General features: G+C 54.8%; 47 protein-coding genes, 1 tRNA gene and 1 riboswitch. Of the genes, 9 read left to right on the top strand and 39 right to left on the bottom strand.

The genetic code is table 11. The features are described 5' to 3' along the window. Nucleotides 1–83: 83 nt before the first annotated feature. From VMW13_02875 to VMW13_02835, 9 genes are all read right to left on the bottom strand, one after another. A complete protein-coding gene (locus VMW13_02875; GenBank protein HUV43754.1) occupies nucleotides 84–518 on the bottom strand; it encodes a hypothetical protein in 435 nt (144 codons plus the stop codon). A gap of 1128 nt (nucleotides 519–1646) precedes the next feature. Then, nucleotides 1647–2342 carry a response regulator transcription factor gene (locus tag VMW13_02870; protein HUV43753.1) on the bottom strand — a complete coding sequence of 232 codons (696 nt, stop codon included), beginning with the start codon at nucleotides 2340–2342 and terminating at the stop codon, nucleotides 1647–1649. After that, the gene (locus VMW13_02865) at nucleotides 2308–4698 is read right to left on the bottom strand and encodes an ATP-binding protein (GenBank protein HUV43752.1); all 2391 of its coding nucleotides are present in this window, start codon (nucleotides 4696–4698) and stop codon (nucleotides 2308–2310) included. The genes VMW13_02870 and VMW13_02865 overlap by 35 nt, the downstream gene beginning before the upstream one ends. A gap of 449 nt (nucleotides 4699–5147) precedes the next feature. Beyond that, nucleotides 5148–5831 (bottom strand): response regulator transcription factor, encoded by a 684-nt coding sequence (locus VMW13_02860; GenBank protein ID HUV43751.1) that lies wholly within the window; start codon nucleotides 5829–5831, stop codon nucleotides 5148–5150. A 266-nt stretch (nucleotides 5832–6097) separates the two neighbouring features. After that, nucleotides 6098–6739, bottom strand: coding sequence for a response regulator transcription factor (locus VMW13_02855; GenBank protein ID HUV43750.1), 642 nt, complete (start codon nucleotides 6737–6739; stop codon nucleotides 6098–6100). A gap of 11 nt (nucleotides 6740–6750) precedes the next feature. Further along, on the bottom strand, nucleotides 6751–7887 hold the full coding sequence (locus VMW13_02850; protein ID HUV43749.1) for an ATP-binding protein: 1137 nt from the start codon (nucleotides 7885–7887) through the stop codon (nucleotides 6751–6753). Between the two features lie 80 nt (nucleotides 7888–7967). Continuing rightward, the gene (locus VMW13_02845) at nucleotides 7968–8351 is read right to left on the bottom strand and encodes a response regulator (protein ID HUV43748.1); all 384 of its coding nucleotides are present in this window, start codon (nucleotides 8349–8351) and stop codon (nucleotides 7968–7970) included. Nucleotides 8352–8383: 32 nt separating this feature from the next. Further along, a complete protein-coding gene (locus tag VMW13_02840; protein HUV43747.1) occupies nucleotides 8384–11077 on the bottom strand; it encodes a PAS domain S-box protein in 2694 nt (897 codons plus the stop codon). Nucleotides 11078–11332: 255 nt separating this feature from the next. Beyond that, the gene (locus tag VMW13_02835; GenBank protein HUV43746.1) at nucleotides 11333–11626 is read right to left on the bottom strand and encodes a hypothetical protein; all 294 of its coding nucleotides are present in this window, start codon (nucleotides 11624–11626) and stop codon (nucleotides 11333–11335) included. Nucleotides 11627–12619: 993 nt separating this feature from the next. Here VMW13_02835 and VMW13_02830 point away from each other — a divergent pair. The 4 genes from VMW13_02830 to VMW13_02815 all read left to right on the top strand — a co-directional run bounded on the left by VMW13_02830 (nucleotide 12620) and on the right by VMW13_02815 (nucleotide 17691). After that, entirely contained in the window at nucleotides 12620–12802 is a 183-nt protein-coding gene (locus VMW13_02830; protein HUV43745.1) for a hypothetical protein, read from the top strand. Nucleotides 12803–13053: 251 nt separating this feature from the next. Further along, on the top strand, nucleotides 13054–14049 hold the full coding sequence (locus tag VMW13_02825; protein HUV43744.1) for a MoxR family ATPase: 996 nt from the start codon (nucleotides 13054–13056) through the stop codon (nucleotides 14047–14049). Between the two features lie 55 nt (nucleotides 14050–14104). Beyond that, complete coding sequence (locus VMW13_02820; GenBank protein HUV43743.1) at nucleotides 14105–15331, top strand: DUF58 domain-containing protein; 1227 nt, start codon at nucleotides 14105–14107, stop codon at nucleotides 15329–15331. 17 nt (nucleotides 15332–15348) lie between these two features. Then, nucleotides 15349–17691: a transglutaminase domain-containing protein gene (locus tag VMW13_02815; protein HUV43742.1), complete on the top strand. Its 2343-nt coding sequence runs from the start codon at nucleotides 15349–15351 to the stop codon at nucleotides 17689–17691. 25 nt (nucleotides 17692–17716) lie between these two features. On the opposite strand, the gene VMW13_02810 is transcribed toward VMW13_02815, so the two are convergent. The 5 genes from VMW13_02810 to VMW13_02790 all read right to left on the bottom strand — a co-directional run bounded on the left by VMW13_02810 (nucleotide 17717) and on the right by VMW13_02790 (nucleotide 22698). Next, nucleotides 17717–18340, bottom strand: coding sequence for a class I SAM-dependent methyltransferase (locus tag VMW13_02810; protein HUV43741.1), 624 nt, complete (start codon nucleotides 18338–18340; stop codon nucleotides 17717–17719). A gap of 155 nt (nucleotides 18341–18495) precedes the next feature. After that, on the bottom strand, nucleotides 18496–19398 hold the full coding sequence (locus tag VMW13_02805) for a PrsW family glutamic-type intramembrane protease (GenBank protein HUV43740.1): 903 nt from the start codon (nucleotides 19396–19398) through the stop codon (nucleotides 18496–18498). Nucleotides 19399–19417: 19 nt separating this feature from the next. Next, nucleotides 19418–20029: an RDD family protein gene (locus VMW13_02800; protein ID HUV43739.1), complete on the bottom strand. Its 612-nt coding sequence runs from the start codon at nucleotides 20027–20029 to the stop codon at nucleotides 19418–19420. Nucleotides 20030–20060: 31 nt separating this feature from the next. After that, nucleotides 20061–21296, bottom strand: a complete 1236-nt coding sequence (locus tag VMW13_02795) for an alkyl sulfatase dimerization domain-containing protein (protein ID HUV43738.1) — start codon at nucleotides 21294–21296, stop codon at nucleotides 20061–20063. Nucleotides 21297–21312: 16 nt separating this feature from the next. Next, nucleotides 21313–22698, bottom strand: coding sequence for a hypothetical protein (locus tag VMW13_02790; GenBank protein HUV43737.1), 1386 nt, complete (start codon nucleotides 22696–22698; stop codon nucleotides 21313–21315). Nucleotides 22699–23043: 345 nt separating this feature from the next. On the opposite strand from VMW13_02790, the gene VMW13_02785 reads away from it, so the two are divergent. Next, nucleotides 23044–23472, top strand: a complete 429-nt coding sequence (locus VMW13_02785) for a hypothetical protein (GenBank protein HUV43736.1) — start codon at nucleotides 23044–23046, stop codon at nucleotides 23470–23472. Between the two features lie 16 nt (nucleotides 23473–23488). Next, nucleotides 23489–23908: a MaoC family dehydratase gene (locus tag VMW13_02780; GenBank protein ID HUV43735.1), complete on the top strand. Its 420-nt coding sequence runs from the start codon at nucleotides 23489–23491 to the stop codon at nucleotides 23906–23908. 122 nt (nucleotides 23909–24030) lie between these two features. Here VMW13_02780 and VMW13_02775 read toward each other — a convergent pair whose 3' ends face one another. The 20 genes from VMW13_02775 to VMW13_02680 form a co-directional block, all read right to left on the bottom strand. Then, nucleotides 24031–24831 carry an enoyl-CoA hydratase-related protein gene (locus tag VMW13_02775; GenBank protein ID HUV43734.1) on the bottom strand — a complete coding sequence of 267 codons (801 nt, stop codon included), beginning with the start codon at nucleotides 24829–24831 and terminating at the stop codon, nucleotides 24031–24033. A gap of 175 nt (nucleotides 24832–25006) precedes the next feature. Continuing rightward, nucleotides 25007–25789, bottom strand: a complete 783-nt coding sequence (locus VMW13_02770) for a 3-oxoacyl-ACP reductase family protein (GenBank protein ID HUV43733.1) — start codon at nucleotides 25787–25789, stop codon at nucleotides 25007–25009. 141 nt (nucleotides 25790–25930) lie between these two features. Then, nucleotides 25931–26695, bottom strand: a complete 765-nt coding sequence (locus VMW13_02765; GenBank protein ID HUV43732.1) for an ABC transporter ATP-binding protein — start codon at nucleotides 26693–26695, stop codon at nucleotides 25931–25933. A 75-nt stretch (nucleotides 26696–26770) separates the two neighbouring features. Continuing rightward, nucleotides 26771–27658, bottom strand: a complete 888-nt coding sequence (locus tag VMW13_02760) for an ABC transporter substrate-binding protein (protein ID HUV43731.1) — start codon at nucleotides 27656–27658, stop codon at nucleotides 26771–26773. A gap of 111 nt (nucleotides 27659–27769) precedes the next feature. Further along, nucleotides 27770–28558: an ABC transporter permease gene (locus VMW13_02755; protein HUV43730.1), complete on the bottom strand. Its 789-nt coding sequence runs from the start codon at nucleotides 28556–28558 to the stop codon at nucleotides 27770–27772. After that, on the bottom strand, nucleotides 28558–28860 hold the full coding sequence (locus tag VMW13_02750; protein HUV43729.1) for a thiamine-binding protein: 303 nt from the start codon (nucleotides 28858–28860) through the stop codon (nucleotides 28558–28560). Before VMW13_02750 ends, VMW13_02755 begins: the two co-directional genes overlap by 1 nt. A gap of 20 nt (nucleotides 28861–28880) precedes the next feature. After that, complete coding sequence (locus VMW13_02745; GenBank protein ID HUV43728.1) at nucleotides 28881–29525, bottom strand: thiamine diphosphokinase; 645 nt, start codon at nucleotides 29523–29525, stop codon at nucleotides 28881–28883. Between the two features lie 53 nt (nucleotides 29526–29578). Beyond that, nucleotides 29579–29707: riboswitch (TPP riboswitch) on the bottom strand. 419 nt (nucleotides 29708–30126) lie between these two features. Next, the gene (locus tag VMW13_02740) at nucleotides 30127–31194 is read right to left on the bottom strand and encodes a zinc-binding dehydrogenase (protein ID HUV43727.1); all 1068 of its coding nucleotides are present in this window, start codon (nucleotides 31192–31194) and stop codon (nucleotides 30127–30129) included. A gap of 170 nt (nucleotides 31195–31364) precedes the next feature. Then, nucleotides 31365–32261, bottom strand: coding sequence for an SDR family NAD(P)-dependent oxidoreductase (locus VMW13_02735; GenBank protein HUV43726.1), 897 nt, complete (start codon nucleotides 32259–32261; stop codon nucleotides 31365–31367). A gap of 103 nt (nucleotides 32262–32364) precedes the next feature. Continuing rightward, nucleotides 32365–32919: a nitroreductase family protein gene (locus tag VMW13_02730; GenBank protein HUV43725.1), complete on the bottom strand. Its 555-nt coding sequence runs from the start codon at nucleotides 32917–32919 to the stop codon at nucleotides 32365–32367. Nucleotides 32920–32971: 52 nt separating this feature from the next. After that, on the bottom strand, nucleotides 32972–33127 hold the full coding sequence (locus VMW13_02725) for a hypothetical protein (GenBank protein ID HUV43724.1): 156 nt from the start codon (nucleotides 33125–33127) through the stop codon (nucleotides 32972–32974). Between the two features lie 6 nt (nucleotides 33128–33133). Then, nucleotides 33134–34228 (bottom strand): acyltransferase family protein, encoded by a 1095-nt coding sequence (locus VMW13_02720; protein ID HUV43723.1) that lies wholly within the window; start codon nucleotides 34226–34228, stop codon nucleotides 33134–33136. A 102-nt stretch (nucleotides 34229–34330) separates the two neighbouring features. Next, a complete protein-coding gene (locus tag VMW13_02715; protein HUV43722.1) occupies nucleotides 34331–35287 on the bottom strand; it encodes an NAD(P)-dependent oxidoreductase in 957 nt (318 codons plus the stop codon). A gap of 355 nt (nucleotides 35288–35642) precedes the next feature. Continuing rightward, nucleotides 35643–36446 (bottom strand): 2-oxo acid dehydrogenase subunit E2, encoded by an 804-nt coding sequence (locus VMW13_02710; GenBank protein ID HUV43721.1) that lies wholly within the window; start codon nucleotides 36444–36446, stop codon nucleotides 35643–35645. A gap of 9 nt (nucleotides 36447–36455) precedes the next feature. Beyond that, nucleotides 36456–36722 carry a biotin/lipoyl-containing protein gene (locus VMW13_02705; protein HUV43720.1) on the bottom strand — a complete coding sequence of 89 codons (267 nt, stop codon included), beginning with the start codon at nucleotides 36720–36722 and terminating at the stop codon, nucleotides 36456–36458. A 70-nt stretch (nucleotides 36723–36792) separates the two neighbouring features. Continuing rightward, the gene (locus tag VMW13_02700; GenBank protein HUV43719.1) at nucleotides 36793–37776 is read right to left on the bottom strand and encodes a transketolase C-terminal domain-containing protein; all 984 of its coding nucleotides are present in this window, start codon (nucleotides 37774–37776) and stop codon (nucleotides 36793–36795) included. Between the two features lie 27 nt (nucleotides 37777–37803). Beyond that, nucleotides 37804–38763, bottom strand: a complete 960-nt coding sequence (locus VMW13_02695) for a thiamine pyrophosphate-dependent dehydrogenase E1 component subunit alpha (GenBank protein HUV43718.1) — start codon at nucleotides 38761–38763, stop codon at nucleotides 37804–37806. Nucleotides 38764–38965: 202 nt separating this feature from the next. Further along, complete coding sequence (locus tag VMW13_02690; protein ID HUV43717.1) at nucleotides 38966–39958, bottom strand: transketolase C-terminal domain-containing protein; 993 nt, start codon at nucleotides 39956–39958, stop codon at nucleotides 38966–38968. Nucleotides 39959–39985: 27 nt separating this feature from the next. Beyond that, on the bottom strand, nucleotides 39986–40984 hold the full coding sequence (locus VMW13_02685; protein ID HUV43716.1) for a thiamine pyrophosphate-dependent enzyme: 999 nt from the start codon (nucleotides 40982–40984) through the stop codon (nucleotides 39986–39988). Between the two features lie 443 nt (nucleotides 40985–41427). After that, nucleotides 41428–42552 carry a histone deacetylase gene (locus VMW13_02680; GenBank protein HUV43715.1) on the bottom strand — a complete coding sequence of 375 codons (1125 nt, stop codon included), beginning with the start codon at nucleotides 42550–42552 and terminating at the stop codon, nucleotides 41428–41430. A 255-nt stretch (nucleotides 42553–42807) separates the two neighbouring features. On the opposite strand from VMW13_02680, the gene VMW13_02675 reads away from it, so the two are divergent. After that, nucleotides 42808–43338: a GNAT family N-acetyltransferase gene (locus VMW13_02675; protein HUV43714.1), complete on the top strand. Its 531-nt coding sequence runs from the start codon at nucleotides 42808–42810 to the stop codon at nucleotides 43336–43338. Between the two features lie 72 nt (nucleotides 43339–43410). On the opposite strand, the gene VMW13_02670 is transcribed toward VMW13_02675, so the two are convergent. From VMW13_02670 to VMW13_02655, 4 genes are all read right to left on the bottom strand, one after another. Beyond that, nucleotides 43411–43752 (bottom strand): Lin0512 family protein, encoded by a 342-nt coding sequence (locus VMW13_02670; GenBank protein ID HUV43713.1) that lies wholly within the window; start codon nucleotides 43750–43752, stop codon nucleotides 43411–43413. Between the two features lie 27 nt (nucleotides 43753–43779). Beyond that, the gene (locus VMW13_02665) at nucleotides 43780–43965 is read right to left on the bottom strand and encodes a hypothetical protein (GenBank protein HUV43712.1); all 186 of its coding nucleotides are present in this window, start codon (nucleotides 43963–43965) and stop codon (nucleotides 43780–43782) included. A gap of 95 nt (nucleotides 43966–44060) precedes the next feature. Continuing rightward, on the bottom strand, nucleotides 44061–44201 hold the full coding sequence (locus VMW13_02660) for a DUF5679 domain-containing protein (GenBank protein HUV43711.1): 141 nt from the start codon (nucleotides 44199–44201) through the stop codon (nucleotides 44061–44063). Nucleotides 44202–44302: 101 nt separating this feature from the next. Continuing rightward, complete coding sequence (locus tag VMW13_02655) at nucleotides 44303–45148, bottom strand: DUF72 domain-containing protein (protein HUV43710.1); 846 nt, start codon at nucleotides 45146–45148, stop codon at nucleotides 44303–44305. A gap of 139 nt (nucleotides 45149–45287) precedes the next feature. On the opposite strand from VMW13_02655, the gene VMW13_02650 reads away from it, so the two are divergent. After that, nucleotides 45288–45578, top strand: coding sequence for a hypothetical protein (locus VMW13_02650; GenBank protein ID HUV43709.1), 291 nt, complete (start codon nucleotides 45288–45290; stop codon nucleotides 45576–45578). Between the two features lie 20 nt (nucleotides 45579–45598). Further along, entirely contained in the window at nucleotides 45599–48781 is a 3183-nt protein-coding gene (locus tag VMW13_02645; protein HUV43708.1) for a DNA polymerase III subunit alpha, read from the top strand. Nucleotides 48782–48791: 10 nt separating this feature from the next. Here VMW13_02645 and VMW13_02640 read toward each other — a convergent pair. Continuing rightward, nucleotides 48792–48866: transfer RNA gene (locus VMW13_02640), tRNA-Thr, on the bottom strand. Between the last annotated feature and the right edge of the window lie 375 nt (nucleotides 48867–49241).

Genomic DNA, 49241 nt, shown 5'->3' with positions numbered 1-49241 from the left:
ACGAGGAGATGCGTGATTATGCCATCGGAAATCTCGAACCCGCACAGAAGAGTGATGAGGTACTTCATTCGGCCTCTGTCCGTCTACTCTACCTCTATAAAGCCGGCCTTCTCCAGGAAGTCCTGGTAGAATGCGGCGATATCTTCATCCTGGATTTGAGCGCGTACTTCCAGCAGCGGCAGGGTGATTGCCATGCGGATTATCTTCTCAATGTCGGGCACTACCCCCGGGTCGTCCGAGCCGTCATCCGGAGCCAGCCATGAAGACCCTTCATCGAGCTCGTAGCTGTCTATCAGCTTGCCGTAGAATATTGCCAGGTCTTCGTCCTGAAATTGGCTGGCCGCTTCCGTCAGCACCGAGGAGATACTCTGGTAGCTGTCCGTTATGTTGTCACTGAGGGTTTCCGGCTGGCTGGCATTCCCCGATGTGGCCGCCATCGGAAAGGGGGCTGGCAGGCATATGAAGAGCACCGTTGCCAGTATTACACCGACTAGTAATCCGCCTATCGACTTGCCCAATACAGTACACACCCTCCCTGGCAGCTTGCCAGAGGACCATTATTACGCTGTTCTGCTTACCCCTGGGTCACAATCATGACCTTCTGGGGTCAGATTGGTGGCCCGAGTATCAGAATGATAGTCCTTTTGACCCACAAAGAACACCCCCTTGCAGGTCATAATTGGGTCAAAAAGGGGTCACAATTGGGTCATCACATATCAGTACAGGTAGAGGCAGGGTCTCTGCTGAAGGTAATGACTGGAGAGTGAGATAAGTCCGGCTGGGCTGGCCCGAGGGTCATGATGGAGCGAACAGCGGCTTGAGCACAGGGCCTGGGGTAACGGGCAACTCCAGGAGTGTGCTGAAAAACTCTTTCGACCGAACCCCGTGCGTCCCGGATGGAGCGCCTCTCAGAAGAGGCGGGGCCCCTCAGAAGGGGCGGTGCCTTCCCCTTCCTGGACAGGAAGAGCTTTCCTACCGAGGAAGGGGGAAAAGATTATATCCGGGGGACACCGGCAGAATCCGGTTTCGGATTCTGCTAACGTCATTCTGTAAGGATGACGCCCAGACACCCCTGCCAAAAGGGGGCGCCTCTCAGAAGAGGCGGGGCCCCTCAGAAGGGGCAGGCCCATCAGAATGGGCACCCCCCTCTGGACTCCCCTTTTTCAGCACCCTGCTGGTGTAGTGTCTCGTAAATGGCTTTACAATCCACGTTGTCATTCTGGAGGAGTCCGTCCTCTCAATAACCCGAAGGACGACGAAGAATCCGGGGTGGGGAAGGAGAACCCATTACCCACCACCACGAGATCCATTCGCTTCGATCAGGATGACAACTGGCGCGGCGTCTCGCATACGGCGATACGGCTTTGCCGGTCTGGCAATGGCAGCCTGCGTTGTCAAGTCAATTGTGAGACGGATGACTAGAAGATATACCGGAGATAGAGACGAGTTTCCTTACGTTTGGGGAGGGCTGAATAACATATTCACCAGAGGTTGGGTCGTTAGGGCTGTAGAGGTACTGCTAAGATGTCTTAGAGGGGTCCTGGGGGGAAGCTCAGGTAATGTAGATATAATAAAAAAGGGTATCCGGGGGAGGAGAGTCCGGATACCCTTCTATAGTGGTCGGGGGATGCGGGTTGCTGAGGACTTCAGGATGCGGTCTGGAACTTGTAGCCCACGCCGGGCACGGTGATAATATACTGTGGATGTGTCGGGTCTGTTTCAATTTCCTTCCGTAGACGCCCTACGAAGACGTGCAGGTACTCCCTTTCGCTGACGTACTCCGGCCCCCACACCTTGCCAAGTAACGTAGAGTGGGAGAAGACCCTGTCTGCGCCAAGCACAAGTTCCTGCAGCAGGTTGTATTCCGTTGGCGTGAGTTTGACTTCCTTATCGTCGATGGTTACTCGTCTTTCCACGAAATTGACGAATAGGGCGCCGGTACTGAAGCTGGAGGCGGTCGGCTCTATGCCTGATTCACCGGTGCGACGCAGTACCGCCGTGACTCTTGCTGTCAGTTCGTTCACGCCGAAGGGTTTGGTGACGTAGTCATCGGCCCCGATATTCAGGCACCTGACCTTCTCTTCGACATTACGGCGGGCGCTGAGCATGATAATCGGCACCTGTGACCACTCCCGAACCTGTCGACAGACCTCAAAGCCGTCCATCTTGGGCATGGTTATGTCCAGAAGAATCAGGTCAGGTTGTTCCCGTCCGATGACTTCGAGCGCCTCGACACCATCCATGGCGACCAATGTCTCCCAGTTCCGTGCCTTCAGATTGGCACGGACTGATTTCACGACACCGATATCATCGTCCACTATGAGAATACGTGATTTGTGCATCTTCAATCTCCCCTCCCAGTACTTGTTTTACCAAGCTCATTAGTTCATCAACGCCGAATGGCTTGACTATACAAGGTATTCCTGATTCCTCCAGGAAGGCCTTGTTCTTGGCACTGATAACGTCCCCGGTTACGCAGATTACCCTTTGCTGTAATACCGGGACTACCTCCTTCATCCGCTGGTAGAGCTCGATACCACTCATGCCCGGCATCCTGATGTCCAGCAGGATAAGGTCATATTGCGTTTTTGACATCTTGCGCAGGGCCGCTTTAGCATTGCCTGCGGTGTCTACTTTGTGCCCCTCGTGGGTTAGCAGCCTGTCCAGGGCACGGCAGATGTGTGGCTCATCATCCACCACCAGTATCCTTGCCGAGGTCACCCTGGACGACTCCTGGACAGAGAACTCTTCCTGCTCCGGCTGCTGGACTGCGGCCACTATCGGCAGGTCGATCACGAAAGTAGCCCCTTTGTCGGGAACACTCCTGACGTATATCCTGCCGTCATGCTCCTTGACAATTCCGTAGGAGATACTCAGTCCCAATCCTGTCCCACCGTCATCTATCCTCGTCGTGAAGAAGGGGTCAAACAGCTTATCGATGATGCCTTCGGGAATCCCGGGACCATCATCGGCCAGGGAAACATGTATCTTGCCGTCGATTCTCTCGGTCCTCACGGAAAACTCTCCCCCGTCGTGTGCCCTTCCCATTGCCTGCTCTGCGTTCACGATGATATTCAGGAACACCTGCTGGAGCTTACCGATATTGGCCATGGTCTTAGGCAGATCTTCATCGAGGTCGTACGATACGTTGATGTTGTTGATACGCATTTCATAGGAGCGCATTGCCAGGGTATTGGTCAGGATGTCGTTGATGTCTGCGTACTCTTTATCAGGACGGTTACGGCGTGCGAAGGTGAGGAGCTTATCCACAATCCCGACCACCCGGTTTGCCCCGTCGTGAATCACCTCCACCGCTTCCCTCATGTTTTTGGGAACATCCATCTGCATCAGCATCTGGGCGAAGGCAATCACGCCGGTCAGCGGGTTGTTTATCTCGTGAGTAATCCCGGCGGCAACCTCGCCGATAGAAGCCAGGCGGCTGGTCAGGCTGAGCTCCCTCTGCAGTATTTTCTCCTTGGCTTCGGCGTTTATTCGTTCCGTGATATCACTCATGGAATAGATGACCTTGGTGATTTCGCCGTTTTCATCAAGCATCGGGGCACTCTTCATGTGGTAATGCCGTTTATACATCTCGTCGTACCGCTCTACGGATTCTACGGTTTTGTTCTCCAGCGTCTGCCGGATGGGGCAGAATCCGCAGGGCTTATCCATATGGCGCATAACGCGGTAGCATTTCCGCCCCGTGACGGCTCGCTGGTGGGTTCTCTTGAGGAGTGCCAGTCCGCTGCTATTCACCTTCTCGATGTTGTAGTCCCTGTCAATGATGAGCATTACCTCTTCCAGTGAGTTGAAGGAGTTACGCCAGTCCTCCTCTGCCTCCCTGAGGGCCTGTACCGCCTTCGTGCGTTCCTCAATCTCGACCGATAGTGACTCGCTGGTCTGTATGTACTCCTTGAGAACGTAGGCGAGAACAGCCATATAGACCACCAGTCGCATTGCTTGCCAGAACCACCAGATGACGCCCCATAGCGTGGCGAAGTAGAAAACCTCGCATGCCTGGAACAGGAAGATAAGTATTGCGGTCAGCAGGAACAGCTCATTAGCACCGGTCTTGCGGTACTGGCGAAACAGGCAGATACCGGCAATGAAGAATAGTGCCACCGGCACGGCGTTCAAGGTCCAGGCAACGGCGGTAAGTTGGCCATTCTGTGCCACTGCGGGCAGACCGTCCGAAAGAACCATCGGGAGAACGCTGCAGATGAATGCGACCGCGGCTACCCCACCGAACAACCCGCCGACTCCCCTGGCTGTGACCTTGACCGACGGTACACGGAGACTCGTTGTCTCGGCAAGGGCGTAGAGAACGAAGAAGGCCCCACCGATGATGCCGGCGGTTGAATGCAGCCAGACGAACTCCGTGGACCCGGGTGTTGAGACGGCATGGAAGCCATCGATTATGCCCATAGCCAGGAGACCGGCGCTGAGATAGAGGATTCGAGGTTGTGTCCGGTATCGTACGAAGAGGAAGACCGCCAGGAGCAGGGCGGCAAATGAGCCGAGTATCCCCACAGCACTATAAGGTATCGGGGCGGCCCACACTGCATCCGACCACAGGTAGAGGACTACCGCCATCACTCCTGCCGGTACGGTCAGCAGGAGCAGCAGGAACAGGGAGTTCCGGTCTATCCGCCGGTAATCTCTCTCCGTCTTCTGAAGCTCGGTCATTCCGCTACTCAAAGTCGCTACTCTCCGATACACCACTACAAGGTGCATCCCCTGAGAGCAGGGAGCCGTCCCGGGTGACAGCCAGACGCATTATTTCCCGCAGTCGGGCATAAAAACACCACCCACGATTTCGTGGCCCGGGGTCAGTACCTGGACTGCCGGTGGTCCTGCTCGCCACCATAATATAAGACGTCCTGCATCTCATAGTAATAATTGTCTCATGCATACGAGCGGGGCGTAAGGTCTTAGCAGACAGGAATAGGGAACCAAACAAGCAGGTTTCGTGGCCTTGTGTGGGGCAATGCGGTAGCACCGGGGGGCAAACGGGCTGACCTCATCAGGTCAGGAAGGGGTAACAAGGTGGATGGCAGTGGGGGCCCATGTGGGACATGGGGCCCATGTGGGACATGGGGCATGGGGCACATGGGGCATGGAGCCCATGGAACATGGGGGGGTATGGGCTAGATGAGTCTTCTCTTGATTGCCTCGGATACTGCCTGGGCGCGGTCGCTTACCTTGAGTTTGGCAAGGATCTGGCGGATTTCCCGCTTCACGGTGGAGGTACTGATGAAAAGACGGCTACCGATTTCCTTGCCGTTCTCACCATCGGCAATCAGCTTCAGTATCTCGATCTGTCGTTTGGTTAGTATCGAAGACCGGCTGGTCCGGCTGAGCTCGGCGTATTCCATGACCAGCTCCCGGGTGAGAGAGGGGGCTATCGGGCAAAGGCCTTGATATACTTCTTCTATGGCGCGTGTTATCTGCTCGCAGTCACTGTCCTTGAGCAGGTAGCCGGATACACCGGCCTCCACGGCCTGCTTCACATAATCTTCGGCGTACAGTGTCAGTACCAGTATGCCTATATCCGGCATTCTCTGTTTTATCTCACGAGTGGCGGTGATCCCGTCCATCCCGGGCATCTTAAGGTCCATGACGATGACATCCGGTGACAGCGAGATAGCCTTGGCGATAGCCTCTTCGCCGCTTCTTGCCTCACCGACTACCTGTATGCTGCTTTCCAGTTCAAGCATCCGCCGCAGACCTTCACGTACCACGTGATGGTCATCGACGACAAGCACACGGATAACCCCGGTTTTCTCCGCCGTTATGGCTGCAATGGTATCGGAAAGTAGCCCAGTATTCATCCTGCCCTCTCTCTAACCAATCATCTTCAGTGAGACTATTCTCTCATCCGGTGAGAGCATTCTCTATGCTCTGATGCTATTTTCTCATGTTCTCCAACCATCCGTAAGGTCTAAATAGTCAGCAAAAGAGGACTAAAGAGGTAATCTTTCGTGGCTATAGGGAACATTTACATAGTACCTGTAGGGCATAGCCATGACCCAGGCGAACCGGGAATCCGGGGAAGGAAAGGCTGCGTGATGAAGACAGTACAGGGGATGACATGTGACTAGAGAAGGCTCCGCTTCATAGCCTCGGAGACAGCGTGGGCGCGGTCGTTCACACCCAGCTTGTCAAAGATGTGCCGTACCTCCCGCTTCACCGTGGATGTGCTCAGGAAGAGGTGTTCCCCGATAGACTTGCCGCTCTCCCCCTCGGCAATCAGCTTGAGTATATCCACCTGCCGTGGGGTAAGAACTGAGGAGCGACTGCTCCGGCTGAGCTTGGCAAACTCGGTCACCAGACCCCGGGTGAGAGATGGTGCAATCGGCGAAAGGCCTTCATATACCTGGTGGACTCCCCTGGTTATCTGCTCGGAATCACTGTCCTTGAGCAGGTACCCGGCTACGCCGGCTTCCATAGCCTGCTTCACGAAGTCCTCGGCATAGAGCGTCAGCACCAGCACGTTGACATCGGGTAATTTCCCCTTTATCTCGCGGGTGGCGGCAATGCCGTCCATCCCGGGCATCTTGAGATCCATAACAATGACGTCCGGTGACAGCGCCACAGCTTTGGCCACGGCTTCTTCGCCACTCCTGGCCTCGCCGATAACGTCTATTGCATCGTCCATTTCCAGTATCCGCCGCAGTCCCTCACGGACCACATGATGGTCATCGACCAGCAGTACTTTAATAGTTCGTGATTCACTCATCGCTACATCCCTCAATCTCGTACTGTTGATGTTGCCTTCACAGTCTCCCGAATGGAAACGGGGAAGGAAAAACGCATAGCGGTTCCCTTTCCGTGACCGCTGTCTATTGTCAGGTAGCCGCCGAGCAGTCCGGCGCGTTCCTTCATACCGATAAGGCCCATGTGCATCGCCGACATCTCATTGTTCAGCACCTCTTCCGGGGCGAAGCCCTGCCCGTTATCGCTGACAGCCACCGAGTACATACCGTCGTGGTATTGCATGTGCACGGTTACCTCACTCGCCCCGGAGTGCCGCCTGACATTGTTCAGCATCTCCTGTATTATCCGGTAGGTTGTAGTCTCCTCAGGGATAGAAAGCCTGGGCAGGTCTACGTCTACCTCAGTGTGACATATGATACCATCTTCGGCAAGTGTTGTCGCTACCTGGCGAATGGCAGCGACAAGTCCCAGTTCCTCCAGCGGGAGCGGGCGCAGGTTAGCAATGGTGCGACGCAGTTCTTTGATACTTCTCTGCACCGCCTGTCCGGTCTCGGCCAGTTCTCGCTGCAGGTCGTCCAGTCTCAGTTCAGAAACGAGGATGCTGCATGCCTTGATACCATATGAGGCCCCGACCATCCACTGGGCAACACCATCGTGGATTTCAATGGCTACCCGACGGCGCTCATTCTCCTGAGCTGTGGATATTTCCTGGAGTAGTCTCTGCATTTGAATGTACTGCTTTTTACCGCTGCCGGACATCCTGCTGTTCTCCAGGGAGGTAAGGAGTTCGCCCCGGATGCTCTCCTTGACCTGCCTTGCGTTATCGATAACCCGAGCAACCCTTTCCTTCAACCTGCGTGGTGTGACCGGTGGAATCAGGAAGGAGCATATTCCTGTCCCGGCATTCTCGGTGATACGGCCAATGGTATTTTCTGGAACTATCATCAGAATACTCATCTCCGGTGGGAACTGGCCTGGAAGTGCGTCCAGCAATACCGGCTGCTCTCTACCAATGATGAGAAGTTCCAAAGGCTCCTCTCTGGCTACCCGGACCGCCTTTTCAATGGTAGCAACGCCGGTAACGGAGTAGCCGTCCCGCGTGAGAACGTCGACCCTGGAGAGCCTGAGGCGCTTGTCAGCCTCAACAATCAGAATCCTTTCGCTTCTCATAGTCACCTTATTCGGTCTTCGGGTAGTAGTCCGGACTACGTTGGGAACTATGTCCATTGTCTATCTTTCGGTGCCCTTCGTTAGAGAGCACCCTCCAGCGCATTCCTTACCTTGGATAGTATCATTTTTGTTGTGCAAGGCTTGGCGATAAGGGCATCCGCCTCGTGGCGAAGCTGCCGCAGTTTCGGGAGGTCGGCGCTGTCCGTCCGGGCGGTGAAGTAGATAATTAAGGTTGCTACTGCGGACTCGCGCACCCTCCGGCATACTTCCCTGCCGTCCATTCCGGGCATCATCACATCCAGCAACAGCACGTCAGGCGCTTTCTGCCGGCAGAGCTCCAGGGCTGTCTCACCGTCCAGAGCTGTTCTGACACAGTATCCCTCCCTCGTCAGTATGCGGTGCAGGGCATCGCACAGATGTGGTTCATCGTCGACTATCAGTACTTCGGCATTGCCTGTTACCATAGTTGCCTCCCGAGTTCGTCTCGTATCTTCGCTCAATCTGCCTCCCGGCCTGCCTGAACCAGGGTATACTGTTTTCCGCCTGGTGCCAGTGGCAGTTCCACGATGAAAGTTGCGCCGCCGGTCTCGTTATTCTCGGCGCGTATCAGTCCATTGTGGTTGGTCACGATACCATAACAGGTACTCAGACCAAGTCCGGTACCCTCGCCAACATCCCTGGTGGTGAAGAACGGGTAGAATATCTGCTTGAGGTTTTCCGGTGGTATACCGGTACCATTATCCGAGACGGATATTCTGACCCACTCGGTATCCCTGATCGTGGTGACTTTTATGTATCCACTTCCGGACTCCTTGACTGCTTCCTCAGCATTAAGCATGAGGTTCATGAAGAGTTGCTTTAGGTGTGAAGAGTCACCCCTTACCCACAGCGGACCTTCCGCAAAGTCGGTGGAGACAGCAATGTTATGCACCCGCTCCGTGTACCGGCGCATATCCAGCAGCTTGTTCAGAATCCGGTGCAGGTCCAGGCGCCGGACCTGGTACTTTACCTTGCGGCTGTAGGTGAGGAGGTCGGTCATTATCCGGGCAGCTCGCTTGGCCTCATCATGTATTACCTCCAGGTCCGTCCTGGTCTGTGGGGGTACGTCACCTGTCATCAGGAGCTCGGAATAGAGCAGGACACTGCCGAGGGGGTTATTCACCTCGTGGGCGATTCCGGCAGTCATCTCGCCCAGGGAGGCCAGAAGCTGTGAGTGCTGCAACTGCTCCTGGGTTTTTCTCAGCTCGGAGGTATCCTTCAGGCTCTCGATAATGCCTGTCAGTTCGCCGTCTGGTCCGTGCAGTGGTGTTGCTGCCAGGATGCAGGTAAGCGTGGTGCCGTCACTGCGCTCGTTTTCCACCTCACCATTAATGTAGTCCTCGCCGTCCATGATGCGTGTCAGCGGGCACCGGGGTGTGTGGCACAGTTGATTGCCCATGCTTTCGTAGCACTTCCTGCCTATGACTCCCTGCTTACCTGCACCGCTAATGGAAGCGTAGGCGTCATTGACGCGTATCACGTTAAATTCCCTGTCTATCACGCACATGCCGTCGGCGGTGGCGTTGAATATCCTTTCCAGTTCAGCGTAAGCGAGTTTGACCGTCTCTGCCATCTGACGAGCTTCCGTGATGTCCCTGACCATGCTCTGCAGGTACTGCCTTCCGCCTATCTCCACGCTTCGAGATGCGAACTCAACGGGTACCGTTTGGCCATCCGGCTTTTGGAAATCGAGTTCTGCCGAGCCACCCGTCCCTTCCTTACTTATGTCCTGGAACTTCTGCCTGGCCGCCTCAATCCTGTCCTCAGGGCGCACGTCCCAGATCTTCATCAGCCTCAACTGTTCGAGAGCCCTTCCGGTCTGCACCTCAAACGCACGGTTGCACTCAACGATGCTGCCGCTAGTCCTATCAACCAGCACAATGCCATCACGTGAGTTGTCAAAGATAGCCCGGTATCTTTCCTCGCTCTCCTTGAGGGCTTCCCTGGCCAGATTGCGTTCGGTGATGTCGCGGGCGACGCTGAGGACGAGTTTCTTACCGGCGTACTCAATTATACGGGCGTGTACTTCAACAGGGAGTGTCCCGCCGTCTTTGCGGAGGCCGGTGTCTTCCAGGGTTACCTCGCCCGTCTCCAGCAAGGTCCGCATCGCGGATTCAGCAGCCGCCACGTTCTTCAGCACGGTCAGATCCCGAAGATTCATCTCCAGGAACTCATCCCTGCTATAGCCATAGGAACGGCAGGCCATTTCGTTTGCGTATGTCAGGTTTCCTTCAAGGTTGCACAGGAAGACCGAATCGGTGGCCGAATCCAGCAGCCGTGCTTCCAGCTTCAGTTCCTCTTCGACGCGCTTCCGCCGGTTGTTTTCCAGCATCTGCACGAAGATTATGGCTAGCAGCAATACAAAGGAGACAGCAAGGCTTGAAATGCCGAGGACCTGCCAGAATCGTGAGCTGGAAGTGAGTAATGCATCAGTGGGTAATACATTCAGCAGCATCGCTCTATTGAGTAGTTCTCCTTCTATATTCACCTGGTGTGTCCTCGTCCGGGCAAGCTGGTCCTGGTATCCTTCGGGAGTGAACACCGGGGCAGTACTATCCGAGACCCTAATAAGGACATCTCCCCCGGGGCGGAAGGGACTATCGTTGCCGAACACGCTTTCAGCGGTAAAGACAACCATGAAGAAACCGTCGTTCCTTACCGGTATCGTCAGGGAGTAGCCAGGTTCTCCCGGAGTAATCTCAAACGGCCCTGAAAGGTACGGTTCCTTTGAAGATGCCGCCATCCCCAGCGCTTCTTTTGGAGCCGCAGCCTCTATCACTGTTCCGACCAGGGTCCTGTTTGGCTCAAACGGTACGATATACTTGATTCGATGGTCCGGCCCGATGAAATTCACTACCTGTAAGAACGGATTGGCTTCAACCAGATGTCTGGTCAAAGAGAGGTACTCGGTCTGGCTATCGGGCAGGATTTCATGGTCCCCGTCCGGCAGGTCACTGGTGATGGAAAGGAGGCGGGCATTCAGGTTCTCCAGGAGGTATGAGGTCTCCTCTGCCGCTACTGTTTCAACGGTAGCGCGAATGTCCCTGGCGCGCTCTATGGAAGCATACAGGAAGAGGGCGCCAAACATGAAAGCTGCCGCCACAATCAGGATTACTCGTTTGTAGCGTTGGACCTTCTCAGCAAATTGCATGTTCTACCCGTCCCAGGGTTGGAGGGACACAGTACCTGGTTTCATCCCAACATGACTGGACGGTTTTCTGGCGGTCATACTGTTGTTTCCTCCCGCACTTTCTTCTGATGGTAACCGTCTATCTTTCGTCGGTATAATCCAAGTCCCACTGTCCCGGACGCCCCGGTACTATTACTCTATAAGGGGTTCCGGAATCACCGGTTGCCCTGTGACTGGTGGCCGGTTATGGCCACCAGCAGTCTCCGTGGTGCCGTGCTATTCCTTTTCCTTAACCCGACTGGTGAGCTTAGCAAATAGCATCACCAGGGAGGCGATGACCAGCACGAAGGAAGACAGCCAGATGGCAGCAAGATAGGGGGCCCCCGCAGGAGCACCGGCGGCTATCAGCGTTTGCGCCGTGGCAAAGAACGCCCAGCCTACAGCCAGTATAATCCAGAAGCTCCACCTTTCTCTCATCCTTCTCCATGTCAGGAAGTACCCGGCTATAGCCAGTAAGACGATGAACCAGCCGAAGCCGCAGTTTACCGAGTATGCAACAGGTATACCCATTATTCTTTTCCTCCCGTCTCTTTTCCAGCGGTGCCCGAGAATGATACCGAAGTTATAGAGTTCTACTCTCTATCCGGGCAGAAGCCCGGTTACCTCTATGTCTTGTTTCTTATCTCTACCCAAAGTCTGTTTCGTCTCTAAGATGCACTCTACCTCCACAGGTGGCGGGCAGAACAGCCTCACGCTGAGTCATCCCGCTCCTTACATACAATGTGGATATCCTTCCAGGTTGTCCGCCGCTGGAAGACAGTACCTGACTCGTAAACAGGCACGAATGGCCAGAGTGGCCATCGGTAATACCTCTCGGATAGCCTGTTGTCTGTCCTTCATGACTTCCCGTGTTCGTTCCTGTCATCATGGTGATTGCCCTGGCTATCAGCGTTTGTCTTTTCCGGAGCGTATTCGTGCCTGGCCGTCGTTCTGGTGCGACACGCCTGATTCCTGCGGCAATCACTCTCCTCGTATCGTTACGGTTCTATTCTGGTGCCTGTAAGGTACTACTGTAAGACACGATTGGTTCATTCTGATGACCCCGTTGGTCTGCTTTTCTCAAAGCTGGGTGCCCTGTTTCTATATCATCAGGCGGTGTAATAGGTAGGGGCCAGGCGCTGTCCACTCTGGTATTACAGCAGAGAAGCCGGTGTGAAGTGACCGTAATATGGGTCAGGGATGCAACCGCCGGTTGCATCGCGGCGACCCCCTTCACGTGAAAGAATTTTATCCATTTGGTTCAGGTTTATCGTCTTTTCAGACCTTACGGACCAGTTGGGCGTATGAGATAGTGTTGGTGCAAAATCATCACAGTATGATGCATGGCGAGGATGAAAGCGATGGGAATAACCAGTGTTCGTGCTGAGGACTGTAATAACAGACTCGCTGAAGAACCTGCTACTGGGGTGTCGGTACCGGAGGGTAAGGCGCCAGCGGTAGAGTCCGGGAGTGACCGTCCTCTGGAAGCGCGACGCACCCGAGTATCTCGAGGGAGGTGAGGAAATGGTAGTGTGGAAGCTCAAGGGCTGTCCCCGGTGTGGGGGCGATGTGTTTATTGACCGGGAGTTCGATATCTGGTACGCGCAGTGCCTCCAGTGCTCTCACCGGCGCGAGGTAGATGCTGTCGCTGAGCCCAGGAAGCAGCCGGTTACCGCCGGAGCAGAACGGCCTAACACCGGCCGGTAGCGCGCCTGGCTGGCACTTAGAGACCATATCGTGGGCTAGGCACTCGCCTGCTCACTGTACCGATGAAATACCCGCACTCCATGGTTCTGGAGTGCGGGTATTTTGTTTTACCAGGGCGGGCGTCTTCAGTTGTGCACCCGCCCGCGGTCATTCGGGGACCATTAGCGTGCAACGACGCCAGATGTGTCTCCCTGTAATCCGCTTTGTGCTACAATATAAGTGGGTGCCTGACGCAAGTGAGGCACGTTTCTATGCGAGGGATTATTCCGGATGTGAGGGAGGAGATGGTAGAAGCGACAGGTAAGGCACAGAGTACCGCCAGGGCGATACTGGACAACGTGCAGCAGGTTATCATCGGCAAAGAGGATGCAGTGGAGCTTGCCGTGATTGCCCTCATCAGTAATGGACACCTGCTCATTGAAGACGCACCGGGTGTTGGTAAGACAATGCTGGCCCGCAGCCTGGCGAGGTCTCTGGACTGTTCATTCAAACGCATTCAGTTCACCCCGGATATGCTTCCCGGGGATATCACCGGGATTACCGTGTACAGCCAGAAAACGGGGGATTTCGAGTTCCGTGCCGGGCCGATAATGGCGCAGATGGTGCTGGCCGACGAGATTAACCGGGCAACGCCCAAGGTGCAGTCGGCCCTGCTGGAATGCATGGACGAGGGGCAGATTACGGTCGATGGTGTCACCCACAATATGCCATCTCCCTTCCATGTCCTGGCGACACAGAACCCCATTGAGTACGAGGGCACGTTTCCTCTCCCGGAGACACAGCTGGACCGGTTCTTGTTGCGGATAAGCCTCGGGTACCCGTCACAGGATGACGAGATTGCCATTGTGGAGAAGCAGCAGTATGCTCATCCCATCGAGAAGATAGCCCCGGTGGCCACCGGTGCCGACCTTCTGGAGCTCCAGACTGCGGTGAAAGATATCTATGTGGACGACACGCTTAAGAAGTACATCACATCTCTGGTGGCGGCCACGCGTGACCACCCCACGATATACCTCGGGGCTTCACCGCGAGGGTCGCTTGCCCTGTTCCGCACTGCCCAGGCTCGTGCCCTGATACAGGGGCGGGACTATGTTCTGCCCGACGATGTCAAAGCCCTGGCAGAGTCTGTTCTGGCCCACCGGTTGATAATACGGCTGACCGATGTCTCCCAGGACAAGAGCGGCAGGGCCAGTATCGCTGAAATACTGGAGACCATTCCCGTACCCGGCACGGTGCTCAGACCGTAGTGTCGGGAATGCGCCGCGGGCTTCTACTTCAGGGTAATCTCTTCGCAGTGACGAGATGAAGGTACGAACGATTGTCTACATAGTCCCGGTAGTCCTCCTTGCACTGGCACTGGTGGGAGGCTCCACGTTGTTCCTGCGCCTCTTCTTCCTTTCCGTGCTGGTGCCGGTGGTGAGCTACATCTGGTCGGTACTGGGCATACATGGTATCAGCGCCGAGGCCGAGTCTCCGCCGGAGCACAGCCAGGTGGGGGAGAAGTTCCAGCAGCGGATTACGGTAACCAATGATAGCCGGATACCCAAGCTCTGGCTCAGGGTGGAGGAGAGCACCGACCTGCCCGGGCACCGTGAGCCCGCTATCCTCAACCTGCCACGGTGGAGTTCCCATGAATGGCAGTCCACGTTTACCTGCCATCGTCGGGGAAGGTACTACCTGGGTGCCGTCACGGTAACGGCAGCAGACCCCTTCGGCCTTTTCTCGCGGCAGCGCACCGTGGGAGAACCGCACAGTATCCTAATTTACCCGGCGACGTTTGACCTGCCCCTGTTCAAGGCGTCTTCCTTCAATGAATTCGGCTACGGCTCCGGTTACCAGGCCATCAGCCAGATAAGTCCGAACGCATCCAGCGTACGCGAATTCAGCAGTGGTGACAGCCTCAACCACATTCACTGGCCGGGTACAGCTCATACCGGTAAGCTCCTGGTCAAGGTGTTTGATGCCGACCGCTCTTATGACAGCTCGAAGACGGTGTGGATTATCCTGGATATGCAGGAGACTTCACACTTCGGCCACGGGGAGGAGACCACCGAGGAGTATGGTGTGACCATCGCGGCATCACTGGCCAGAAAGCACCTGCAGAGCGGGATGAGGGTCGGGCTGGCGGCTTCAGGCGAGCAGACCTACCTGATTCCGCCGGAGAGGGGCGATGACCATCTATGGCGTATGCTGGAAGCCCTTGCTTTGATGAGGGCCACCGGCGAGGTATCCGTGGGCCAGGTCATCTCCGACCACATGGAGTATCTCAGGGGTAACTCTACTGTTATTATTGTCACACCGGCGATTACGGGCAGTCTGGCGGACGCTGTCCGGCAACTGAAAAACCGCGTGGACTCCATTGTGGTGGTGCTGCTTGACCCCGCCAGCTTTGGCGGTGAGACCAGTATGGCCAATGCGGCGCGCAACCTCAGTTCAACCGGTGTCCAGGTCTATGTCGTCAGACAGGGAGACGAGCTTGCCCGGGCACTGGATAACCGGGCCTCGTTACTGCATGCGAGATTCATGTAGGGTCTGGGGGGAGAGGTATGGAGGAAAAGGCATCTGACGGGCGTGGCGGCAGGATACGGGGATACCTGTCTCGCACGGTAATCGGACGCAGACTGCCGGTGCTGCTGTGGTCGGTAATCCGTGCCGGAGTCGGCAGCCCGCAGGAATGGGGCAGCGCCCTGCTGGTTTTTCTTACCCTGGCAGTTGCTACGTGGTCGATTGAGCAGGCCCACTGGATAAGTCCCCAGCCCTCTCTGATAACAGCCCTTCTCCTTGCCGTGCTGGCCGGTCTTCTGCTGGCCAGGAGCCGGCTGTCTGCCAGGATTGCGTACCCCCTGATGGTTGTTCTCGGACTGGGGGTGACCGTTTGGCAGGCGGTTGGCCTGATGCCTTTTTCGGAGACAGAATCGGCCTTTCGCGCCTGGTGGGTGGCGATCAGCGGGGCAAGACCCAGCGAGGGGACGACCTACTTTGCCATGTTCCTCAGCCTGGTCATCTGGGTTATTGGATTTCTCTCCACCTGGTATATCCTGCGCCGGCAGAACGTGTGGGTGGCCGTCGGCCTCGGTACACTCGCTGTCATGATTAACCTCAGCAATTTACCACGGGAGGACTATGCCTTCCTGCCTGTCTACATGCTGGTGGCAATGCTGCTTATCGGGCAGGTGAACCTGGCCAGGCAGGGCGTATGGTTCGGCCAGCGGACCAACAGCTTCCCGTACCGGGGAGTGGTCTACCTGGTGGGGGCGGTAGTCTGCATCAGCATGCTGAGTGTGGCTACGGCCTGGTTCGTGCCCCAGCCCCCGATAGACCAGATAGGCCTGGGTTCGGTCGGCGGCTACCTGACTGAGGATGGTGCCCGGGGGCAGTGGTTTAATATCTTTGCCGGTGTGCGCGCCAAGTGGAGCCTGATTGATAGTAGCGAGCAGCAGACACTGTCCTTCAAGGACCCGCTGAGTACGAGCGGGCGGGTGCATTTCATTGTTACTGCCGACCGGCCGGCATACTGGCGTACCAGGCGGTATGATGTCTATCACCCGTGGGGATGGACGAGCAGCGAGATAGGTGACCGGGAAATCGCTGCCTACGAGGACGCAGTTGAGGCCAGGCCCATTAGTATCGGTGAGGAGTTGACCTATACGGTTGAGAATAAGCTGAAGACTGATGTCGTACTCACCGTGGGCGATTTCCACTCATCCGCCATGCCGGTGATTTTGCAGACGTTCACGGAAGAAGAGCCTGGTAGAAACCTGACTGTCGTATTCTCCGGACAGACAGGTGAGGATGAAGAAGGTCTGACCGAACCTGGCGACGTGATAGCCGTCGTTACGCCGCGGCTGATGAAGCCCTACCAGCAATACACGGTAGTGGCAAGCGTGACTTCGTACACACCGGACGAGTTGTCCCTGGTCGGAGAGGACTATCCGGAAGAGGTCACGGAACGCTACCTGCAACTTCCCGCCAGTCTTCCAGCGCGTATCAGGGAGCTTGCCAGAGATATTACCCGGGAGGCGGAATCGCAGTACGACAAAGTAGTGGCGGTCAGGACATATATCAACAGCCTGGAATATGATATAGAGGCGGATGTCCCCCCGGAAGACGCCGATGCTGTGGACCACTTCCTCTTTGAATCAAAGGAGGGGGTGTGCACCTCTTTTGCCTCGGCGATGGCGGTCATGCTGCGCTGCGTAGATGTCCCGACCCGGCTGAACACCGGGTACCTAGAAGGCGATTATGACGAGGAAGCGGAAAGCTACCTCCTGCGCGTCCTTCATTATCACGCCCGTACCGAGGTCTACTTCCCCGGTCTCGGGTGGGTGGAGTTCTCGGCCACACCCGTCGGGGGGAGTACGGATGCCATAGTCGGAGTCGGGGATGAAACAGATTTCATGGAGATGATAGACCCCACCCTGATGCTGGCGCAAGAGGAGATATTCGGCCCGACGGGGGAGGATTTCGTGAGGAGAAGTACCAACCGTATAACGCTGCCCGGGCCGCAGCTATACGTCTACTTCTTCATCATCGCTGTTCCGGTGGTGATATTCTTTGCCGTCAGGGGAGGCTATGCATTCTGGCTCCAGCGTCTCAAGCGTATTAACGACCCCACGGATGCCTACCGGAAGATGAGTCGGCTGGCTGCACTGGGCAAAATGGGTCCGGTAATGCAGGAAACACCCCTGGAGTACTGCGCCCGGCTGGCACTGGCCCTGCCGCTTCAGGCCGAAGCAATCGGCGCAATCGCCCAGGCTTACATCGAGACCCAGTTCAGTTCCCGGAAGGAGCTAAGTCGACTGCAAAAGGGCAGGTTACAGAAAACCTGGGTGGAACTGGTCCCCTCCCTGGTGAGGCGCATGCCCCGCCTCAGGACTCGACCTGGTTAGTCACAGCACCTGGCGTATTCGCCGGTCAGACCCGGTATACCCATACCTGCATGAGGACGTCCGGCTCGCCCCTGGGGAGTGTCTGGAGCGGCTCGGTCGCTTCCACCAGTTTCCACTTACCCGCTGATTCCAGCTCGGACTGCTTTTCCTTGAAACCGTCCTTCTGATAGACGTCCGGGCGGAGGGTGTAGGCTATGTACCCCCCGGGCCTGGTGATACGCACCAGTTCATCGAGGGAGCTAGCCGGAGCATGCGCTACGGTAAGCGTGCCAACGCAAATAACGGCGTCAAAGGAGTCCGTGGGAAAGTCCAGTGGCTCACCCATGACCATCCGGTGGAGCTCGGTGTAGACGCTCTTCTTGCGAGCCTCCTCCAGCATTCCCGGCGACATGTCCATGGCGACCAGGGTACTGTATCCCATACCGGCCAGTATCTCTCCCACCAGCCCGGTACCGGCGCCTGCATCCAGGACTCTGGCGTTCCGGGGAACGTATCGGGCGAAAACCTCGGCAGCCATTTGCGGGCTGCGGTAGTCGAAATCATCGGCAAGGTCTGCATCATAGTCCCTGGCCCACTGGTCGTAGCGCTCCACCAGCTCACGGTTATTCTTCGAGGAGTAGACCCACTGGACCTTGTTCCCTTCCGCCATTGTGTCTCCTTTCTCAGTGAACGATGCCGCAGAGGCGGCGGGGTTGTACAATATTGCGTGATTATACCACATCATTGCGTGATTATACCACATCAGGACACGGCATCAGAACAGCTTTGCGGCGAGATTCTTCGCTTACGCTCAGGGCTTCATCCCTACTTTGACTGGCTCCTGAGGATACGACTGCCACAGGAGGTGCAGAAGGCAGCTTCACGGTCCAGGGCAGCCCCGCACTTGCCACAGAAAGCAGGTCCGTCTTGCCCGGCCTCCGCCATCCCGGCACCACACGTCATGCAGAAGCTCGCGTAGCCGGGTACCTTGTCGCCGCAATTCGGGCAGACCACCAGCAGTTGCCCGACCATCTCTCGGAATGGTGAAAGCCGGTTTGCCCGCCTCATCATGAAGAAGAAGACAGCGCCCGCACCGAGGAACAGCGGTATCACCAGGAGGGAATAGGCACTCTGTGTGAAGATGAGGAAGTTAAACAGGCCGTGAGCGGCCATCGAGCAGAGCAGTCCCAGCAATGTCCAGGCTCTCATCCCCTTTTGTCTGACCTTGCTCACTCCGAGCGGATAGCCCCACATCGCGGAAAACAGCACGTGGGCCAGAGTGGAGAAAGGGCCTCTCATCAAGATTACCTCCCAGCCGTAGGTCAGGAGGTACCCGACATTCTCCAGTGAGGCGAAACCGAGAGCCGAAGCCGATGCGTAAACCAGGCCGTCCATCGGCTCATCGAAGTAGGGTGAGCGGTATACCGTTCTACGCACTACCAGGTACTTGCCTAGTTCTTCGGTCACGCCGGCCACGACGAAGGATATGTAGGCAGCGGTACCAAGGGAAAGCTGGCCGACCTCGGGGAAAATGATTACCCCCGGGTCTACTATGAATATCAGGCCGAATTCCAGCAAAGCCACCGGAATGGATACCACCATACCCCAGATGAACGTCCGGACCACCAGCATTCTGGGCTCCGGACGGTATCGGTCCCGGCGGTAGACCATCCAGAGCCAGAATACCCCGGGGGCGAAGGCAATGACCAGGATTACAATGAACTGCATAAGAGCAGGCTTTCGTGTGTCACGTTCGTATTACTCTGGTATCGCACACCAGGTCGTGCAGTCCCTTCTTCCGTGGGTTCAGAGGTATGGCCAGGAAGCCAAGACCCAGCGTAAACCACGAGATATAGTAGGCCAGATATCTGACGAAGCTGCGGGGATACGAGACACTTGAACCGTCAACCCGTGTGACCTTGATACGCAGTAACGCTTTGCCTGCCGTCCTGCCCCACGTGCCTATCGTAATCGTCCAGTAGCCAGCTTCCAGGGCGAAGGTGGTGAACAACTCATTCCAGAGGAAGGGTGCTTCGGGGTCAATTGCGCGTGCCAGCATGTCTGCCAGCGTGAGGTCCGTGACCAGCAGACTGATGGTAATTCCGACAACCGAAAGGAGCACCTGGTCCAGTATGAAGGCCAGGAACCTTATCCAGAATCCGGCCGGGTTTCCCATCACCTCGGCCCCGGAACGAACCTCGGTGGGCAGCTTCAGGCCGCAGCGATAGCAATAGGCCGATGACGCCTCATTCACGGTGCCGCAGCCGGGGCAGGTCTTCTTGCCTGAGGGAAGCGCCACCGGGTCAGTCCCGGTTTGCCCGCTCTCCCTTCCCGTATCCTCCGGACCTGCGTTTTCCATGGTTGCCTCCACAAGCGGCCGGTGTTACCGCCTAGCCTTCCTCCGTCTGCTCCGCCAGGAATGCCTCGTCCTCTTCAAGGTAGTGTGTCCAGACATTGCGGGACATCATACAGGTGTCCGTGCCGGCAAGTTTCTTGAGTATCTGCTGCCTGATATGGCGGGTGGGCACGTCTTCATAGTCTACCTTCAGGATGATGTCCAGCGTTTCCAGGGCAAGCTGCAACTGGCCGGATTCCATAAGCTCCCGTGCCTTATCCAGCACTGTCTCGTCGCTGCTAACCAGTTCACGTACCACGCCGGCAATCTCGCGTCCGGGCCGGGGCAACAGCCCCGAGGGGCTGAAATCGAAGTAGCCGCAGTAGCGCTTCCAGATGTTGTAGATGGCGAACTCCCGGCGCGAGTACTCCTGCCGCAGGTTGGGGCTGTTCTGCAGGTGTGGCGGGAGCTGGATGTCCTCAATCATCTGCTCCAGGTTCTTGCCCTCGTTGGCGGCATTCACCACCGAATCCTCCAGGAACCTGAGCACTTCGATGTTATCCTTGAATAACTCCCGTATCCTGGCCCTGTCGACGAGGACAACGTCGCCGCCGATGGCAAAGTCGGGGTCGAGTGCCAGTACCCTTTCCAGCGCTTCCGCCCATTCGCGGGCGTAGCGCATCACCTTGAACGGATTGCCCAGGTTCGGAAACGAAGCCTCCAGCAGGTCGCCGCAGAACACCGCCTTCAAGTCCGGCACCCAGACCAGTGTGTGGTCGTCGGTCTCGCCCTTGCCGTGGAACAGCTCGAAGGTCCTGCCGCCAAGCTCGAAGCGGTATTCGTCGCGGTAGGTCTCCGTGGGATAGACCGGAGAGTGCCGACCCGGCGGGATGTCGAAGTGGAACTGGATGCTGTTTATGCGGCGGATATATCCTGCGGTTAGAGCGTAGCGCTCCAGCCGTGGTATCGCATTTTCGTGGGCGATTATCCTGGGATGGTGGTCGTCAAAGGCGGCGGCACCGCCAATATGGTCCATGTGGGCATGGGTGTATATCAGGTATCGGACCGGCTTGCCTGATTCCCGAGCTATTTCCTCGTTAATCATGGAGCAGGTGCGGAAGTTGCCCGGGTCAATCACGACCGTGCCATCGGGCGTGGTCACCCAACTGGTGTACGCCGTGTGGGCGTCCTGCCCGACGACGTTGTTCTGGACGACGCAGATATCGTCCGTGACCGGTTGCGAGTCCAGTTTCTCAGGAACCAGTGGCAGGCCCCGTTTTCTTTCCAGCATTCTTTCCTGCTTTACCTTACACTTCGGGGGGTGGCTCAATAACGGTATCTTCGAAGTAGTCGTCGTCAAGCTGCCGCCGGGCAACACCCGATTCCATCGCGGCCCTGGCTACACTGTGAGTCACTGCCAGGTGGGCGTCCGGGTCTATGGGGCTGGGGACGAGTTGCTCCTTTTCCCTGGCGATACGGGCAATGGCGAGACTGGCCGCCCGATACATCTCGTATGTTATCCTGGCCGCCTTGGCGTCCAGTGTACCGCGCCAGATTCCCGGATAGCCAATAACGTTGTTCACCGTCTTACCATCGATTGCCAGCGATGCCCCCGAGGCCAGGGCAAGCTCCGGGGCAATTTCCGGGTACGGGTTGGTCAGAGCAAAGATGACCTGCCCCTTTCTCACCATGCTCGGCTCGATGAGGCCGCTCACTCCTGAGGTGGCGATAACGATATCGGCGGTCTGCATGATTTCGTCAAAGCTGGAGGGAATGCCGCCGTGCTCGGCGTGACGCAGTGTGCTGACCTCGGTCCTGGCGACGCCCAGTGCCGGTTTGCCGGTATACCGGAGGAGGAACTCCCCGATGGTCAGTCCAGCGGCACCGAGGCCGATGAGGCCCACCCTGGCTTCCTCAAGGACGAGGCCGGTGCGTTCACAGGCATTCATCAGGGCTGCCAGGACCACCACGGCGGTGCCCTCCTGGTCGTCGTGCATGACGGGTCTGTCAAGCTCTTCCTCCAGCCTGTCTTCAATCTGGAAACAGCGCGGTGATGCGATGTCTTCCAGGTGGATTCCCCCGAAAGTGAGCGCGATATGTTTCACGGTGGCCACGATTTCATCCGGGTCAGTGGTGTTGACCAGTATCGGTATTCCGCTGACTCCGGCGAGGTGCTGGAGGAGGGCCGCCTTTCCCTCCATCACCGGCATTCCCGCCTCCGGACCGATGTTGCCCAGTCCGAGCACGGCAGTACCGTCGGTTACGATGGCAACGGAGTAGGGGATGACGGTATAGGCATCCTTCCAGTCCGGCTCCCCCGCGATGAGGCGGCATACCTCGGCTACCCCGGGGGTGTATACCTTGCTGAGGGCGTCCAGGGTATCGAGGGGGACGGTGCTCACCATCTTTATCTTGCCGCCGCGGTGGAGCTCCAGCACTTCGTCCCGGACCTGGAGGACGGATACCTCCTGAAGCTTGGAGACCTCGTCTATCAAGCGTGTGAGGCGCTCTTCACTCTCGATAAGGATGTCAATGTCGCGGACAGTGAAGTGATGACCGAGGTGTACGGTCTTGATGTTGCCGATTTCTGCGCCAACGTGACCGATGGCCGTCGTTAGCTTGCCCAGAGTGCCCGGGACGTTGGTGTTCTTGCAGCGGATAGTCCTCACAATCCGGTAGCTCACGTCGTTCATCGTAAATATATCCTCCTCTGACTTGCTTTAGTACAGACTACCGTCCTCTGGATTATAGCACAGGTACCAGGGTTGTACCGTTTCCAGAAAGACCTGAGCGCGTCTATCCAGGCACCGGGAAGTGTCGTTTCAGGCGCTTCAATACTACTGTGCCGGGAGGGGAAGTTCTCTTCTTGTGTGGGAAGCAGCATCGGCTGTACCGGAGTGTCGCCAATGTACCGGACGAGAACACCCCTTGACAAAGGCTGCTCCGGTGGCTAACAATAAGCCCGCATACCTGTAACATCCGTATGTTATCATTTCAGGAGTATTAACCAACTGCGGGCAGCCGTCATGGGGGGCCAGATGCCGGAACACGAACAGATTGACTATCGTCAGCTGGAAGCGGGCTACGAGTTCCCACCGGCCAGCTACCGGGTGGATTCCTCAATGGTCGGTGCCTATCTTGAGGCTGTGGAGGAGGATAGCAGCTTGTATCGGGACTCAGACCTGGTCCCGCCGATGGCCATTGCTGCCCAGGTTCTGGCGGCACTGTCAAAGGCGGTCTCTTTTCCTGACGGCGCGGTCCATGTCTCTCAGGTAGTGGAGTTCGTCGATACGGCAGATAACCGCGACACCATCACCAGCTATGCCAGTGTGGGCCGGATGCAGAAGCGGGGCCGGTTTCATTTACTCAGCATAAACCTCAGCGCCTGCAAGGACGGCGACCGTGTGGTCTTCCGGGGGAGGACGGACTTCATACTGCCTGAGAAGAATGAGGATAGTGCACCCTGAGGGGAGGTCTGTAACGTTGCTACCGGAGTTGAGAGAAGGGGTAAGTATCCCCGGGATTAGCAAGGGTATCGGCCAGGCGAACATCAACCGCTACGCTGAGGCCAGCGGGGACTTTAATCCTATCCATATCGACGAAGACTATGCCAGGGGGACGCCGCTCGGTGGTACTATTGCCCACGGTATGCTGGTGCTGGCCTATGTCTCACAGATGATGACGGCGGCCTTCGGCCGGGACTGGCTCAGTGGCGGCCGGCTCGATGTCAGGTTCAGGGCACCAGCCCGTCCCGGCGACACGATATCCGTGAGCGGAGAGATAACGGCGGTTGAGAAGGATGAAGACCACAGCCGCGTCAGATGTGAAGTGCTCTGCCAGAACCAGAACAGTGAACCGGTGCTCACGGGTGTCGCCGAGGTGAAGGTGAAGGCCGTCACTTGAGAGGGCGCTGGAGGCATAAGGAGATACCGGGGGCGTAGAGTCTCACCCCAAGGGGTAACTGGCTGCAAGCCGTCGCACAATCTGGCTATTCGCTACTTAAATACTCTGTCTGCTAAAGAGTCCTACCTTCCTTTCCATTCTGGTTTTCTCTTTTCAACAAAGGCTTTGAACCCCTCACGGACATCTTGCGTATTGGGCAAATAATTGAATTCCTGCCACCGTGCCAAGGCAACTGATGAAGGTACCACGTTCGAGAGTCTTGCGCTTCTACAAGCTTCCACGATAATTCTCACTGAGAGGGGAGCTAGTTCACATATATTCTGTGCCATTTCTCTGGCTGTCAATATTAGCTGGTCATCTGGCGTTACTTTATTTATCAGGCCAATCTCATAGCATCTCTGTGGGGTCATTTTAGCGGCCAGTGCTATCTCTACTCCGAGGTGAAAAGGGAGCATCTGGGTAGCAATTGCCTGCCCCCCACCCTGATACCCGAATAACGGCTCATTCTGCCAGAAAATGGCGCTTTCCGCTGCCACCACCAGGTCACAACCCATAGCGACAAACCACCCGTATCCAATTGCCCAACCATTTACAGCAGCGATGACCGGTTTAGGTATACGGTCTCTGTGCTCAAATGCACCCCATCTGTTTAGCTTTCTCCTCTCTTCGGCTTGCCTCTGCCGCTCCTCCTCAGACAGCCCTACCATATCTTTCGTATCTTGTCCTGAACAAAAGGAATTACCTACCCCTGTGAGGATAGCCACCCTGATGTTATCATTCTCCTCGAACTGCCCGAAGGCACCATTGAGACCCCTCCGCATCGATAAATTAAGTGAATTACGGCGCTCATTATTGTTCATTCGTATGATGGCAATCGGACCATCTTCCTCATAGTCAACACAGTCGAATTTCCTTGTTTTCATCACCATCTCCTCGATTAAATGTATTTGTTGACTAGTATATAGTACACTGTGAACCGCTTCAATCAGCTACCTAATAACTGACGGCATGTACAATGTACGTGGATGGATAGATGGAGTCTCCTCCATCTATCCGTGTAACAACGCCAGGGTTCGTCAGATTTGCCTTTCGGTAGTGCTACCTTAGCGTAAGACCACCGTCTATGGTGATGGTCTGTCCGGTCAGGTAGCTGGAAGCATTGGATGCCAGGAACACCATCGCATCAGCTATTTCATTGGGCTGGCCTATACGCCTGAGCGGCACTCTTGTCGCTATCCCGGCCAGCTGCTGTTCGGCCTCTTCCTCGGGCAGAACGGCGTACTTGGCGTTGAAGAGGTGCGTGTCTATCGGTCCCGGTGCAATTGCGTTCACCCGGATGTTGTGCTGCGCCCACTCGATGGCCATGCACTGGGTCGCCATCACGACCCCCGCCTTGCTGATAGAGTAGGCACAGGTTGGTATCTCCGGTTTGAAGGCGCTGATGGATGTAACGTTGATGATGTTGCCGCCGCCGTTTTCCATCATCACCCTTGCCACGGCCTGGCTCAGGAAAAAGAGGCCCTTCAGGTTCAGGTTCATGACGGAGTCCCAGGCCTTCTCACTGTACTCCATGGCCGGTGAGGCCACACTGGTGCCGCCGTTGTTGACCAGGATGTCAATCTTTCCGAACTCGGACACCACCTTGTCTACCAGGGGCTGAAGCTGGTCCATGCGCCCCACATGCGTCTCGACCGCCATCGACTTGCGCCCCACTTCCCTGATGCGGTCGGCCACCCTTACCAGTTCCGGCAGCTTCCGGCTGGTAACAGCCACATCGGCGCCGGCGTTGGCCAGTGCTATAGCGGTTGCCTCACCGATGCCTCGGCTCCCTCCGGTCACCAGGGCGGTCTTTCCCTCCAGTACGAACTGTGACAGGTCCAAAGTTCTGTCTCCTTTCCTTATCTTGAGTATCAGTCTATTATCCAGGCTTCCTGGCCAGATATCAAATTCGGATGGCCGTCCGCACCGAGCCTCCCTGGTTCAGTAAGACTTCGGCTTCTCTGAGCTTGTTGATGATCTCGCTCAAACATCAACCCCTAACTCGGCGAGTAATTCTCGTACCAGTTCACCGAATTCAGGTTCTGCGATCATCCCCTGACGCCGGGGGCGTGGTAAATCGATCTTAAATTCACGTTTGATTTCGCCCGGGCGGGCGCTTAACACGATAACCCGGTCGGCAAGATAGACGGCTTCTTCAACATCATGGGTGATGAACATCACTGTCCGCCCGAATTCCTGCCAGACCCTCAATAGCCAGTTTTGAAGCTCTTTGCGAGTCAGGGCATCCAATGCACCGAATGGTTCATCAAGGAGTAGCGTAGAGCGTCCCATGAGCCATGTTCTCAGGAGGGCGGCACGCTGGCGCATGCCCCCGGAGAGAGCCGAGGGATATTCCTTCTCAAAGGTTTCCAATCCAAAGTGAGGGAGCATCTCAAGGGCTTTCTGTCGTGATTCTCTTCGGGAGATGCCCTGAATCTCCAATGGGATGAGGACGTTATCCAGCACGCTTCGCCATGGGAGAAGTAAGTCACGCTGAGGCATATAGCCTACCATCCCCGTGCGATTTTCCGGCCTTTCGCCATCGATAATGATTTCGCCCTCATCGGGTTCAAGGAGCCCTACACAGAGATTAAAAAGCGTACTTTTGCCGCTTCCGCTTGCCCCAATGATGGTGACGAACTCGCCGGGCATAACCTTGAAAGAGATATCTTTTAATGCCGGGACAGCGTGATTAATCCCGGAGAAGGTCTTACTGACATGTCTCAATTCGATACGTGGTGTGGTCATAGCGACTCATTATTAATGATAAGAATCCCTCCTTAAAATCTTCGGCACTTAGAGGGGATTATGGCAATCTATACTTTAAGGCAAAAACTCGTTGGTGAAGGCATCAGAGGCAGAGATGGAGGCTGACAGAATGCCGTATTCAACCATCCAATCGGCATACTCCTGCCAGACGCTTTCTTTCTGTTCACCCCAACGTGGTGCGTCAGCCTTGTAGTATTCCGAAAGCCAGTCCTGACTTGCTTTGACGAGTTCAGCATCGAGTTCAGGTACGGCGGCAAGCAGAATATCGGCGGCCTTGCCCGGATTCTCTGTCGCAAAATCATACCCGCGTGAGAGAGCTTTCATGAGGGCTCGGACGACTTCCGGTCGATTGGCAATGGTATCCTCACTGGCGATAACCACCGGGGTGTAGTAGTCGGGAATGCAGTCGAAGTAGTCTTCCATCATCACCACATTGAGAGCAACACCCTGCTGCTGCGCCTGAAAGCCCTGCCAGCCGTAGAATATCCATGCCATGTCGATCTGGCCTTCAGCAATCAAGGCCAAAGGGTCGGACCAACCTGTATTCACGATCTCAAGCTGGCTGAAATCGGCGCCCGCGCAACTCATCAGAACTTCAAGCGTGGGATACTCAAACGGCGAACCCCATGCCCCATAGCGTAGACCCTCGAAATCTGCCGGACTGGTGACGTTCAGATGGGCGGCGGAGGCAAAACCGGATGTGTTATGCTGGAGCACTGCCGCGATAGAGACGATGGGCACATCATCAGCGCGTGCGAGCGTGACCTGTTCCTGGAAGCTGATGCCGAAATCAGCGGCATCGCCGGCGACTGCGGCTTCAGCGCGTACTTCGCCGGGTTGGATGATCTCAACGTCGAGGCCAGCTTCCTCAAAGTAGCCTTCTGCTTCCGCCACGAAGATTCCGGTGTGATTGGTGTTCGGGACCCAATCCAAGATGAACATAACAGGAGTAAGTTCCTCATCTACGGGGCTTCCGCAGGAAGTAGTTATCAGTGCCATGAGCAGTAGTACGGTAACTAAAGACAGACGTTTCATATTATATTCCTCCGTAGTTTAATAGATTCCAGGCCCTTCCCATTGCTCCGTTCGTTGTGTGGAGTGGTACCAGGGCAGGGTTAACCGTTCGATACCATAGACTGTCATGAACAGGCCTACACTCAATAGTGACGTGATGAACATGGCAACGAATACCTGGTCGGTTGCCAGCGCGTTCTTTGAGCGGAGCATATACAATCCCAATCCGGGAGAGCCGCCCACCCATTCCCCGATGGTTGCCGCGACCACGCTATAGGTTACGGCCAACCGCAGGCCGGAAAAGAACGATGGCAAAGCCGAAGGCAGGCGGACCATTCGCCATATCTGTCTCTTCTTTGCCCCCATCGCGCGGAGCAAAGCAATCAACTCCGGGTCCGAGGATGTCAGGCCATCAGCGGTGCTGATGGCCAACGGGAAGAAGCAGAATAACACCACGATCAATATCGTGGGCGTTACACCAAACCCGAACCAGATGATCAGGATCGGGGCAATAGCGAGTATCTGGATGGTCTGTGACACGACCAGAATCGGATACAGGGCGCGATGCGCCAGAGGCCAGAAATCCACAAGGGCGGCTATCCCAATCCCCGCTATGAGGGCCAACAACAACCCGATCCCGGTCGCCAGCAACGTGGTGCCGATGGCGTCCAGTAAGAGAGCTCGCGTTTCCCATCCGGCCTGGATGACATCAAGCGGAGTAGGCAGGATAAACGAACTCAGTCCGCTGACCTTCGCCACGAAATACCAGCCGATGATAAGGATGGCGATCAATGCTGTGGGAGGGACGAAATCCCTGCGCCAGTTCACTAATCTACCTTTCTATACTTGCCGACTTTCCCCTCAATCGAGGTGCCTTCCAGTGCGTCAGCGATCTTGATGATGGTCACTACTTTGCCCGCACCCGCCTCAAAACAAGCACGGTGCGCGGACTTGGCTACCTCAAGCAGTTGGTCCAGATCATCGCCTTCCAGGGTCGTTTCCAATGGCCCGACCTCATATTTGACGCCGCTGGCCTGAATGGCCTCTATTGCCTTATCGACGATGTAGTAGACATCCTCAACTAGAGGCAAGACCTGCACACCTACGTTCATGGTCCGTTTTTCTGTCATAACCTTCCTCCTTACCTTTCTCATGCCCTGCCGGGAGTATGGACCGCCAGAAGAATACCCCCTGATAGTTTGATATGGGCGGATGGTTTTTCCAGCAGGTTACTGATTCCCCGTGCCGGGCCAAAGGTGAGTCGTTTATCCTTAAGGGGGTATTTCAATCCCTTCGTCGTGATGCCTGTGGCATCGCCACCCAGTGGAATCAATGAGACCGTATCTCCGGGATGCCCGGAAATATCTCCACCCGGCGGCTTGATGACCCATCCCGTTTGTTCCCCGTGCCACACTTCGATTCTGCATGAATCGAGGCTTGCATGAGTTATCAGCAGGATGTTGGAGATGGTCATATCCATACGCCCACCCATTGCACCGACCATTACAATCTGATCGGCTCCCTGTTCCTCAGCGTAGAGAAGCGCCAATTCAAGATCGGTCTCGTCTTTTTCTGCCGGATAGGAGACAAACTTAGTGCTACCGATGCCCTGTTGCTCCAAATCTGAGAGCGAATCCATATCGCCGATGATCGCATCAAGGGCGACATTGAGGGTACAGGCATAGCGTGCGCCCCTATCAGCACCGAGCACCAGATCGAATGTCTCGGCGCGGATTCTGCTTCGCAGGACATCGGGTTGATACAGTTCGCCATTGACCAGTATTAAGGCTCTCATCGGGTTTACTCCACATACAAAAAGGGCTACCCTTTATGGAGGGTAGCCCTCTGTGTTGCCGTGCTTACATTCCCTCCGCCGGTATTACCCGGATCAGGTTATCAGGGTCGATGTGGGTGATCACGCTCTATGATCAAGCACATCCTCTCAGCCTGGTTCCCCAAGCTCCCCGCCATTATTAAGTTGTTAACGTGAATCGAGTATAGCACTCTCACCATGCCTCTGGCAAGAGCTGGTGATGGCTAACCAGCATGTAGCGAGCAGAAAAGGTGGAGGCCGCTCACCTCCTTTCGTTCAAGCACTCACTATTCCGCTTGTAGCGTATATTACTACCCGCAATAAATCGTGTCAACCATAGTATGCCTGTGGAGCAACAGACGTGGCAACGTTTACATTGCTCAGAGGAAACAATGGGCCATATCGTGTTGCCAGTGTAGTGTCTTACAAATGCCTTTACAGTCCCTGTCATTCTAGCAAGCCTATGAAAAACCCTTTCGACTATCCCCCTGACCCCCTTCCTGTCCAGGAAGAGCCTTCCTACCGAGGAAGGGGGGAAAGATTGTATCTGGGGGACACCGGCAGAATCTGGTTTCGGATTCCGCTAAGGTTTTAATACCACAGCCACATTTGTCCCATCATGGAGGGAATCAAATGCACGCTGAGCTTCCTCGAGCGGGATGACCTCGGTGACCATCGGCTTGAGATTGACCTGCCCATATTCTATCAGCTTCATCGCCGGAATCATTGATTCGCCCATATGAACGGTCCCCTCGACTCTCACCTCTTTGGTCAGCCATTTTCCCGGCTGAAGAGTCGCTGGTGCCGCATTGCCGGTGATCATAATCCTGCCATGATACCTGACCATTTCAAAAGCCTGTTCAACAATGCCGGGAGCCTGGGAACTGACGCCGAGAAAGATAACGTCGGGGCCGGCTTCGGTGATAGCGACCACCTCTTTAATGACATCGGTTTTATCGGCGTTGAGAGTGATATTGGCACCCATCTGCCGGGCAATCTCCAGGCGAGCGTCAATCTTGTCGATGGCAATGATCGGCGCTGCGCCAGCAGCCTTTGCCGCCGCCAGTACAGAGAGACCAATGTGACCGACACCAATGATTACCGCCGCATCAGCCAGCCTTACCTCGGCATTAAGAACAGAGGTTACTCCGGTGGCCAGTGGTTCAGACATGGCAGCTTCTTCATCGGAGACATGGTCGGCCACTTTGAGGCGGCCAGCAGCGGGGCGGACAACATATTCGGTCAGAGCACCATACCTTTGTGGAGGGGGAGGGGTGTCCGACTGAACGTCATCATAGGGATGACCTCTTACCCGTCCCCCCATGCACATAAAAGGCATCCCCCTGACACAGTACCAGCACCGTCCGCAAAAGAGCCTTCCATCAACGGTACGCTCGCCAACAGACCAGCCTTCAACCCCTTCACCTATTTCTTCCACCGTGCCAACCCACTCATGACCAAGGATAGACCCTTTGATACTCTCCAACCGGGGGTCATTAGTATCCCAATGAGCCCCGTAAACCCGTTCTATGTCACTGCCACACAACGAACAGTAGGTAACCTTTATTAAGAGCGTACCGGGGCGCACCTCGGGTTTCGGGATTTCTTCAATTTGAACCTTACCTTTGCCAGCAATAGATACTGCCTTCATAATAAACCACCTCTAATTAGTATTTCCCATTTCAATTCGCAATGAGGTATCCTGACCTTCACTGCTTTGTCGCCAATGATATGCTGTATGCCTCATTTTGGAACTTGAGTTTAGTCCTTACCGGGGGCTTGTCAATACACGCCAATCGGCCACGAACTATTAGCTATCCACTAGCGCATAATCTGACCGCCGTTAACATGCAATACCTGGCCTGTGACGTTCTTGGCATCTTCGGAAACGAAGAAGACCACCGCACGTCCCATATCCTCCGGCGTCTGTTCTCTTCCCAGGGGCGTACCGGGGATAACGATAAACTTCAACCAGAATTCATAGGGCGTTAATCCCTCAATATCTTCGGCGGCAAAACGTGCCGGAAGCTCTTTACCTTGAGCCCTGGCATTACGTGCTTGCTCCAGCCTGGCAGCTGCCCCTCTATCCCAAAGCGGAGTATAGACATATCCCGGGCAGATACAGTTTACCGTTACATTATAGGGAGCCAGCGCCCTCGCCAGTGACCATGTTATTGAGATGTCCCCTGCTTTCATGGCACCATAAGGCATGTGACCGGGCTCAGGCGATCTCCCTGCATCCGATGATATGTTCACTATCTTGCCGCTCTTCTGCTTCATGAAATGGGGTGTTACCGCGTGACTCAGCATCACGTGCGATTTCAGGTTCAACCGGTAATATCTATCCCACACCTCTGAGCTAAAGCTCATGAATTCAGGAAGAGGTTCATCACCTGCCGCTGTCCTGTTCGTTGCCATCAACTCCATTGTTTCTCTGCTGACACCGCCAACACAATTAACCAGGATGTCAATCTTGCCAAAAAAGTCAACAGTCTCCTTAACCGCCCTGGTTACCTCGTCGTCGTTGGTAAGGTCGGCGGCTAACGCTAAAGCCTTCCGCCCCATCGCCTTCACTTCATCAGCAACTTTATTGGCATTATCACCGTTAATGTCAACCACGGCGACATTTGCTCCCTCCTCAGCCAGGCATTTTACAATACCCTCACCAATTCCCTGGCCACCGCCGGCAACAATTGCTGCTTCTCCTTCCAGTTTCATTTACCTGCCTCCTTTATCCTTATTACCAGGCTCGGACCTTACGAAAATCATGAGCCTAACTGGAAACAAAGACTTAATTCTTCAGCACCCTGCTAGTAAATATCTATTCAACTATAATGTCATCTAAGGCTCGCTTGTACAGGTGACGTGTTCCTTTCTCGTCCCACCACTGCTGCATGAAACCATCTTCGCCGATTGCTTCAATTATCATTTCTTCCTTTGGTTTACCCAGAGCTATCACCAGGAGGATTTCAAGGTGAGACGGTATATTGAGGGCTTTTCTCAAATCGTCTCGGAGCACATTACCCACCATACATCCGCCGAAACCTTTCTCGACAGCACCAAGAAGAATGGTCTGTGCGGTTATCCCGCAGTCAACGTACTGCATAACTGACCCTATCCGTGTATCTTCGAGGACTATGATGTAGGCAGACGGTCTTTCTCCTTCAACCGGATTGTTATCTATGCGAATGTGTGGAAAAATCAAAGCATTTTTTATGGGATCACTTGAGATTATATATTTCAGAGCTTGCCGGTTGGCAGCAGACGCACATAATCGCACCAAGTCAACAAGTTCTCGCATTGTCTCGTGCTCGATTGGAACATCCTGATGGAATCGTCGATAACTTCTGTTCTTTAGTGCCAAATCCTTTATCATTTTAAACCTCCATTAGTTTATTCCAGGATTTCCCATTTCAACCCGCCATGAGTCATCCCGGTCCTTTATCTGCCGGAACCGGTTTTCTCTTGAGCCTCATACCCATGGCGAACCGGGTTATATTCGTCCGTCGGATAATTTCGTAGAGGACCACCGTCATTCCGAAGGCACCGGACACCAGGATGGCGTATTTTGGCCCGACCGCCATGTCGGTCTACAGGACAAAGTAGCCAACCGTGACGAGAGACGTTTCATGCAAGATGTAGAACGGCAATACCGCGTCGTTGGCGTATCTGAGGAAGCGGTTGCTGAAGTTGAGGAATCGCTTTGCCAGGTAGATGAGGCCGATTATCCAGAACCAACCATTGAAAGCCTGCAGCGTCAGGAAAATGGCATTCCCTGTGGTGCCGGGGCCATATCCAAACCTTTCCCAGAAGGCAGGCCCCAGTACTTCATTCCCCGGCGGGAAAACGATGAGCATGAACAGTGTCATCGTGATGATACCGCCGACGATGGCAATCGGCCCGGTCTTCTCCAGGCCCCTTCGTATCCGCGGCTCCGAGATAAGGAAAAAACCAAAGACAAAGAAGAGTACAAAATAGAACACTTGAAAGGTCTGGAACGTCCAGATACTCATCATAGCTTCCGGTTGTGGCGGGTATATCCGCACGAGGGCAATCGGAATAGCCAGCAGGAAGACAGCCCCGGGCTTTTCAAAGAACCATGCCAGCCATGAGGTAAAGCGTCCACCTTTTCTTCGGACCAGAAGGAAGAGTGGGAAGAACACCAGCGTGTAGAAGATGAGATACCAGAGAAACCAGAGGAGCCCCGGGTTCCAGCCACTGGTGAACGGTATGAGCTTGTTGGTGAGGATGTCCGGGTAATGCTGAAGGTAGGAGCCAAACGGGTCTAGCAGGTTCATCCTGAGCAGGTTCTGGTTCACGGGATCAGCATAGAAGTAGTGCTGCTGCGACAGGAAGTGGTTGACCGCTACGAATGCCAGCGCCGCGAAGACAGTGGGCACCACAAGACGCTTCAGCCTCTCCAGCATAAATTCGCCCCCGCTGCGGCGACTGAGGGAGAACCATATTGCCCCTCCAGCGATGAGGAACAGAAGTGGCATGTGGTACTGGTCCAGAACATTGACAAGCGCTTGAGTTGCGACGTTCTTCTGAACGCTCGTAACCCACCAGTAATAGCCGGCGACGAAGGGGAGTGCTCCGTGGAAGGGGATGACAAGCAGCATAACTGTTATCACTCTTAGCCAATCCAGATAATGAAGCCTGTCTGCCGTGCTGTTAGTCGTCACCTAGCCTCCCATAATAACTGCCTGCTATGTGGCATAGCGGGCTCTAACCTTGAGTTGACCGCTATGCCAGGTTATCATTCACCCGGCAAGTCGAGGAATGCTCTACCCCTTTTTCCTGGCCTGTACCAACAGGTTTGCCGACTTTTTGAGTGAATCCATTACCTCCTCCGGACTGTGCCCGGATTTATAGCCCATCAGGCGTTCAGCCTTACTGATGTCAAGAGCGCATTCAAATGAGAGAGTGGGGTCAGAGCTAAACGAGGCATCTCCTTGCCATTCCTCCGCGGGGACAGCTTCGAGTTTTGATGAAGAGGCTGCTAACTGACAGACCAGCTCGGCTATCTCCCGCCAGGAGACATAGAGACCGCTCGACAGGTTGAAGGTCTCACCATAAGTCTTGTCGTTGAGCGTTGCCAGGCGAAAGGCAAGGGCAGCATCATCGGCAAGGAAGAAATCGCCGCCGCCTTTCCCCGGGACTTTGATAGGCTCGTTCCTGAGGGCATTATCAATGAGGGTTGTCAGTGCCCTGCCCTGCATGGCACGGTCAGGGCTGATAGAATAGAACCACCTGAAGATGGTTGCCGGTAAGCCACGTTCCCGCCAATAGGTCAGACATAATTGTTCCCTGGTGAGCTTGGAGATGGAGTACATGGGACGCCGCGATTCTTCAGGGTGAAGGGGGTGTTCTTCATCCATAGGTATATACCGGGGTCTACCGCAGACGCGGTGGGTGCTAACGAAAAAGAATTGCTTGACGCTGTTTTCTACAGCGCTCTCCAGGAGATTGACATTTCCCCTGATATCGATATCAATAATTTCATAAGGGTCAGAGGAGAAGGTTTCAGCCAGGTGGTAGATGACATCGATACCCTGTACTGCTTGCTGAACGGCCTGCCGGTCTTCGATACCCGCTTCAATAATTTTCAGGGCGGGATTCTTCAAGGCGTCAAGGTCTCCCCTGGTCTTATCAAGTACCCTTACCCTAGTATTGCGGGCAAGCAGGTCATTGACCAGGCTCATCCCAATAAAACCTGCGCCACCAGTTACCAGAGCCTTCATTTGAACCTCCAATACCGGAAGAGTTGAAAGTTATTTTTGCTCTGAATTGCCAGATTCATGGAGGTAGCGACCACGTAGTTCTAGAGAGCTATTGGTCAGTACCCTTCGCTCCTTGAAGCTGGAATTGGCGTCATGAAATGTCCAGTCGCAACCTCGGCCAAACTAACCAAGAAAGGACCTGCTCTCTTCATTCCAGGCAGATCCGCATGTTCGCATCTTTCATGGTTTTGCCGGACTATCATGGTTTGGAGTCCGCAATCACTTTTCGGTCCGGTCCTGGTTCCAGGATGACGCATTCCCCTGACAAAAAGGGTTACAGCACCAAAGGAAATCAGGATTGGTCAGAGAGATAGCATTATTCCAGGAGCAACGGACCTGGATTGAGCATTAACCGATGCAGGGCGCCACCAAACATGCCGCTGTCTGCCCCGGTAAGTACCCGGTGGTCAAAGGTGAGATGGTGGTACAGAACCGGCCGAACGACGACCTGGCCATCAACCACCACCGCCGCATCACTGTAACCCCCCATTCCCCAGATACCGACCTGCGGCTGATTTAGGATAGGGGTGCTGGCGCTGGCCATGCCGGTGGCTGTGCCTTTTCTGGAGCCACGACCACCTCCCAGAGCACCGGTATTGGTCACGGTAAAGGTGCCGCCAGCAGTATCATCCGGCATGAGTTTGCCAACTTTGCCCTTCTCTTTAATCTCCTCCAGAAAGTTGTGAACGTCCGCGATAGATTTCTTATCGGCATTACGCACCACCGGCACAATCAGACCCCGTCTGCCATCCCTCATCTCGAAATCCAGTGCAACGCCAATGTTAATATCATCCCAGATGATTATCTCTCTCTCAATCAGGCTGGAATTCATCGTGGGAACAAGCCTGAGAGCTTCAGCCGCTATTTTGACAAACAAATCGGTCCAGGTATAGTGAATGCCGGTTTCTTTTTCTTTCGAATTCAGGGTCTCGCGGCACTTAATCATCTCCGTCATGTCTGTTCCCGAAGAGCCGGATAGTTGTGCCGATTCTTGAAGGCTGCGGTGCATGTGAGTAGCAAGAGTCCTCCTGATTCCCCTTAGCGGGATAACTTCCTTGACCTTCTTGCTATCAACCACTGAGCCCGGGACTGTTGGTTCCTTCTTTTCTTCAGTAGTCATTTCAGGCCCTCACATAGACTTAATTTTTTCGTATTCCTCTTCGGAGTCCGCCAGGACAGCAATAAGCACACCAGCGTCAACCCTCTCATCCGAGGCCTCGACAATGATATGCAGAATACCTTTGAACTCGGACTCCAAATCATAGCTGCTTTTTTCCGTCTCCAGCACAACAAGGACCTGGCGCTCAGTCACCTTCTCCCCTTCCGCAGCTACCCATTCGGTGATTTCAGCATCCTCTATCTGAGTTCCCAACTTGGGTATTCTCACTTCATGCATACTTCTAACTCCTTTTCTAGAACTCTCTAAGGGTTACGCCCCCTGACATTTGTCAGGGGGCGCTCTATAACTAGACCATCTCCTTCACAGTAGCAGCAATAGTCTCCGCCGAAGGGACAAGTACCGGGGTCCCCATGAGGGGCATATTCTTAGCCGCCAGCCGCCTGATAGGGGTTTTCAAGGATGCAAGCAAATCAGGTGCTTCCTCTTGTACCCGGAAAGCAATCTCACCGGCAACACCACCCCGCTTCATCGCCTCGTGCACGATAAGCAGGCGTCCCGTCTTCTTAGCCGATTTGACAATGGCATCTACATCCAGGGGCACAATAGTGCGCAGGTCGACAACTTCAACACTTATGCCCTCTTTCGCCAGATTGTGAGCCGCGGCCAGAGCCGGATGCACCATAAATGAGTAGGTTACCAGGGTAATATCGGACCCTTCCCGCTTGATATCGGCCTCACCAAAGGGAATGAGGTATTCCTCCTCAGGTACTTCCTGAGTGTTGGCGCCACGTTCGATAGCGCCATCCTTATGTCCCATATAGAAACACCAGGCATGGTCCAAAAACATCACCGCGCCGTCATCCCTGATGGCTGTCGCGAACAGCCCCTTAGCGTCATAGGGAGTCGACGGCATGACTACCTTCAGGTACGGTGCATGAATAAGCAGGGCCTCCGGCGACATACCGTGGTCGTTATCCTCTCCTGGCCCGGCGATAACGCCATACAGCACCACCGGCCAACTATGACCTTTGCAGCCCAACTGCAGAAACACGCCATCAAATGCACAAAGGCCGAACCCCCAGTTCATGAAGACACCTATCGGTCTAAGTCCCCGCTGAGCCGCCCCGATGGTCATGCCGGCTATTGCCTGCTCACAGATAGGGGTATCCTTGATTCTGTCCCCACCGAACTCATCATAGATGTCCTTGGTCTGACCATGAACACCGTTCAATGAGATCATGTCTTCCCCCCATATTACCACCCGCTCATCCCGGCGCATCTCTTCTTTCAGCGCCTGGTTAATCGCCCCAACATAATTAATTACAGCCATTTCCGTATGTTCTCCTTAACAACCAGTCTATAGTTCGGCGATGGCAAGTTTCTCCATCTGTTCGTAGACACCAGTCCTTGCCGGCAGCTTATCGACCTCATCAAAAGCCGCCTGAAGCTCGGCCTTTACCTCCGCCTCCAGCCGGTCGACATCCTCTTCGGTAAGGATACCCAGGTCCATAAGCTCCTTCTGGTATCGTCCCAATGGCTCTTTCTTGTACCACTCTTCAGCTTCACCTTTAGGCCGATATATCTGGGAGTCACCTTCGAAGTGTGGCCTCAATCGCCAGGTATCGGCCGCAATCAGGCTGGGCCCGCCGCCGGCTCGACATCTTTCAACGTGCTTCTTGGCCATCAGGTACATGGCTATCATATCGTTACCGTCCACTCTATCGTGGGGGAAACCGTAACCTACACCTCTCAAGGACAGGTCTTCAATGTTGTAAGACTTCTCTACCGAGGTGCCCATGCCGTAACGATTATTCTGGATGACGAAGATTATCGGCAGTTGCCAGGCCCCTGCCACTGCCATCGCTTCATGGGTGGGAGCACGGTTCGAGGCACCATCCCCCTGGATGAAGACGACTATATCACCAGTCTTCTTGATAGTAGACGCCACGGCAGCGCCCACATACCTGACGCTAGCCTCTCCCAATGTGCCGCCACCACCCAGCATGCCATATTCGGGGGCAGCCCAGGGGTTCCTCTTGCCAGTCTTCCCCAGGCTCGTAGCAATGATATCGGCCGGGGTGAAGCCAGGCTTGCTAAGCGTGCAGACCCATGTCCTGAAGTTAGGCATGAAGCAATCAGTCTCAGTTAAGTTGTTGCAGAAGGCAATCGGAATCACCTCCTCACCTGGACCCCGATGAGCACCTCCGCCGCTGCCGGCTAGATTGCCCTGTTTTGACCAGAGTTCGGCCTCTACCCGCCTTGAGATAAGCAGGTCCCGATACAGCTTCAATAGAATCTCTTTTGATGGTAATTCCATGATTCTCTTATCTCCTTCTTGCTTTTCTAAGGCTGGACCTTCGACTCCTCTCAACTCATGGTTAACACCCCCATTAACACACCATATATCACCGATGATACTCCTGATGCAGGCAGTCTCACCTCATAAATGTTTACAGCTTCTTGTTCTGGAACTCTCTGAGGGTTGCGTCCCCTCACATCTGTGCGGGGGCGCTCTACACCTATACTACCATCTCCTTCACAGCAGCAGCAATAGTCTCCGCCGAAGGGACAAGCATTGGACCAAAGGCCGCATCGAGAGGCAGATTCTTAGCCGCCAGCCGCCTGAAGGGGGTCTTCAAGGACGCAAGCAAATCAGGTGCCTCCTCTTGTACCCGGAAAATAATCTCACCGGCAATACCGCCCCGCTTCATCGCTTCGTGAACAACAAGAAGGCGCCCCGTCTTCTTTGTCGATTTGACAATGGTCTCTACATCCAGGGGCACAAGTGTGCGCAGGTCGACAACCTCAACACTTATGCCTTCTTTCGCCAGATTGTGAGCCGCGGCCAGAGCCGGATGCACCATAAATGAAAAGGTCACCAGGGTAATATCAGACCCTTCCCGCTTGATATCGGCCTCACCAAAGGGAATGAGGTATTCCTCCTCAGGTACTTCCTGAGTGTTGGCACCACGTTCGATAGCGCCATCCTTATGGCCCATAAAGAAGCACCAGGCATGGTCCCAGAATACCACCGGACTATCATCTCTGATAGCTGTCTTGAACAGCCCTTTAGCGTCATAGGGAGTTGACGGCATGACTACCTTCAGGTACGGCGCATGAATACACAGGGCTTCCGGAGACGTACCGTGGCCGTTATCCTCTCTTGGCCCAGCGATAACGCCATAGAGTACCACCGGCAAACCACTGCCACTGCAGCCCAGCTGCAGAAACATACCATCAAAGGCACTGAGGCCAAAGCTGGCATTCATAAAGACACCTATCGGTCTAAGCCCCCGGTGAGCCGCCCCGATGGTCATACCAGTTATTGCCTGCTCACAGATAGGGGTATCCCTGATTCTGTCCCCACCGAACTCATTATAGATATCCCGGGTCTGACCATGAACTCCGTCCATTGAGATCATGTCTTCCCCCCATATTACCACCCGCTCATCCCGGCGCATCTCTTCCTTCAGCGCCTGGTTAATCGCCCCAACATAATTAATTACAGCCATTTCTGTACGTTCTCCTTAACAACCAGTCTATAGTTCGGCTATGGCAGTTTTTTCAAGTTCTTCCAGGCTGCCTGCCCTATAAGATGGTATTGATACTGGCAGTGCCTCTACCTCATCAAAAGCCGCCTGAATCTCGGCCTTTACCTCCGCCTCCAGTCGGTCGACATCCTCTTCGGTCAGGACACCCAGGTCCATAAGCTCCTTCTGGTACCGTCCCAATGGCTCTCTCTTCCACCACTCATCAACTTCACCCTTGGGCCGATAGACCTGGGAGTCCCCTTCAAAGTGTGGTCTCAATCGCCAGGTATCAGCCGCAATCAGGCTGGGCCCGCCGCCGGCTCGTGTCCTCTCAATATGCTTCTTGGCCACCAGGTACATGGCTATCATGTCGTTACCGTCCACTCTCTCGTGGGGGAAACCGTAACCTACACCCCTCAAGGACAGGTCTTCAATGCTGTAAGATTTCTCTACCGCGGTGCCCATACCGTAACGATTGTTCTGGATGACGAAGATTATCGGCAGTTGCCAGGCCCCTGCCACTGCCATCGCTTCATGGGTGGGAGCACGGTTCGAGGCACCATCCCCCTGGATGAAGACAACTATGTCACCGGTCTTCTTCATACTGGCGGCTGCGGCAGCGCCCAGATACCTGACGCTACCCTCCCCCAGTGTGCCCTGGCCGGGCATCGTGCCATATTCAGGTGTACGCCGGGTATCGTGTATGCCTTTGCCAGTCTTCCCCATGCTCGTAGCAACAATATCGACCAGGGTGAAGCCAGGCTTGGTAAACAAGCAGAAGCCGGTTCTGAAGTTTGGGCAGAAGCAATCAGTCTCAGTCAAGTTGTTGCAGAAGGCAATCGGAATCACCTCCTCACCTGGACCCCGATGGGCACCTCCGCCGCTACCGGCTAAATTGCCCTGTCTTGAGTAGAGTTCGGCCTCTACTCGCCGTGCGGTAAGTAAGTCCCGATACAGCTTCAGTAGAATCTCTTTGGATGGAAGTTCCATGGTTTTCCTTACCTCCATTTATTGTACTTCCTTACTATCGTACCAAGCTTGATTTCCTTCTAAGTCATAATCATCCTCTTTCCGACTTTGTATTTCCTAACAGGGTGACGAAAAACCCTTTCGACCGAACCCCGTGCGTCCCAGATGGAGCGCCTCTCAGAAGAGGCGGGGCCCCTCAGAAGGGGCGGTGCCTTCCCCTTCCTGTCCAGGAAGGAGCCTTCTGCGGAAGGGGGAAAATATTATATCTGGGGGACACCGGCAGAATCTGGTTTCGGATTCTGCTAACGTCATTCTGTAAGAATGACGCCCAGACACCCCTGCCAAAAGGGGCGCCTCTCAGAAGGGGCGAAGCCCCTCTGGATTCCCCTTTTTCAGTACCCTGCTAAGACTGACAGTCTGCTGTTGAAGTTGAGGGGAAGTAGACCGGATATGCCCACTCTTGAGCGGGGGAGGGATTCTTCCTAACGAAAACACTGCCAGTAGTCCTTCAAGTAGTTCTTCACATCGTTGATAACCGCCTGAATGTCTATCGAGAAACGGTCTACGCCAAGCCAGGAAGGGATTTTCTCCAGCTTGTCTATCGACTCTGGTTGTTGCAGTGGACTGTCAATACCGGATACTCCGCAGACCATGGCCAACCATGCATAGGGCAGAACCTCTTTGTTGTAGCCGGAGCAGATGAGGTCAATCTCTTTGTCGTCACACAGCCTGGCTAGTTCTCTTACCCTCTCACCAATCATCCTGAAACCTCTGACCTGTAGTCCCAGGCAGGTCAGACCGTCACTGACATGGGGGTCAGAGCCGCCGTTCCGGATGATTATCTGTGGTTTGAACTCCTCAGCTACCGGCTGAACTATCTCTTCAAAGACTCGTTCATAAGATTCCTGGCCGGAATAGACGGGTAGTGGGATATTGACGGTGAATCCTTTTCCATCACCGGAGCCAGTCTGATCTGCGAAACCTGTCCCGGGGTATACTGTTCTCGGGTCCTGGTGGATGTCAATCAGCAATACCGTTGGGTCTTCATAGAAGTACTCGGCAGTCCCGTTTCCGGCATGGGCGTCGGTATCCAGTATCAGGATTCTATCCAATTTGTACTTATTCTGTAGATACCGGGCAGAAAAGGCAACGTCATTGTAGATGCAGAATCCTTCTCCATAGTTCGGTTTGGCATGATGGAATCCACCGCCAATGGAAACTGCCTTCTTCGTCGTACCATCCTGTATCAGGTCGCAGGCTGTTTTTGCCTGACCGACAACTAATCTGGCTGCCTCCTCCGTCTTCCCCGGCTGACTCTTCGGTTTATTGTCTTGACTCTGGAACCGAGAGAACTCACCGGGATAGGTCAGGCCCAGATTGGCCGCCTGGTAGTAACCCTGAGTGAAATCAAGGTATTCCTGCTGGCAGATTAGCTGCAGGTCTTCATCGGTAGCCGGGTCGGCTTCGACGACCCGGTAATTCCCGTTTTCGGCCAGGTTCTGCTTCAGGAATTGGGGGAATACTTCGAAACGGTCCCCCCGAAAGGAGTGACCAACTCCAAAATCGTATTCCTTCAGGTCTTCTCGATACAAGATGGTAATTGCCATTCCGCCTCCCTGGTTTTCTCTAAGATTGACCTGTCATCTCTTCTCGGCAGGGGGTAGGGGCCCGTTATTTACACTTGCTTCATACGGAGATACCTGTTTCATCGGTGATGTTATTAATTCTACGTGAACTCCGGCATCTTTGCAATCGGAATGCTTGCTTGCCATTGACTGTTGCCGCCACAAGACGTAGGATATGAGTGAGACAAACTCCACTTATGAAGGGAAACAAGAACCAATACAATGGTATGGCGCGATATGGAGTGGCCGGCTTACGGTCCACCGCTGCAGGAAGATAACCTTGAAGGGTGCCAGGAAGGCCTGGCGGATTCAGAGGCTTTCAGAATTGAGGTAACCAGAGTATCTGAACCGGGCCCCGTAGTTGAAACCAGGGACCTTCTCCGTAGACTGTATGGTGATCCGGACGGACGTGGCACGCGGAACCCCTATGTAGCCAGGTATACGAGACTGAGAGCGAGTGCTCTACCAGAGTCCGGAGACAACCAGGAATACGGCTACGTTGCCGGTACTGCTGACTACCGGTACTGGCCTTCTCTGAAGCTGGGCTACATTGAGAATGTGCGAGTCAGTTCCGCCATGCGCCGCAAGGGGCTTGGCCTTAAACTGGTCGCCTTCGCTCTTGACTACATGCGTAGCAAGGGAATCCAGCGCATCTATTCATTTGCGGTCAACCCGGAGGGGTCCCGGCTACTGGAAAGTGCCGGATTTGCACCTGAACCACCTGAGGACTCAGAGCTTCCCTGGCGGAGGTGGTTTTCCAGAGCATAGGCCAGACCTCTGGTATCCTCCAGTTAGACCATCCGTCTGTCAAGCAGGAGAAACCTGGCCCCACTGCGATTCTCAGGATTCCACGGTTACCATCACGGCAGCATTACAGATGATTATGCTGTCTCCCTCACTTGGCCCCACTTCCATACCACCGGCAACCACGTTGATTGTCTTCTCCCCGAAGGGAAGTGCCTCCAGTACAGCGTCACCGTCCACCGCGTCTGGTTTGGGAGCGGCTATGGTAACGTCAATGTACATCTTGGGACGAACGCCCTGCTTCATAATCTCACCAAGGTAGAGCAACGAGCCGTGGTGAATCGCGTCGTCGACTGCTCTTCTGGCTGCTTTGGTGCAGTCTCCACCGTGCATGTCTACCCCGGTACCCAGTTCCACAATCAGTCTTGTTTTTGACATATCTCTACCCTCCGTCCACACTATACACTATTTACTTCTTGACATGGAATGCAGATTTTCGCCGGCGATGTCCGGAACTGCTTCAATAACAGCTTCGGAAAGGGTGGGGTGGGCATGAACGGTGGTGCCTATCTCCTGTGAGATTGCATCCAGCCTCATTGCCGGCACAGCTTCCGGTATCAGGCAGGTGGCGTTAGGACCGACGATATACACTCCCGGAATGTGTGATCAGAAATAGAAGAAGGGCTAGGTATCTAATCAAGATACCCAGCCCCTTTAGTTGCAGGCCAGCTCCGCGACTATCGGTCTTAGCTCTTGCCGATCCGGAACATCTTGGTGCCACACTGAGGGCAGACACCCTGGGTTGCCGGCTTTCCATTCTTCATGGTTATGGCCTTGGCGTCCTTTATCTCCCTCTTGGCACGGCACTTCATGCAATAGGCTTCCATACAATTTCCTCCCCTGTTTTCGCCAAGCCTACAATATTCACATCTTCATGTCAAGTAGCGTTGAGTTACGGTGACGGGTAAATATGATCACCACCATGCTGTCAATAGCCCGGGATATCCACAAAAGGTAACTGCAGAACTCTTTTCATATCCACAGCATTGCGAGGTGCATATCCCTGCCAGTGGTTATTGAAAAAGATGAATAGAAGCTGTGTTTGTCCAGCAGCCGATTTCACCTTGGCTGATAGCTCGTCAATCTCTTCGGGTGAGTAGAGATACTTATAGCGCGTCTCGTTATCCCCTTTCCACCACATTTCGGAATTCCTACCGTGAAAGCGGAAATAGACCATATCAGCTGTTACCGGGAGTTTTCCGGCTATTGATGATTTAAACCTGGGCTCGTCAATTTGGACCCAGGCCACATTGCTCTCCCTGAGTGACTGAGCGGTCGTATCATCATCACTCCAACTGCGATGTCTCAATTCTACTGCCAGCTTGTACTGCCCGAATACCCTGACGACAGCAGCAAGTATCTGCCGACCGTGCTCATCATTCCTGAAGCTGGGAGGGAACTGTGCCAGGAGGGCACCCAGTTTCCCCGCCTCGGCCAGGGGCTCAATGCCTTGCCTGAACTGATCGACGTCGCTCTGCAACACAACCGCTTCTTCACCGGTAGCTTCCCGGTACATCTTCGGGTGGGTGAACTTCTGCCACAGCTTAACCGTGAAGAGGAAGTCCGCCGGGGTTCTACGGGCCCAGTTTTGGACATATACAGGGCTGGGAGGTCTGTAGAACGTACTGTTAACCTCCACTGTGTTGAAGAACTGGCTGTAGTACTCGAGCTCGTTGATCTTACCCCTGGGATAGAAGTAACCCGTCCAGGTGCCCTCGCCCCTGGGGTAGGACCAGCCTGAAGTGCCGATATATATCTTTGCCTGATAAGTCATATCCGGTCTCACCTTATGCGCATATAGTAGCAGACTATGCTCTCAAAGCATATACAGCAAAAAACCCACCGAATGGAGTCTTGACATTAGAACACGTGTTCTTATATGATAGTAACTCCCGGCTCTTTTGGGGTGCCATATGGCCAGGCTTATTGGTGAACCAGTCGAAACCCATACTGATAGGGGCGAAATACCAGATGCCTTCATCTGGCTACCAGATGCCTTCATCTGGCTACCAGATGCCTTCATCTGGCGCAAACTCCTGTATCGTGTTGTAGAAGCTCTCAGTTGCCGGCAAGAACCGGTTGGCTGGTGGAACGAGAAGCCGCCGCGTTGCTTTGTCAGAGTCAATGCCCGGAACACCGGTTATGGCACCTATGAACTCTGCCGTCCTGGGGACGGCTGGTTCCTGCATAGAGTGCTGGACTGAACCTTATAAGGGGTGCTGCGATGAGCTTCGTTCATCTCCATGTCCATTCGCAATACAGCTTTCTGGACGGGGCGTCACCACTGGACCGCCTCTTGGAGAAAGCGCAGGCCCTGGGCATGTCGGCATTGGCCCTGACCGACCACAATCGCCTCACCGGAGTCATCCGCTTCTACCGGAAGGCTACCGCTCTCGGCATCAAGCCCATAATCGGGGCTGAGGTGAATGTTGAGGGCGACCATCACCTGACCCTGCTCTGCAAGAATGGTCAGGGCTACTCCAGCCTGTGCCGGCTGCTCACCGAGGCCCACCTGTCCAACCGGGGTCGGAAGCCGCAGGTAACCAGGGAGATGCTCCGCAAGTTTCGTACGGGACTTATCGCTCTCTCCGGGTGCAGTCGCGGGGAAGTCCCTGCCCTTGTTCACCGGGGGAAGATTGAAGATGCCGTGCGGGCCGTCTGCTTCTACAGGGACGTCTACGGAGATGACTTCTTTATCGAACTGATTAACCACCCCTCGCAACAGAGCCTTGACGGCAGCTACTGGCTCGCCCAGTTCGCCCGACAGCAGCTGGTCCCGGTGGTGGCCACTAACAATGTCCACTATGCCGACAGGGAAGATTATGCCGTTAAGGAACTGCTCAATGCCATAGGCCGGAACATACCGGTCGACCAGATTAAAGGCCGCCGTACCATGGAGCAGTACCTCAAGTCGTCGGAGGAGATGGCTCACCTGTTCCGTGACCTTCCTGACGCACTGGCAGCCACCGAAGAGATTGCCTCGCGGTGCAATCTGGAACTCGAGCTGGGCAAGCCTCGATTCCCCAGGTTCGATATCCCCGCAGGGGAGACAGAATACGGCTTACTATCACGGCTTGCCTGTGAGAGGGTACCGGCGAAATACGGCTCGCTTACGACTGATATCAGACAGCGTCTCGATTACGAACTGGACACCATCAACCAGCTCGGCTTCTGTGGTTACTTCCTCGTCGTATGGGATATCGTCCGCTGGGCCAGAGAGAGGGGCATCAGGTGCCAGGCCCGGGGTAGTGCTGCCGATAGCCTGGTGGTCTATCTGCTGGACATCAGTGTCGTCGACCCCATTGAGCACGACCTCCTCTTTGAGCGTTTCATGCATCCTCTGCGGCGGGAACTACCTGACATTGACCTGGACATTGACCGCAGACAGCGAGAGGATGTAAGGGATTACATTACTCAAAAGTATGGCACTGATAATGTTGCCTGTGTGGCCACGATTAATACCTACATGGCCAGAGGGGCCATCCGTGACGTTGGCAAGGCCTTACAGGTGCCGCAGGAGATTATCGACGAGGCCTGCAGCGGCATCCACTATCTGTCCGCCTCCCAGCTCCAGGAACACGCCGATTCTCTCCCCGAACTGAAGAAGAGCACCATCTACAGGAGGACCGAGCTTGACAGCTTTTTCAAGCTATGCGCGGTGATAGACGGATTCCCCAAGCATCTCTCAGTGCACCTCGGCGGGCTGTTAATCGGCGATGGCCGGCTCTCCGACCTTGTCCCCCTGGAATGGTCCAGCGGTGGGGACATCATCAGCCAGTATGACAAAGATGATATCGAGCAGCTCGGCCTCGTCAAGATGGACGTGTTGTCGCTGCCCACCCTGACAGTTCTGGAAGACACCCTGGCAGATATTGAAAAGAATCACGGCGTATCAATTGACCTGGATAATATCCCCGGAGATGACCCGGCCGCCTTTGCCATGCTTCGTGATGGCAAGACAATCGGCACTTTCCAGCTGGAGTCACCGGCGCAGAGGGAGATGGCAGGACGGCTCCTGCCGGACCGCTTCGAGGACATTATCGTCTCGATATCACTGGTAAGACCCGGGCCACTGAAATCGAGTATGGACAAGATATATCTTCCCAGGAGACACGGCAAAGAGTCGGTGACCTACCTGCACCCGAAATTGAAGAATGCCCTTGAAGAGACCCTGGGGGTGATACTCTACCAGGAGCAGGTGCTCAAAGTGGCCCACGACCTTGCCGGGATGAGCTACGCCGAGGCCGACGGTTTCAGAAGGGCGATGACGCATGACCGCACCACGGAAGAGATGGAGAAGATGCGGGATTCGTTCATCACGGGTGCCGCCAGAAACAGCGTCAGCAAGGATATCGCCTCACAGGTCTTCGAGCAGTTGGCCGCCTTCGCCGCCTACGGCTTCTGCAAGGCGCATGCGGTTGCCTATGCCATCATTGCCTACCAGACCCTCTGGCTGAAGTGTCACTATCCCGCCGAGTTCTTCGCTGCCGTGCTGTCGAACCAGCCAATGGGGTATTACCCGCCGCGTGTGCTTGTGGCCGAAGCCAGGAGGTCCGGAGTCAAAATACTCCCCCCTGATGTAAACCACTCTGATGACCGCTATACCGTGGAGGATGGGGCCATCCGCGTCAGTCTGAAACAGCTAAGAGGCATGTCCGAAGACGCCCTGGACTCGATACTGTCGGCGAGGATGCGGGGCTCATTTACCTCCTTGAGAGACTTTGTCCTGCGGACTAATGTCAGCCAGCCCACTATGGAGAACCTGGTCAGGGTTGGTGCATTTGATTCACTGTGCAGCTCGGAAGAGTTGCGGAGCCAACTTCCTGCATTATCGGGACTCCGGCAGAAGACGGGTCGGGGAACGATGCCACTCTTTGAAGATACTCGACTGGAGCCGGTCCACACTATGGAGGCAGTCAACGATAACAGGAAGGAGAGGATGCTTGCTGAACGGGAGCTGCTGTCACTGAGTATCACGGCACACCCCCTGGATTACGTGCCATTGGACGCAGGTATTACGCGGATGAAAGATTTGTATAAGTCGGAGACCGGAAAGCGCGTAGAGATAGTTGGCTCGGTAATCCGTTATCAGACACCACCTACCAGAAACGGCAACAGGGTAGTATACGTGATAATGGAAGACGGGACAGGAGTAGCCGATGTGACCGTTTTTGGCGATGTCCAGGAGAAGTGTGGCGATGTCCTGTTCAGGGAGGGCTGGCTGAGGGTGACGGGGAAGGTCCAGAGAAGAGGTCCGAAGGCACTCTCAATTATTGCGGATAACCTGTATCCCTTAATCTTAGAACCGGTTGATTCGGATGACCCACAACCGGAGTTCCACATTGATTCAAATTGCGTCCAGGATGAGAATAGGCCGATTTGCGGAAGAAAAAAAGGGGCTTTTTAGCTTCAAATAATGGAGCCAGCGAGAGGAGTCGAACCTCCGACCGGCGGTTTACGAAACCGCTGCTCTGCCACTGAGCTACGCTGGCATGTCCTCCTGCACACCAGATATTATATGGGAACAGGTATCCATAGTAAAGGCAACATAACTTCTGCCGCTCTGCGTATCAGGTGGCTGCGGCTTTGCTAAGTATTGACTTTCAAATTGAAGATATAGACACCTTAACTACCGGGGATAAGGTACGATTAGCATCACAGTCCGGCAGCCAATCAGACCTGCATCTCTTCCGGTAGAGATTCTATGCCAGGCCCAGTTCCTTCAATTTCCGTTCACCTGGAATTCCATCTTTGCTCCATCCACGGAGCTGGTAGTATTCATCTAACATTTTGTCCAGGGCTTTCGGAGGAACGTAACGTACTTTGGCCGGTCCATCAGCTATGGGCGTATGCATTACCCGGTAGGG

This window comes from Dehalococcoidales bacterium (assembly GCA_035529395.1).
Lineage (GTDB): Bacteria > Chloroflexota > Dehalococcoidia > Dehalococcoidales > Fen-1064 > DUES01.
Note: the sequence above shows the minus strand (reverse complement) of the source record. Positions and strands in the feature narration are given on the sequence as shown.

Excerpts from the sequence above, each read along its gene's own strand:
- VMW13_02870 (HUV43753.1), bottom strand. The coding sequence starts at position 2,342 with ATGCACAAATCACGTATTCTCATAGTGGACGATGATATCGGTGTCGTG.
- VMW13_02860 (HUV43751.1), bottom strand. The coding sequence starts at position 5,831 with ATGAATACTGGGCTACTTTCCGATACCATTGCAGCCATAACGGCGGAG.
- VMW13_02855 (HUV43750.1), bottom strand. The coding sequence starts at position 6,739 with ATGAGTGAATCACGAACTATTAAAGTACTGCTGGTCGATGACCATCAT.
- VMW13_02850 (HUV43749.1), bottom strand. The coding sequence starts at position 7,887 with ATGAGAAGCGAAAGGATTCTGATTGTTGAGGCTGACAAGCGCCTCAGG.
- VMW13_02845 (HUV43748.1), bottom strand. The coding sequence starts at position 8,351 with ATGGTAACAGGCAATGCCGAAGTACTGATAGTCGACGATGAACCACAT.
- VMW13_02840 (HUV43747.1), bottom strand. The coding sequence starts at position 11,077 with ATGCAATTTGCTGAGAAGGTCCAACGCTACAAACGAGTAATCCTGATT.
- VMW13_02835 (HUV43746.1), bottom strand. The coding sequence starts at position 11,626 with ATGGGTATACCTGTTGCATACTCGGTAAACTGCGGCTTCGGCTGGTTC.
- VMW13_02830 (HUV43745.1), top strand. The coding sequence starts at position 12,620 with ATGGTAGTGTGGAAGCTCAAGGGCTGTCCCCGGTGTGGGGGCGATGTG.
- VMW13_02825 (HUV43744.1), top strand. The coding sequence starts at position 13,054 with ATGCGAGGGATTATTCCGGATGTGAGGGAGGAGATGGTAGAAGCGACA.
- VMW13_02820 (HUV43743.1), top strand. The coding sequence starts at position 14,105 with ATGAAGGTACGAACGATTGTCTACATAGTCCCGGTAGTCCTCCTTGCA.
- VMW13_02815 (HUV43742.1), top strand. The coding sequence starts at position 15,349 with ATGGAGGAAAAGGCATCTGACGGGCGTGGCGGCAGGATACGGGGATAC.
- VMW13_02810 (HUV43741.1), bottom strand. The coding sequence starts at position 18,340 with ATGGCGGAAGGGAACAAGGTCCAGTGGGTCTACTCCTCGAAGAATAAC.
- VMW13_02805 (HUV43740.1), bottom strand. The coding sequence starts at position 19,398 with ATGCAGTTCATTGTAATCCTGGTCATTGCCTTCGCCCCCGGGGTATTC.
- VMW13_02800 (HUV43739.1), bottom strand. The coding sequence starts at position 20,029 with ATGGAAAACGCAGGTCCGGAGGATACGGGAAGGGAGAGCGGGCAAACC.
- VMW13_02795 (HUV43738.1), bottom strand. The coding sequence starts at position 21,296 with ATGCTGGAAAGAAAACGGGGCCTGCCACTGGTTCCTGAGAAACTGGAC.
- VMW13_02790 (HUV43737.1), bottom strand. The coding sequence starts at position 22,698 with ATGAACGACGTGAGCTACCGGATTGTGAGGACTATCCGCTGCAAGAAC.
- VMW13_02785 (HUV43736.1), top strand. The coding sequence starts at position 23,044 with ATGCCGGAACACGAACAGATTGACTATCGTCAGCTGGAAGCGGGCTAC.
- VMW13_02775 (HUV43734.1), bottom strand. The coding sequence starts at position 24,831 with ATGAAAACAAGGAAATTCGACTGTGTTGACTATGAGGAAGATGGTCCG.
- VMW13_02765 (HUV43732.1), bottom strand. The coding sequence starts at position 26,695 with ATGACCACACCACGTATCGAATTGAGACATGTCAGTAAGACCTTCTCC.
- VMW13_02760 (HUV43731.1), bottom strand. The coding sequence starts at position 27,658 with ATGTTCATCTTGGATTGGGTCCCGAACACCAATCACACCGGAATCTTC.
- VMW13_02750 (HUV43729.1), bottom strand. The coding sequence starts at position 28,860 with ATGACAGAAAAACGGACCATGAACGTAGGTGTGCAGGTCTTGCCTCTA.
- VMW13_02745 (HUV43728.1), bottom strand. The coding sequence starts at position 29,525 with ATGAGAGCCTTAATACTGGTCAATGGCGAACTGTATCAACCCGATGTC.
- VMW13_02740 (HUV43727.1), bottom strand. The coding sequence starts at position 31,194 with ATGAAGGCAGTATCTATTGCTGGCAAAGGTAAGGTTCAAATTGAAGAA.
- VMW13_02735 (HUV43726.1), bottom strand. The coding sequence starts at position 32,261 with ATGAAACTGGAAGGAGAAGCAGCAATTGTTGCCGGCGGTGGCCAGGGA.
- VMW13_02730 (HUV43725.1), bottom strand. The coding sequence starts at position 32,919 with ATGATAAAGGATTTGGCACTAAAGAACAGAAGTTATCGACGATTCCAT.
- VMW13_02725 (HUV43724.1), bottom strand. The coding sequence starts at position 33,127 with ATGGCGGTCGGGCCAAAATACGCCATCCTGGTGTCCGGTGCCTTCGGA.
- VMW13_02715 (HUV43722.1), bottom strand. The coding sequence starts at position 35,287 with ATGAAGGCTCTGGTAACTGGTGGCGCAGGTTTTATTGGGATGAGCCTG.
- VMW13_02710 (HUV43721.1), bottom strand. The coding sequence starts at position 36,446 with ATGACTACTGAAGAAAAGAAGGAACCAACAGTCCCGGGCTCAGTGGTT.
- VMW13_02705 (HUV43720.1), bottom strand. The coding sequence starts at position 36,722 with ATGCATGAAGTGAGAATACCCAAGTTGGGAACTCAGATAGAGGATGCT.
- VMW13_02700 (HUV43719.1), bottom strand. The coding sequence starts at position 37,776 with ATGGCTGTAATTAATTATGTTGGGGCGATTAACCAGGCGCTGAAAGAA.
- VMW13_02695 (HUV43718.1), bottom strand. The coding sequence starts at position 38,763 with ATGGAATTACCATCAAAAGAGATTCTATTGAAGCTGTATCGGGACCTG.
- VMW13_02690 (HUV43717.1), bottom strand. The coding sequence starts at position 39,958 with ATGGCTGTAATTAATTATGTTGGGGCGATTAACCAGGCGCTGAAGGAA.
- VMW13_02685 (HUV43716.1), bottom strand. The coding sequence starts at position 40,984 with ATGGAGGTAAGGAAAACCATGGAACTTCCATCCAAAGAGATTCTACTG.
- VMW13_02680 (HUV43715.1), bottom strand. The coding sequence starts at position 42,552 with ATGGCAATTACCATCTTGTATCGAGAAGACCTGAAGGAATACGATTTT.
- VMW13_02675 (HUV43714.1), top strand. The coding sequence starts at position 42,808 with ATGGAGTGGCCGGCTTACGGTCCACCGCTGCAGGAAGATAACCTTGAA.
- VMW13_02670 (HUV43713.1), bottom strand. The coding sequence starts at position 43,752 with ATGTCAAAAACAAGACTGATTGTGGAACTGGGTACCGGGGTAGACATG.
- VMW13_02660 (HUV43711.1), bottom strand. The coding sequence starts at position 44,201 with ATGGAAGCCTATTGCATGAAGTGCCGTGCCAAGAGGGAGATAAAGGAC.
- VMW13_02655 (HUV43710.1), bottom strand. The coding sequence starts at position 45,148 with ATGACTTATCAGGCAAAGATATATATCGGCACTTCAGGCTGGTCCTAC.
- VMW13_02650 (HUV43709.1), top strand. The coding sequence starts at position 45,288 with ATGGCCAGGCTTATTGGTGAACCAGTCGAAACCCATACTGATAGGGGC.
- VMW13_02645 (HUV43708.1), top strand. The coding sequence starts at position 45,599 with ATGAGCTTCGTTCATCTCCATGTCCATTCGCAATACAGCTTTCTGGAC.